Raw genomic sequence first — 47,957 nt, 5'->3', positions numbered from 1 at the left:
CTCAACGACCGCCCCCGCATGACCCTGGGCTGGGCCACCCCAGGTGAGAAGATGACCCAACTCCTCGGTGTTGCAACCACCGGTTGAGCCCACCCGCGGAACGGAAACTGTCCAAGATCTCCAGGCCCATGCCTGCCCAAGGTCGAAGCGGCCGATCTTGGGCCGGAAGCGTGCGCACTCCGGGTATCGGAAGCGTGGGCGTCGCCCGGGGTTGGGTCGGTGTGCGTCACCCGGGGTTGGGTCGGGGTGCGTCGCCCGGGGTTGGGTCGGGGTGCGTCGTCCGGGGTTGGGTCGGGGTGCGTCACCCGGGGTTGGGTCGGGGTGCGTCGCCCGGGGTTGGGTCGGGGTGCGTCGCCCGGGGTTGGGTCGGGGTGCGTCGCCCGAGGTCGGGGCCGAGGTTGGGTCGGGTTGCGTCGCCGAGGTTGGGTCGGGTTGCGTCTCCGGGGGGTTGGGGCCGACTTTGTCCGGCGGTTGGGGCGGCGCTTGTCCGGGGTCGCGGCTGCGTGCGTCCTCGGGGGTTGAATACCGCGTGCTCCCGGTCGAAGACCCGGCCCAGCGCCGCCGTCAGGGCCCAACGCCGTGCCGTCGGGGCCCTGTGACGCGCTGGGAACGCGGAAACCGCGCCCCCTGGTGGGGACGCGGTTCGCGGTGTCAGGGGATGGTCAGGCGACGTTGCGCTGGGCCGGGAGGGTCGACTTGTGCGAGCTGCCGAGCCGGGCCTCCAGTCGGGTCACGTCGACCCGGGCGTGCCGGCGATCGGCCAGGTCCTCCCAGCCCACGGCGAGGAGCCGCAGCCGCTCCGACTCGCTGAAGCCGCCCCACACGCCGTACGGCTCACGGACCGACAGCGCGTGCGCGGCACACTCGGCGCGCACCGGGCAGGCGCGGCAGACCGCTTTGGCGGAGGACTCCCGACGTAGTCGCGAGGAACCCCGCTCGCCGTCGGGGTGGAAGAACTGGGCGCTGTCCCGGCCCCGGCAGGCGCCGAGCCGCTGCCAGTCCCAGAGATCGACGATGGGTCCGGGCAGTCTACGTACGTTCGACATCAGCACCCCTCCTTCCGCGCGGCACCGCGAGATCCTCATGGCCGGCTTCCGTGCGGCGGGCCGCGCAGGCGCACCGTTCCCGGCTTGGACCTCTCGGTACCCGGGCTTTCCCCGACTCACACGTGTGTGATCGAGAACGCCCCAGAATTTGCGGCTTTTGCCCCAGTTGTCGGAAAAGTTCGGAGGATTGCCGAGAACCTCCTCCCGAGCCGACCCCGTCATGGTCTGCTCGTGGTCGGAGAGGAGATCACAGTGCGTACCGTTCTTGTGTGCGTTCGGACACCACTCGCGGCCCAACACCTAACTTCCGCGGCCGCGCGGCTGGGTCTGTCCGCCATCGTCCGTACCGCCGTCTCCGATCCCGAGGTGATGCTGCGGCTGGCCGAGCGGCCCGCCGACGTGGTGCTGGCTGACACGGCCCTCACCCGGCCGGACAGCGCGGGCTTCGTCCGCCGGGTGCTGGCCCGCGCACCGCAGGCAGCGGTGCTGCTGCTCGGCACCGAGGAATCCGAGGCTGCGGCGGCCACCATCAGCGCCGGTGCCCGGGGTCTGATCCAAAACGTCGACCACGATCTGACCAGCGCCGTGGCCAAGGCCCTGCTGCTGCTCACCGCGCCCGGACGAGCCTCCCGGCAGAGGATCACCGACGGCGCCCGGGACACTGCGGCGGTCGGCGGTTCGGGCCGCTCCGCGCCGTCCCTGCGCGGCTCCGGTGAACCCGGCTGGGCCGCCGCGCCGGCCGACGGGGCGGCGGGAGTGCCCTCGGTACCGGTGCAGCGCGGCGACGACGAGGCCGAGTCGGCCACCGGTGAGTCGACGGCCGAGCAGAACGACCCGGCCCGCCCCAACGCCCGGACCGCCCGGGCGTCGATCGGGCTCACCGAGCGGGAGCTACAGGTCTTGCTGGGCATGGCCGAGGGCAAGAGCAACGCGGAGATCGGTCGGGAGCTGTTCGTCTCGGAGGACACCGTGAAGACGCACGCCCGGCGGCTGTTCCGCAAGCTCGGCGCCCGCGACCGGGCACATGCGGTGGCCGCCGGCTTCCGTGCCGGCCTCGTCGCCTGACCCGCACCGCCAACGCACGCTAGCCCGCCAAAGCACGCTAGCCCGCCACGCACGCTAGCCCGCCACGCACGCTAGCCCGCCACGCACGCTAGCCCCGCCACGCACGCAGCCCGCGCCGCGCCCACCGCGCGCCTGATCGCGCTCGATCCAGGATGTAGTGGCCTACCTCGAACCGGGAGGCCACTACATCCTGGTTACAGCGCGTTCCTGCGGTTCGAGCGACAGCGCGATCGCGCGAGCGCGAACGCGGTCAGTCGGTGGAGGCGGGAGTGTCCGAGTCGTCCTCGGTGCCCTCGGTCAGGGTGTCGTGCACCCCGTCGGCGTACCCGCGCGCGTAGTCCCAGGTCACGTAGTGGTCTGGGTCCGGGTCGTACGCCGGCTCGTGCACGCGGGGTCGACCTGAGGTGAGCAGGTGCCGCAGGTTACCCCGGAGCAGGTCCCAGTCGAAGTAGTGCGGCTCCCGGCAGTCCTCGCATTCGATCACCAGCCCACGGACACCGATCGGTGCCAGCAGCGCCTGGTAGATCTCCAGGTCGGCGAGGTCCTCCAGCACGTCCTGGCGCTCGACGTCGGTCAGCGGATCCGGCGTCGCGTCGTCGCCCGGATCGTCCAGCCCCGCAGTCGGGTCGGCCGGGTCGCCGTTGAACGGGTCGATGGGCTCGTCGTGCACCCCCTCACCGTAGACCCAACCTGGCGGGGACGTCCGCCCCCCGGCCCCGCGCCGAGCCGGGCCGCCACGGCGGAGGTCGCCCAGCTCACTGGGTACGATGGGACGACGCGTCGGTACCGTGGCGCGTTCCGGTGCCGGCGCGCGCCACCTCGCTGAAGCCCGTCCGAGCAGCTCAGGGGAGCAATCGTGGAAAATTCGCCCAGCACCGATCTTCCGGCCGGCGCCGAGCACGCCGAGCTGGGCGGCCACCTGCCCGAGCTGCCTGCCGGCTCGGCCCGGGTCGTTCCGCTCGGCCTCACCTTCGATGACGTGCTGCTCCAGCCGGGCGAGTCGGACGTGGTGCCCAGCCGCGTCAACACTCGCACCCGACTCACCCGCACCATCGAACTGACCGTTCCGCTGCTCTCCAGCGCCATGGACACCGTCACCGAGGCGCGGATGGCGATCGCCATGGCCCGCCAGGGTGGCATCGGCGTGCTGCACCGCAACCTCTCGCTGGAGGATCAGGCTCTCCAGGTCGACCTGGTCAAGCGCTCCGAGTCCGGCATGATCACCAACCCGGTGACCGCCAGCCCGGACGACACCCTGCGCGACGTCGACGAGCTGTGCGGTCGGTACCGGATCTCCGGTGTGCCGGTGGTGGACGGCGACGGCCAGTTGGTCGGCATCGTCACCAACCGCGACATGCGTTTCGTCTCCGAGCCGGACACTCCGGTCCACGAGATCATGACCCGCACCCCGTTGATCACCGCCCCGGTCGGGGTCCGCAAGGACGACGCGCTGGACCTGCTGCGTCGGCACAAGGTCGAGAAGCTCCCGATCGTGGACGACTCGGGCCGGCTGCGTGGCCTGATCACCGTCAAGGACTTCACCAAGAGCGAGCAGTACCCGAGCGCCACCAAGGACGACGCGGGCCGGCTGCGGGTGGCCGCCGCCGTCGGGGTGGGCGAGGACGCGTACAAGCGGGCCCGCACCCTGGTCGACGCGGGCGTGGACGTGCTCATCGTGGACACCGCGCACGGCCACCAGCGGGCTGTGCTGGACATGGTCCGCCAGCTCAAGAAGGACGTCGGCATCGACATCGTGGGCGGCAACGTGGCCACGTACGCCGGTGCGAAGGCCCTGGTCGACGCCGGCGCCGACGGGATCAAGGTGGGCGTGGGTCCGGGTGCGATCTGCACCACCCGGATCGTCGCCGGGGTTGGCGTGCCGCAGATCACCGCGATCATGGAGGCGGCCCGGGCCGCCCGTCCGGCCGGTGTGCCGGTGATCGGCGACGGCGGCATCCAGTACTCGGGTGACATCGCCAAGGCGCTGGTCGCCGGCGCCGACACGGTGATGCTCGGCAGCCTGCTCGCTGGCTGCGAGGAGAGCCCGGGTGAGCTGATCTTCATCAACGGCAAGCAGTACAAGGCGTACCGCGGGATGGGCTCGCTCGGCGCGATGCAGTCCCGGGGGCAGGCCAAGTCGTACTCGAAGGACCGGTACTTCCAGCAGGACGTGCTTGCCGAGGACAAGCTGGTCCCCGAGGGTGTCGAGGGTCAGGTTCCCTACCGGGGCCCGCTGTCCGCGGTCGCCCATCAGCTCACCGGCGGGTTGCGCGCCGCGATGGGGTACGTCGGCGCGGAGAGCATCCCCGAGCTGCACCGGCGTGGCCAGCTGATCCGGATCACCGCGGCCGGGCTCAAGGAGAGCCACCCGCATGACATCCAGATGACCGTCGAGGCGCCGAACTACCACTCCCGCTGACCATCCCCCAACAATCTGGAGTCCCCCATGCGTGACGTGGTCGAGATCGGGCTGGGCAAGACCGCGCAGCGCGGTTACCACCTGGACGACATCGCCATCGTGCCGAGCCGCCGGACCAGGGACGTCGACGACGTCTCCACGGCCTGGCAGTTGGACGCGTACCCGTTCGGTATCCCGTGTGTTGGTCACCCCTCCGACGCCACCATGAGCCCGTCGTCCGCGGTCCGGCTCGGGCAGCTCGGTGGTCTCGGCGTGCTCAACGTCGAGGGGCTGTGGACCCGCTACGAGAACCCGACGAAGGTGCTGGAGGAGTTGGCCGGCCTCGACGAGGACGCCCGCGCCACCAAGCGGCTCCAGGAGGTGTACGCGGAGCCGATCCGCCCCGACCTGATCGCCGAGCGGGTTCGCGAGCTGCGCGCCGGCGGTAGCACGGTGGCGGTGCGGGTCTCCCCGCAGCACACCCTGGCGCTGGCCCCGGTGATCCTGGACGCCGGGGTCGACATCCTGGTCATCCAGGGCACCATCGTCTCGGCGGAGCACGTGTCGACGACCGACGAGCCGCTGAACCTCAAGGAGTTCATCGCCGACCTCGACCTGCCGGTCATCGTCGGCGGCTGCACCGACTACAAGACCGCGCTGCACCTCATGCGCACCGGCGCGGCCGGTGTGATCGTGGGCATCGGTGGCGACGAGTGGTCGACCACCGAGTCGGTGTTGGGGATCCGGGTGCCGATGGCCACCGCGATCGCCGACGCCGCGGCGGCGCGGCGGGACTACCTCGACGAGACCGGCGGCCGCTACGTGCACCTGATCGCCGACGGTGACCTGCGGACCTCGGGCGACATCGCCAAGGCGCTCGGCTGCGGCGCGGACGCGGTGATGCTCGGTGAGCCGCTGTCGCTGTGCAGCGAGGCGCCCGCCGGCGGTGCCTGGTGGCACTCGGCGGCCAGCCACCCGTCGCTGCCCCGGGGCGCTTTCGAGGTCGCGGGCGAGCCGATCGGGTCGATGGAGCAGTTGCTCTTCGGCCCGGCCGACGAGGCCGACGGCCAGCTCAACCTGTTCGGTGGGCTGCGCCGGGCGATGGCCAAGTGCGGCTACCGGGACCTCAAGGAGTTCCAGAAGGTCGGCCTGGTCCTCGACCGCTGACCGGTCCGTCCAGACGTCGGAAGGCCGGCCCCGCCGCAGCGGCGTGGCCGGCCTTCGTCGTACCCGGGGCGTCAGCCCTCGGTGAACTCGACTTTGTTCAGGTTGACCGCGCCGGGGTCACTTCCTGAGGTAGATGGTCAGGTCGGACATGTTGCGGTAGCTGGTCGCCGCGAAGTCGAGCGACTGGGCCCGGTTGGCGGTGCCGCCGGGGGCGGTATCCATCTCCCAGTTGGCGTGGTGGAAGTCCCGTTCGCCGATGGTCTGGAAGAACTGCTGGAAGTTGAGGTCACCCTCGCCCAGCGGGGTCATCTGGTAGCCGTTGGGCACGCTGGTGTCGCGGTCGCCATCCTTGGCGTGGAAGAGCGGGAACCGGGTGGTCCGGTCGGCCACGGTGAGGATCGGGTCGAACAGGTCGGTCACCTCCCGGCCGGCCGGGTCGACGTACTTCTGGTGCTTGTACCGGGCCACGTAGGCCCAGTAGATGTCGAGCTCGAAGAAGACGTACCGCGGGTCGGTCTTGCCGAAGAAGTACTCCAGCCGCCGGATGCCCGACGAGCGGGTGGGGCGCCCCTGGGCGTCCAGCGGCCCGGAGTCGAGCAGGAAGCTGTACGCCGCGTCGTGGTTGTGCGTGTAGAGCCGCATGCGGCGGGCGCGGGCCTGGCGGCCCAGTTCGTTCCAGGTGTCGGCGGCGGCGTCCCAGTCGGCCTTGTACGCGCTGCTGGTCGGGTCGCTGCCGGTGCCGATGTTGGCCATGCCGAGTTCCTCGGCGATATCCAACTGCTGCTGGAAGGTGGCGGCCTGGATGGAGGCGTGCGTGCCGTTGGCGACCAGGCCGTTGTCGTCGAGGATCTTGCGGATCTCGGTCGGGGTGATCTGCCGGCCGAGGATCTCGGTGCTCTGGTTGTAGCCGGCGAACTCGATCTCCTTGTAGCCGATCTCGGCGAGCCGGGCGAGGACCCGCTCGAAGCCGTACGGCACGCCGCTGTCGTCGGGCGCGGCGGTGATCCGGTCCCGGACGCTGTAGAGGATGATGCCGCGGTTCTTCGACGGGATCAGAGGCTCGACCCGCAGTCTGCTCTTTCCCTTGTCCTTGCCGTGGGCGAGCGCGGGGGTGCCGGTGGCGAGGACCGGCAGGCCGGCCGCGCCGAGCGCGGCTGCGGCGCCGGCCGAGGCCGCGAGGAGGGATCGGCGGCTGAGCCGGCCGGGGGATGAGGCGTCGGGTGCGGTGTGGTCGGGCATGTCTTCCACCTTTCGCGACGGCGGTAGCCGTCGATGACGATCAGCAGAGATGCGACGAGGGTCAGGTCGCGAAGGGACGGTTTCACGCCGCCGCCACGGCGTGCCGGGCCGGGAGTTCGGGCGGGTCTAGGCCCTGTGGTAGCCGAATGTTCCGAACGTGTTACAGCTTGAAGCCAGACACTAACGTCGATCGAAGTCAAAAGAAAGTATCGATTTAAGCCAACTTTTGGTTGTTTCAACGAAAGTAACTGATGAGCGTCGATACGGGCCTCGCGCCCGATGGTGCTGGCTACGCTCTTCGTGACCGGGAGGAGTGTGCATGGGCCTGACCGGACGGCCTCCGACCCGCCGCGGCCTGGCCGTTGCCGTCGCCGCGCTGACCTGTGCGATCACGGTGGGCGGAGCGGGGTGTACGCGCGGGGACCACGACGGGTTCCGGCCCGGGGCGGCCGACGCCGGCGACCCGTACGTCCCGGGGCACGGCAACGGCGGCTACGACGTCACCCACTACGAGCTCGACGTCCGCTACGACCCGGCGAACGACCGGCTGACCGGCCGGGCCACCGTCACGGCCACGGCCACCCAGGACCTGTCCCGGTTCAACCTGGACCTGGCCGGGCTGGACGTCGGCGCGGTCACCGTCGCCGGCACCCGGGCGAAGTACCGCCACGACGACGGCGAGCTGGTGGTGACCCCGCCGGACGGGCTGCCGCGCGGCCGACCGTTCACCGTGGCGGTCGAGTACGCCGGGGTGCCTACCGCCGTCGTCGACGGCGCGTTGGGCAGCGGCGGTTTCCTGCACACCGCCGACGGCGCGGTCGCGGTCGGCCAGCCCGACTCGGCCGCCACCTGGTTCCCGGTCAACGACCACCCGTCCGACAAGGCCAGCTACGACATCGCGGTGACCGTCCCGGACGGGCTGTCCGCGCTGAGCAACGGCGTGCCGGGGCCGAAGACCAGCAGCGCGGGCTGGACCACCTGGCGCTGGTCGGAGAGCACCCCGATGGCCAGCTACCTGACCACCCTGGTGATCGGTGACTACCGGGTGGTGACCGGCACCCACGCCGGCCGGCCAATGGTCACCGCCGTGCCGACGAGCATGCCGGTGAGCGGTGGAGCCGCCGGCTCGCTGGCTCGTACCGGGGCGATCGTCGACTTCCTGGCCAGCCGCTTCGGCCCGTACCCGTTCGACTCGTACGGCGGGATCGCGGTCGCCGACGACCGGGTCGGCTATGCCCTGGAGACCCAGTCGAGGCCGGTCTACGGGCCGGCCTTCTTCGCCGGCGACCAGCCCAACCCGGGTGTGGTCGCGCACGAGCTGGCCCACCAGTGGTTCGGCGACAGCGTGTCACTGAGCCGGTGGGGCGACATCTGGCTCAACGAGGGCTTCGCCAGCTACGCCGAATGGCTGTGGGAGGAGCACGACGGCGGCCGGACCGCACAGCGCAACTTCGAGCTCCAGTACGCGAAGACCGACTGGTCGCAACCGTCGGTCGAGCCGGGTCGGGAGCGGATGTTCGGCACCGCCGTCTACAAGCGCGGCGCACTCGCCGTGCACGCGTTGCGCCGGACCGTCGGCGACGACACCTTCTTCCGCATCCTGCGCACCTGGACCACCGAACGGGCGGGGGCCAACGCCACCACCGCGGACTTCGTCGCGCTGGCCGAACGGGTCGCCCATCGGCAACTACGCTCGTTCTTCGACGCCTGGCTGGTGGGGGGCGCGGCACCCGCGCTGCCGTAACGGGGTCGTGATCATCTGTCGATAGGCTGCCGCCGGCGACCGGTCAAGAGACGCCGGGCGCGCGGGTGGCGGGGCCGCCACCGCCACCGTACGGAGAGGGCTCGTCATGCGAGTGACGCGGCATGGGCTGCGGGTTGGTGTCGGTCTGCTGGTGACCGGGGCGCTCGCACTGTCCGGATGCAACTCGAGCGACCCGGAGGCGAGGGCACCGTCGCCGAGCGCGTCCCCGACGCCGCGGACGTTCGCCGCGGGGGCGGCCGGGGTCGGTGACCCCTACTTCCCGACGTACGGCAACGGCGGCTACGACGTCGGGCGGTACGCCATCAAGGTGCGCTACGACCCGGCCAAGGACCAGCTGACGGGCGCGGCCACCGTCACGGCCACCGCGACCGCCGACCTGTCCGCGTTCAACCTGGATCTGGCCGGGCTGACCGTCAAGTCGGTCACCGTGGACGGCGCCCCGGCCACGCACACCCGGCAGAGGAACGAGCTGGTGATCAAGCCGGCGGCCGGCCTCATCACGGGTAACGGGTTCGTCGCCGAGATCACCTACGGGGGGCAGCCGAAGGCGCTGGAGAACGAGGTGCTCGGCGAGGGTGGGTTCCTGCACACGTCGGACGGCGCCATCGCGCTGGGCCAGCCCGAGTCGGCGAGCACCTGGTTCCCGGTCAACGACCACCCGTCGGACAAGGCGGCCTACGACTTCGAGATCACCGTTCCGGACGGTCTGACGGCGGTCAGCAACGGCGTGCCGGGCGGCAAGACCAGCAAGGGCGGCTGGACCACCTGGAAGTGGTCGGAGAAGTCGCCGATGGCCAGCTACCTGAGCACCGTGGCGATCGGGAAGTTCCGGATCACCACCGGCGAGCACAAGGGACGACCGGTGTTCAGCGCGATAACCACCAAGGTGGCCAAGGGCGCCGCGGACGCGTCGATCGAGCGGACCGTCACCGTGGCCGACTACCTGGAGAGCGTGTTCGGGCCGTACCCGTTCGACGCGTACGGCGGGGTGGTGGTCTCCGACAGCCGGATCCGTTACGCACTGGAGACGCAGAGCCGCCCGGTCTACTCCGCCAGCTTCTTCCAGCAGGGCGAGAACACCGGCGTGGTGGCCCACGAGTTGGCCCACCAGTGGTTCGGCGACAGCGTGGCGCTGGCCAAGTGGGAGGACATCTGGCTCAACGAGGGCTTCGCCACGTACGCGGAGTGGCTCTGGGCCGAGCACACCGACGTGCGGACCGCCGAGCAGGCGTTCGAGACCAAGTACGCCAACGCGGCCGCGACGCTGTGGAAGACGCCTCCGGGCAAGCCGGGCGTACGGGAGATCTTCAGTGCCTCGGTCTACGAGCGAGGCGGGATGACCCTGCACGCGCTGCGGGTGGCCGTCGGCGACAAGGCGTTCTTCGAGATCGTCAAGACCTGGGCGGCGGAAAAGCGCAACGGCACCGCCACCACCGCCGAGTTCGTGGCCCTCGCGGAGCGGATCTCCGGTAAGCAACTCGACGCTCTCTTCGACGCCTGGCTCTACGGCACCAAGAAGCCCGCAACCCCCAAGCCCCTCTGACGCCGGGTCAGGTCTTGACGCGCAGGGTGGGGTTGGCTGCCAGGTAGGCGTCGGCGCGGCCGGCGCGGAGTTCGGTGATGAACTTCTTGCCGACACTGGTGAGCTGTTCGCCCTGGTAGGCGCTGCCCTTGCCCACTCCGGAACCGGGCAGGCCGACCAGCACGAACTTGTCGGCCGGCAACCCGCCCAGGGCGTACGCGAAATCGATGATCCGTTTGCCGCCGCCCGTGTACACCAGGGTGTCGCCCAGCGCGGCGACGACCTGGTCGACCCGCTCCGGCTGTCGGGCCAACCCCTCGTCGAGGATCTTGCGGGTCAGTGCCCGGACCAGCTGCTGCTGGTGGCGTTGGCGGGCGTAGTCGCCGCCGGTGATGTAACGCTGCCGCGCGTAGTCCAGCGCCTGCCAGCCGTTGAGGTGCTGGTTGCCTTTCTCGTAGACCTGCTGCGGGCCGATGTAGCCGTTGGGCCCGGTCTCCCGGTACTTCCCGTCCGGCCGGCGGTGCAGTGAGGCGACCTTCTGGTCGACGTAGACGTCCACCCCGCCCAGGGTGTCCACCAGCCGGTCGAACCCGGTGAAGGTGAGCACCGCGCCAGCGTCGAAGCGCAGCCCGGTGTACCCGCTGACCGTGCTGCGCAGCAGCTCGTACCCCTGGGCGGTGCTCGGCTGTTTCGGCTTGCCCGGCACCCGGCTGCCGAAGCTCATCGCGTGCGTGAGTTTGGTCTTGCCGCCCTTGTACCCGGACTTCGGGAACGCCGGGATGTCGACCAGCAGGTCGCGGGGGAGCGAGAAGAGGTACGCCCGATCCAGCCCCTTGGGCACGTGCAGCACCAGGACGGCGTCGGCGTGCGGCTCCCAACCGGGCACGCTGACCCGGGTGTCCACCCCGACCAGCAGCAGGTTGAGCGGGCCGGTGATGCCGGCACCCGGGGGTGGCCCGGTGGGGCTGGGGGTGGGTGTCCCCGGCGGCGACGCGCTCGGCGAGCCGGCCGCCGGCGTGTTGCGGTCCGGCTTGTCGTCGCCGGTCAGCCTGGTGACCGCCACCGCCCCGGCCGCGACCAGCGCGACGACGGCGAGGGCCGCCAACACCAGCAGGAGCCATCGTCGGCGCGGTGCCATCGACCCGAGAACCATGTTGGATTCCTTCCACCCGTCTCCGGAACAACGCTCCGACGGGTACCCCGGGTTGCGGCCGGGCGGCGTCGGGTCGGTCGGCCGGTGCATGATCGCGCGAAAACTGCCGCTGGCGCGAGCGCTACTCACCGGTAATGATGCGTTCATGCGGTACGACGTGGTCGTCATCGGGTCCGGCTTCGGTGGCAGCGTGACCGCGCTCCGGCTGGCCGAGAAGGGCTACTCGGTCGGGGTGCTGGAGGCCGGCCGGCGGTTCGCCGACGACGAGTTCCCGGAGACGTCCTGGCGGGCCCGCCGCTTCCTGTGGGCACCGAAGCTCGGCTGTTACGGCATCCAGCGACTCACCCTGCTCCGCCCGGCCGACCGGCGCTCGGGCGGAGGCGTGCTGGTGCTCTCCGGCGCGGGGGTGGGCGGCGGTTCACTGGTCTACGCGAACACCCTCTACGAGCCGCTGCCGGCCTTCTACGCCGACCCGCAGTGGCGGGCCATCACCGACTGGCACGACGAGCTGGCCCGCCACTACGACCAGGCGAAGCGGATGCTCGGCGTCACCACGTACCCGATGGACACCGGCGCGGACCGGGCCATGCGGGCGGTGGCCGAGCGGATGGGGGTGGGGCACACCTTCCACGCCACCCCGGTGGGCGTGCACATCGGGCGGCCCGGCGAGCGAGTCGCCGACCCGTACTTCGGCGGCGCCGGCCCGGAGCGCACCGGCTGCCTGCACTGCGGCTCGTGCATGACCGGCTGCCGGCACGGCGCGAAGAACACCCTGGTCAAGAACTACCTGTGGCTCGCCGAGCGGCTGGGTGCCGTGGTGCACCCGTTGACCACGGTGACGGCCGTCCGGCCGGTCGCCGACGGCGGGTACGAGGTGCGGACCGAGCGCACCGGCGCCTGGCTGCGGCACCGCCGCCAGGTGATCCACGCCGACCAGGTGGTCTTCGCGGCCGGTGCGCTCGGCACCCAGCGGCTGCTGCACGCCATGAAGGCCGAGGGCGCGCTGCCCGACCTCTCGCCCCGCCTCGGCGAGCTGACCCGGACCAACTCGGAGGCGATCCTGGGCGCCTCGGTGCCGCGCCAGCGCGCGCGGGCCGAGCGGCTGGACTTCTCCGCGGGGGTGGCGATCACCAGCTCGTTCCACCCCGACCCGCAGACCCACGTGGAGCCGGTCCGTTACGGGCGCGGCTCCAACGCCATGGGTCTGCTCCAGTCGCTGCTGGTCGACGGCGGTCCGCACCGGGTCCGGCGCTGGCTGGGCAGCATCGTGCGGCAGCCGGGGCTGGCCGCCCGGATGCTGTCGGTGCGCGGCTGGTCGGAGCGGACGGTGATCGCCCTGGTCATGCAGTCGGTGGACAACTCGCTGACCACCCGGTGGCGGCGCGGTCCCCTCGGCCGCCGTCTGGTCACCGGCCCGGGTCACGGCACGCCCAGTCCGACCTGGATCCCGGCGGGCAACACGGCGGCCCGGCTGCTCGCCGAGGAGATCGGCGGAACGCCCGGCGGCTCGCTCACCGAGCCGTTCGACATCCCGATGACCGCGCACATCCTGGGCGGGGCGGTGATCGGGGCGACCCCGGCCGACGGGGTGATCGACCCCTACCACCGCGTGTACGGGCACCAAGGGCTGCACGTGGTCGACGGGGCGGCGGTCTCGGCCAACCTCGGGGTGAACCCCTCGCTGACCATCACCGCGCAGGCGGAACGGGCGATGTCCTTCTGGCCCAACAAGGGCGAGAAGGACCCGCGTCCCCCGCTGGCCACCCCGTACCGCCGCCTGGACTCCGTACCCCCGCAAAACCCGGCGGTGCCGGCGGATGCTCCGGGCGCGCTGCGCGCCTAGGGTTGTGGTGAGACACCGCCGTGGCGCAACTGGCCTTTGGTCAATGCCAGGCGCCCGATCCGTAGGACAGAATCAGGGGCCGCTGTCCACATGGTTGGGCGGCCTAAGCGGCCGCCAACCGCATTGGCAGACGGCTCGATCTGAACGGCAGTACACCTAGGGGATTGCCGCGGGCCCCTGCTCGGGCAGCGGCTTGCGGAGGATGTAGTTGAGCCCGAAGTCGGTCTCACTGACCCGGACGTCGTGGTAGCCCAAACGGTGGTAAAAGCCGTGCCCCGTGATGCTGGCACCGGTCTCCATGTGGTCGTGGCCGTCGGCGCTGGCCAACCTCTCGATGTGGTGCATGAGTTGGCGGCCGACACGCCGGCCGACGCGGTCCGGATCGACGAACATCGTGTAGACCTTGTTGCCGTCCCGGGACACGGTGCCCACCACCTGCCCTTCCTGCTCCGCAACGAACACCTCCCGGACGGCGGCGAGTTCGCGGAAGCGGGCGGCATCGAAGTGCGCGCACATCCGCTCGATCAGGTCGGCCGGATAGTCGCGGCTGTTGACCTCCCTCAGGCACCGGGCGACGAGCACGGCCAGCGGCTCGGCGTCGGTGTCCCGGAAGGGCCGTACGGTCACCTCGGTCACACCCGCCCTCCCGTCCTGCCGTCAACGCCCCGCGTCGATGCTAGGGGTCTCCCGACTGGCCGCTGTGCCCGGAGCCGCCTCCGTGGCGCGCCGGAGGGCGGGCCCGCGCCAGACCCGGCCGTGACACTCGGTAGGCTTTGTGCACATGAGCCTGCCTCGCCCCGTCCTTGTGGTGGACTTCGGAGCCCAGTACGCCCAGCTCATCGCGCGCCGGGTCCGCGAGGCGAAGGTCTACTCCGAGATCGTGCCGCACTCGATGCCGGTCGCCGAGATGCTGGCGAAGAACCCGGCCGCGATCATCCTCTCCGGCGGCCCCTCCAGCGTCTACGCGCCCGATGCCCCGCAGATCGACGCCGGCCTGTTCAGCGCCGACGTGCCGGTATTCGGCATCTGCTACGGCTTCCAGGCGATGGCCCAGGCGCTGGGCGGCACCGTCGCGAAGACCGGCAACCGCGAATACGGCGGCACCCCGCTGCGCCCCCGCCTCCTCGAGCCCGGCGTACTGCTCCGCGATCTCCCGGCGGACCTGCCGGTCTGGATGAGCCACGGTGACGCCGTCACCGAGGCCCCCGAGGGCTTCACGGTGACCGCCGAGTCGGCGGGCGCGCCGGTGGCCGCATTCGAGGACCTGGCCGGGCGCCGGGCCGGGGTGCAGTTCCACCCGGAGGTTGGGCACACCGCGCACGGCCAGGAGATGCTGACCCGCTTCCTGTACGACATCGCCGGGATCGAGCCGACCTGGACGTCTGAGAACATCATCGACGAGCAGGTGGCCCGGATCCGCGCCCAGGTCGGCGACAAGGAGGTCATCTGCGGCCTCTCTGGCGGGGTGGATTCGGCGGTCGCCGCCGCGCTGGTGCACAAGGCGGTCGGTGACCAGCTCACCTGCGTCTTCGTCGACCACGGCCTGCTGCGCGCCGGCGAGGCCGAGCAGGTGGAGAAGGACTACGTGGCGGCCACCGGCATCAAGCTGAAGGTCGTCGACGCGGCGGACCGGTTCCTCGGCGCGCTGGCCGGGGTGACCGACCCGGAGCAGAAGCGCAAGATCATCGGCCGGGAGTTCATCCGGGTCTTCGAGGCCGCCGCCCGCGAGGTCGCCGCGCACGGCGATGTGGAGTTCCTGGTCCAGGGCACGCTCTACCCGGACGTGGTGGAGTCCGGCGGGGGCACCGGCACCGCCAACATCAAGAGCCACCACAACGTCGGCGGCCTGCCGGAGGACCTCAAGTTCGCCCTGGTCGAGCCGTTGCGCACCCTGTTCAAGGACGAGGTGCGGGCGCTCGGCCTGCAGCTGGGCCTGCCCGAGGAGATGATCTGGCGGCACCCGTTCCCGGGTCCCGGCCTGGCCATCCGGATCATCGGCGCGGTCGACCAGGAGCGGCTCGACCTGCTCCGCCAGGCCGACCTGATCGCCCGCGAGGAACTGACCGCCGCCGGCCTCGACCGAGGCGTCTGGCAGTTCCCGGTGGTGCTGCTCGCCGACGTACGCAGCGTCGGTGTGCAGGGTGACGGGCGCAGCTACGGGCATCCCGTGGTGCTGCGCCCGGTCTCCAGCGAGGACGCGATGACCGCCGACTGGTCGCGGCTGCCCTACGAGGTGGTGGCCCGGATCTCCACCCGGATCACCAACGAGGTCGCCGAGGTGAACCGGGTGGTGCTGGACGTAACCAGCAAGCCGCCGGGCACCATCGAGTGGGAGTAACCCCCGCGCCCCCTCCCGCGCCCCCCGCGCCCCCTCCCGCGCCCCCTCGGCGTCGATCTAGGGGAAATCGTCGCGATGGAATATCGACTAGCGGCGATTTTCCCTAGATCGACGGTGGGGGCGGCGGGCCTTGGGGCGTTGGGTGCGGCCAGGCCGGTGCGTTGGCGGGCTCCTCGGGCATCAGGAACCACATGATCGGGTACGCGAGCAGCGCGAGCCCACCGGTGAGCAGACCGCTGACCGCGAAGATCACTCGGACCAGGGTGGGGTCGACGGCGAAGTAGCGGCCGAGACCGCTGGCGACCCCGGCCACCATGCGGTCGGTGTTGGGGCGTCGGAGTTGCTTGTACGGCGCGTGGGGAGCGGTGGTGGATGTCATGTCTCCACGGTCCGCGCCGGTGCCCGGCCCGCCCTCGGTGACCGCCCGGATCCTTACCCTGACCGATCCCTTAGCGGGTAGCGAAGAGTCAGGAATCTGACTCTTTTCCGTTCCGGTAACTCGGCCCGGGGAGAATTTGCTCCCGTGACCACCTTGCTGGAGCCGCTCCGCAGGATCGCGGCATACGCAGTTTGTGCTGATTCAGAGGGCCGAGTGTTGCTGGTCCGCGCATCGGAGCGCTCCGGCACCCCCGGCACGTGGTCGTTGCCGGGCGGGGCGGTCGACCACGGCGAGGACCCGAACCACACGGTGGTCCGGGAGACCGCTGCCGAGACGGGCCTGTCCGTCGCCGTCTCGGGCCTGGCCGATGTGCTCGCGGACATGCGGGCGCTGCCGGAGCGGGGCATCACCATCCACACCGACCGGCTGATCTACCGGGTCGCGGTGCGCGGCGGCACACTGGTCGACCGGGTCGGCGAGCGCCCCACCGACCTGGCCCGCTGGTACACGCTCGACGAGGCGCGCACGCTGCCGCTGCGCTCGTTCACCGCGCGGGCCCTCGGGCTGCCCGCGTCCTCGGCCGACGTGGTGCCCGACGAGGCGCCCGAGTTCCCCTCCTTCTACGCGGTGCCCGGCCCGGACGGCCTGCACCGGGCGCAGCGCTTCGCCGCGTACGCGGTGTGCACCGACCCGGCCGGTCGGGTGCTGCTCACCCGGATCTCCGCCGGTTACCCGGGTGCCGGCTGCTGGCACCTGCCCGGCGGGGGCACCGACTACGGCGAGCAGCCCGGCGCGGCACTCATCCGGGAGCTGGTCGAGGAGACCGGGCAGACCGGTCGCCTGGTCGAGCTGCTCGGGGTCGCCAGCCATCGGGATGCCGCCTCGCTCGGCCCGGAGGGCTACCCGATCGACTGGCACGGGGTCCGCGCCTTCTACCGGGTGGTGGTCGACCAGCCCAACCCGCTGACGATCGCCGACGTGGGCGGCTCCACCTGCGAGGCCCGCTGGTTCGGCCGCGAGGAGCTGGGCGCCCTCCCCACCCACCATTTGACCGAGGTGACCGCCGAAGCAGTCCAAGCAGCCCAACTGACCTAGACCCCTTTCCTCTCCCGAGGGCCCCGGCCCCGCCTCCCGCGTCGATCATGAAGTTATTGTCAGGACACGCCGAGATGGACGGCGATAACTTCATGATCGACGGGTGGCAGGCACGCGTGACGGGCGCGCGGGGACGGGGAGCGGGGCCGGTGGAACTGCGGCGGGTGGGGTGTTTCGGGGTTCTTTGGGACTCTGGGCGGATTTTGCTGGTTCGGCAGGGGCCCGAGGGCGAGGTTCCGGGCTCGTGGCGGCTGCCGGGGGGTGAGGTCGCGCATGCCGAGCATCCGGAGCAGGCCGTGGTGCGGTCGATCGCCAGCGAGACCGGGCTGGCCGTGACGGTGGACCGGCTCCGCGCGGCGGTCGCCGACGTGACCGCGTACCCGGAGCTCGACGTGGCGCTACACACCGACCGGCTGCTGTTCGACCTGACCGCGCGCGGCGGTGGGCTGCGCAACGCCACGGGCGGCCAGACCGATCAGGCGCGCTGGATCACCCCGGCCGAGGCGGCCCGGCTGCCGCTGGCGCCGTTCAGCGCCGAACTTCTCGGCCTGCCGGCCAGCCCGATCGCGGCCGGAACGCACCGCAGGACCGACCCGTTCCCACCGCCGCACCCGGACCGTCGGCTGCGCTTCGGGGCGTACGGGCTGGTCACCGATCCGGCCGGGCGGATCCTGCTCACCCAGATCGCCAACGGCTATCCCGGGGCCGGCCAGTGGCACCTGCCCGGTGGCGGCACCGATCACGGCGAACAGCCGACCGTCGGGCTGCTCCGTGAGCTGGTCGAGGAGGGTGGCCAGGTCGGCCGGATCGTCGAGTTGCTCGGCGTCGACAATCTGCACAACCCGGCGGCGTACGGGCCGGAGGGCCGTCCACTGGACTGGCACGGGGTCCGGGTGATCTATCGGGTGCTCGTCGACGTACCAACCGACGCGGTGGTGACCGAGTCCGCCGGTGGCTCGACGGCGCGGGCGGGTTGGTTCACCCCGGCTCAGGCCGCGGACCTGCCGTTGACCAGGGTCGCTGCCTCAGCAATCGGACATCAGGGCTGATAGCTCCTGGCTCATCGAGCCGACATGGGCCCCCTCCGGTACAGTCAAAGGAGGGAATGGTGGAGGAAACGGGCGATGAAGCCCGGGATGGGAATAAGAGAGCGGTTCGCGCGGTTTAGGCCAGATGGAAGTACCGCCGGCAGCTATCGCCAAGTCCTGTTCCCCTATGCGATGGTGTACTCCGCAAAACGGCTGCCGGGTCACGCAAGGTCCGGCACGAGACAGCCGGACACCCGCCCCACAGGCGGCCAGCCGATCCGGTGATGGAGGAAAACGTGCCGAGAGCCCCATGGCGCCGGCGTCGTACGACTGACAGTCCGCGCCCCGCAGGGCGTCGCTGGGCGGGCCGGTTGCGCCGCAGCAGCACGTTCGCCCGCCAGGTGCTATTGGTTCGGGTGGGTCGCCGCGACGACGACCTGCGTACCACCGATGTGGCGCTGCCCGAGCACCGGTACGCCGACCGGCAGCGCCGTCGCTACGGCCTGGACCGACTCGGCCGATCCACACTCGGTGTCAACCCGTCGGAGATCGAAGCGGTCATGCCGGTCAGCCCCGCGTTCCCGCAGGTTGCGGACACCGACGAGGCGTCCGCCCGGTCGATCCCACTGCTCCCCGGCGAGCGCACCACCGCCCGCCGGATGAAGTTCGGCCTGGTCAACGCCTGCACCCTGGCCAGCCTGATGCTCGGCATGCTGGCCATCTTCCTGGCCATGCAGGGCGAGGTGCGCATCGCCGCGCTCTGCCTGATCGCCTGCGTCGGCTTCGATGGTCTGGATGGCGCGCTGGCCCGTCGGCTCGGCGTGGCCAGCCCGTTCGGCGCACAGATGGACTCGCTGGCCGACATGTGCTCGTTCGGCCTCGCCGCACCGGTCGTGGTCTACGCCTCGCTCGCCGGTTCCGTCTCGACGGCCGCCGCAGCGGTCGCCTGCGCTCTGGTCGCCGCGTGTGCGGCGATCCGGCTGGCCCGGTTCAACGTGTCGCCGAAGGACGGCCGCTTCTTCTGCGGGGTGCCCACCACCATGGCGGCCGCGGTGCTCGCCGTGACCGTCGCGATCGGCCTGCCGGTGCCCGGCGCCGTGCTGGTCGCCGGGGTGGCGCTGCTCGCCTTCGCGATGGTCTCCAGCTTCCCGTACGCGAAGCTCGCCCGCCTGGTCAAGCTGCCGCCGTGGCTCTGGCTGGCCCCGGTGATCGGCGCGCTGGTCGACGTTCGACTCACGTTCGCCCTGATCGTGGTGGGCTACCTGGTCAGCGGGCCGGTGCTCTGGCTGCGGCAGCGTCGTACCGCGTGATCTGAGCAAGCGAAACGGGGCGCCGCTGTCAGCGGCGCCCCGTTTCGTCGTTGCGGTCGGTCAGCGCCAGCGGGCGATGACCGTGGCCCCACCGACCACCTTGTCGCCCGGCCCGACCAGTGGGTCGGTGGCCTCGGCGGGCAGGTAGACGTCGGTCCGTGAGCCGAACCGGATCAGCCCGAAGCGCTCGCCCTTCGCGAGCAGGGCGCCGATCGGCGCGCGCTGCACGATCCGGCGGGCGATCAGCCCGGTCCGCTGTGCGACCACCACCGTGCCGCGGGAAGTGTCCAGCACGGTGTACGCGGCCACGTTGTGCTCGGCGTCCGGCTTCATCGCGTTGACGAAGCCGCCGTCGGCGACGAAGTAGTCCACCACCTTGCCGGCCACCGGCGCCCGGTTGACGTGCACGTCCAGCACCGACAGGAAGACCGCGATCCGCAGCCACTCGCCGTCGCCGAAACGCTCGTCGTGCAGCCGCTGCACCGACAGGACCTGCCCGTCCGCGCTGGCGACCACGGCCGACGGGTCCTCCGGCACGTCCCGCTCCGGGTCGCGGAAGAACGCGGCGACCGGGCCGGCGGCCAGCGCCGGCAACAGCCAGAGCTTGGACGAGGGCCGGGCCATCCGGGCCAGCGCGGCCAGGCCCAGCGTGATGCCCGCGGCCGCCACCCCGTTGGAGTCGATGTGCATGCTGCGGGTGAGCGGCACGCTCGACGGCCGGTACGCCGGGGCGAGCCGGTCCGCCGCGGCCGGAGTGGCCGGGGTGAACCGCAGCCGGTACACCCGTACCGGCGGCGTGTTGCGCAGCACCAGGTCGGCCCCGACACCGTAGAGGGCGTCCTGCCGGGCCAGCTCGGCGGCGGCGCCGGCGGTCCGGCCGGGCGTGGCGGTGGTGGCCACGCTGAGCACCGCGCCGTCGGCGAGGTATTTGGCGAGACCCTCGATGCCGCTGCGGGTCTCTTCGGCGGTGCCGGTGAACACCTCGCCGGCGATGACGACCCCGACGGCCTCGGCGTCGGCCAGCGAGTCGACCACCCGCACCCGGTCAGCGACCCACTGACCCTGGGCGGTGAGGTGGTCGCGGAGCACGGCGGCCCCGGACGTCTCGGTGGGCACCACGGTGAGCCGGTCACCGGGGAGCAGCGCCTCGATCGCCGCGGCCAGCACCGCGGAGTCCGGGCTCGCGCCGACCAGCAGGGCGGCCTTCGGATCGTTGATCCTGGCCAGCTCGGTGACGAGCGTACGGGCGGCTCGCTCGCCGATGCGGACCGGACCGGACCGACCGGTGGTACGCACGGCGGGGGACTGGGTCATGTCGGGCGGGCTCCTGACGGGGTAGAGACGGGAATCGCGGCGGGACCGCCATGGCGGGACGGGCCGGCCGGCGGAGGCGAAATCTCCACCGGTCAGCATATGCGCCTGCCCGCGCCGGCCGCATCGCCGTGGCGGTGCAGAAGCTGAACGCGGGCAGGCGCGCCGTCAGGGCTCCCGCCGGTCCTCCCGCTCGACCGTCGGCTGGTCGGTGGCCGGCTCGACCGGGTGGACGACCCGGGTCGACTCGTCCGCCTCCACGCCGACCGGCTGCCCCGCGGTTGCGGTGGTGTCCGCGTCGGACGGCTGGTGGGCCAGCCAGGCCGGGTGGATCTGCTCCGTGTCCGGTGCTGAAGAGGTGGGCATCTCCGTGGTCGGTGCCTCAGGTGCCGGCCTCGGCGGGAAGGCGTCCACGGTGGAGCGTTCGCCCTCCCAGACCGGCAGGCTCGCGGTGGACGCCGGCATGCTCGCGGTGGGCGTTGGCAGGCCCGCCCCAGACGTGGGCGCCACGGGCTCGGCGCCGGCGACCGTGGCGGTCGGCTCCGGCTGGCCGGGCCGGCCGGAGCGCAGCGCGCCGACCAGCCCGAAGATCCCGATCAGGATCAGCGCACCGGCCAGGAACCAGCCGACCGGCGGCAGCGCGAGCCCGAGCAACTGGGCGAGGAGCCACCAGGCGGACAGCCCCAGAAAGACCAGTCCGAAGGCGAATGACAGTAGGTCCGTACGGTGGGCCTTCACCGGGTCACCTCCAGGTTGCCGGCATTGACATGGATGTAGAGGCGCAGTTTGCCGCCACCGGGCCCGTCGGCGCCGACGTCGGTGAACTCCCGCAGGCGGCCGTCCAACCCGCCGGACCGGTTGCCGAAGATCGTGGCGTCGCCCGCGTTGACGTCGGCCACCGTGGTGACGTCCACGTTCGGGGGCACGACCACGGTCGCCGCACCGAAGTTGATCGCCACGGTCACCTGCGCATCCTGCTTGGCGAAGTCGATCGCGCGCAGGTCGAGCACCGCGTCACCGAAGCTGTTCTCGTACCGGTCGGCGACATCGCGGTAGTCGGTAGGTGCCCAGGTGACCGCGCCGTCGACGCCTCGGATCCGGTCGTAGGACTCGGCGACCGTCGCCGTGCCCAACGCCGCGACGGTCACCAGGCCGAGCGCGATCAGCCAGCGGGCCCGGCCGAACCAGGTGCCGACCAGCAGCCCCAGCCCGATCGTGGCCAACGCGGCCGCGAAGTACGCGGACGGGGCGACGTCGAAGACGTCCAGCAGGTCGAGCAGGGCGACCACGCCGAGGGCCAGGAAGATCAGTGAGAAGGTCACCGCGCCGAGCGGCGATCGCTCCTTGGGCCGCTTGGGCGGCTTCGGTGGCTTGGGCGGCGGAGCCGGCGCCGGGGCCGGTGCGGCGTACGGGCCGTGCGGCGCGAACGGGGGGCGGTACCCAGCCGGTGGCGGCGGCGCGCTGACCGGATAGCCGGTCGCGGGAACGGCGGTCACCGGTGCTGACGGCCAGCTGGCGCTGGGCGTACCGGTCGTCGGCCAGCCCGACGTGGCGGGACCGGATGCCAGCCAATCGGCCTCGGCGACCGTCGGGTCGGCCGGCTGGGCGTACGCCGGGCTGCCGCCGGTCACCGGACGGACCCCGGCGACCGATTCCGCGCCGGAGACCGGCTGTGTGCTCGTGAACGGCTGCGGAGCGGTGGCGGGCTGTGCGCCGGAGACCGGGCCGGGGACGGTCGGTGAGCCACCGGCGGTGGCGTACGCCGGACCGCTGGCGGGCTGCGCGGCGGCGTGCTCAGGCGCTGGCCAGACCACCGGCGGTACGGGCCCGGGTGGCGGACCGGTGGGCGTCGGCCCGGCCGGTGCGCCGGCCTGCGGCCCTCGGCTGTCCCGGTTGAGCAGCAGCGCACCGCCGATCAGGATGGCCGCGCCGAGCAGCACCGCGCGGAAGGCGTCGGTGACGATGTAGCCGAAGCTGGCCGCGACCAGGATGCCCAGGATGATCACAGTCACCGGTGACATGCTGGACCGACCGCGCCCGAGCATGGACTCCACCGGAGAGGCGGTGTCGCCCTCGTTCGGGATGATCAGCCAGGCGGCGACGTAGACCAGGATGCCGATGCCGCCGAAGAACCCGAGCACCGCGAGCAGCACCCGCCACAGCACCGGATCGGTGTTGGTGGCGCGTCCGATCGCCGCGCAGACGCCGGCCAGGTAACGCCCCTCCCGAGGACGGACCAGCCCGTACCGCGAGGTGAAGCCGGCGCCCCCCAGCGGCGCGGACGGCCCGGGTGGCGTCCCGCCGCCCCCGGTCCCGCCGGGCCCGTAGCCGGCGCCTGGCGCGTAGCCGGCCCCGTAGCCGGAACTGGCCGGGTCACCCGGTGTGGGGTGGGCGTCGCCGAACCCGCCGGTGGACGGGCCGAACCGGGTGGGCTCGGTCCAGTCAGCGGGTGTCGTGGGTGGCGGGGGCGGTGTTGCACCACCCGGCTGTGCCGTCCCGGGTCGGGGCGGCGGGGCAGCTTCCTCGGTCATGCTTCGATCCTGCTGCCCGGGTCGCCCGAGCGACCTCAGGACCCGACCCTGACCCCACCCTGAGATCCGGGCGGCCGGAATGTCGGGGGCGTCCCCGTGGTCGAGGGACGTCGGAGCGTGTGACGATCGGATTCACCGACCTCGACCGCCACCGTGACCAGGGAGCATCCGATCAGCACCGTGACTCCACCTCCGCGCCTCTACCGCGCCCCCGAGCATCGGATGGCCGCCGGCGTCGCCGCCGGCATCGCCGACCACCTCGGCATCTCGGTGCTGCGGGTGCGGGTCGCGTTCATGGTGCTGCTCGGGCTGAGTGGGCTCGGCCTGCTGCTCTACGCGGCCTTCTGGGCGGTGGTGCCGCTGCGGCCCGGCGACACCGCGGTGCCGCCCCGCCGTGACGTGGCCCAGCTTCTGCCGTTCGTGGGGATCGGGCTCGGAGTCCTGCTGATCCAGGTCATGGTGTTCGACTCGGTGGGCGCGGCGGGCACCGCCGGCTGGCTGGTGGCGATCATCGCGGTCGGCGCCGGGGTGATCTGGCACCAGTCCGCGCCCGAGCGACGGCGGCGGTGGGGCGACACGCCGGTGCCCTGGCTGGGCGCGGTCGTCGAGGAGAGCGACCGGCGGGCGTTCGTGCTCCGGTTCATCGGCGGCGGGGTGCTGGTCGCGGTCGGCATCATCGGCGTCGCGGCGGTCTACTCGCCGGCGCAGAACTTCGACGCGGTGATCAACGGCGTGATCTTCGCCCTGGTCGGGCTGGCCGGGGTCGGCGTGGTCGCCGCACCGGTGCTCTGGCGGACGTACAGCCAGCTCCGCTCGGAGCGTGAGGGGCGCATCCGCGAGCAGGAACGGGCCGAGCTGGCCGCGATGGTGCACGACCAGGTGCTGCACACGCTGGCCCTGATCCAGCGCAACGCCAGCGACGTCAAGACGGTGCAGCGGCTCGCCCGGGGGCAGGAACGTTCGTTGCGGAACTGGCTCTACAAGCCCACGGCCTCACCAAATGAGCGCTTCGCCGCGGCGCTGGAGCAGGCTGCGGCCGAGGTCGAGGACACTTTCGCGATCACGGTGGAGGCGGTGGTGGTCGGTGATCGGGAGACCGACGAGCGGGTCGGCGCGCTGGTCGCCGCGGCGCGGGAGGCGCTGGTGAACGCGGCCCGGCACGCAGGGGTGCAGACCGTGTCGCTCTACGCCGAGGTGGAGCCCGATCAGGTCAGCGTCTTCGTCCGGGACCGGGGCGCGGGCTTCGATCCGGATACCGTGGAGGACCACCGGCACGGCGTACGCGGCTCGATCATCGGGCGGATGAAGCGGCACGGCGGACGGGCCGAGATCCGGTCCGGCCCGGGGGAGGGGACCGAGGTCCGGTTGATCCTGCCGATCACCCGGGACTCGTCCGCAGCGGAGAGGAACAAATGACCATGGCCGAGCAGCCGATGGAGCAGCCCGACGCGGTGGACGCCCGCCCCGAACGGCTGCGGGTGTTCCTGGTGGACGACCACGCCATGTTCCGAGCCGGGGTGCGTGCCGAGTTGGGCGCCCACGTCGAGGTGGTGGGCGAGGCGAGCACGGTGGCCGAGGCGGTCACCCGGATCGCCGCCACCGGCCCGGACGTGGTGCTGCTCGACGTGCACATGCCCGACGGCGGCGGCCGGGCGGTGCTGGAGGCGATGCGGCGCACCCACCCGCAGGTCAAGTTCCTGGCGTTGAGCGTCTCCGACGCTGCGGAGGACGTGATCGGGTTGATCCGCGCCGGTGCCCGGGGCTACGTCACCAAGACGATTTCCCCGGACGAGTTGGCTGCGGCGATCCGCCGGGTCGCCGATGGCGACGCGGTGTTCAGCCCTCGGCTGGCCGGCTTCGTGCTGGACGCCTTCGCGGCCCGGCCGGACGCGCCGGTGGCCGACCCCGAGCTGGACCAGCTGACCAACCGTGAGCGCGAGGTGCTGCGGCTGCTCGCCCGGGGGTACGCGTACAAGGAGATCGCGAAGGAGCTGTTCATCTCCATCAAGACGGTGGAGACGCACGTGTCGAACGTGCTGCGCAAGCTGCAGATGTCCAACCGCTACGAGCTTTCCCGCTGGGCGGCGGACCGCCGACTCGTGTGATCTGGCACACCTCCCGGCCCCGGTTCCGCTCCGCGCGGGCCCGGGGCCGCTGTCGTCGGCACCCGCGGTCAGCGTTGTCGCCGCTGCGATGATCAGACAGCCGGCCCGAGCGCCCTCGTCCACGCAGTCGGTGATGGTGCCCGTGCAGCCGACGTCGACATCGTCCAAATGGGCAGATATGACGAGCCCGCGACGGGCTGCAAAACGCACGGACGTGGGCGCGGGAAAGGTCGTCGGAGCCAAGGCCACGCTCAGTCCGACGCCCTGCTGGGCCACGTCCTACCTGGTCAGAGCTGTCTGAGCCGACCGCTTTATGATCATTTTTCAAGTATCGGCAACATGGCGGGCAACTAACGGCTTGATAACGGCACCTTCACGGAAGAGGCCGGTGGGTGTCACAGTGGCAGCACCTCACCCTCGTTGTGCGGCACTCCGTACGCTCCACGACCACGACCTTCGCTGTTTTCGCGGCGGTTCGTGGCTGTGTCGCCTGCGCCGCGTCGCGTCTCGGCGGGTGGGGAGCCCGGCGGATCGGAACATCATCAGGGGTGTCCCCAACTTCCCTGTGGTCCCGGCGACCCGCGCCCTGGGGTGGTCGGGCGGTGTCACCCCCAAACGTGCGTGAAACCCACGACGGAACCAGGTTTGAGAAAGAGGAGGCCCCTCGGAATGAGAGTCTCGAAGCGGGCGACGAGCGCAATTGCGCTCAGCGCGGCTGCCGCGCTTGTCGCGAGCGGTTGCTCGAGCAGTGACGGTGACGGCGACGCCGCCGCCAGCACGGACGGCGCGATCGTCATCCACGGCGTCCAGCCGGAGAACCCGCTGGTCCCGTCGAACACCACGGAGACCGGCGGTGGCAAGATCATCGACTGGTTGTTTACGGGCCTGGTCGAGTACCCGAACGACGGTGGGGCCCCGCGCAACGCGCTGGCCGAGTCCATCGACACCAAGGACTCCAAGGTCTTCACCATCAAGATCAAGAAGGGTACCAAGTTCCACGACGGTACCGAGGTGAAGTCGAAGAACTTCGTCGACGCCTGGAACTGGGCCGCGTACTCGCCGAACGGCGCGCAGAACGGCACCTTCTTCTCGGACATCCAGGGCTTCGAGGACACCTACACCTCGGACCCGGACGGCCCGGACAAGCCGCAGAAGGCCCCGACGCCGAAGGCCGACAAGATGTCCGGCCTGAAGATCGTCGACGACCAGACCTTCGAGGTCACCCTGGCCGCGCCGACCGCAGTGTTCCCGACCAAGCTCGGCTACAGCGCCTTCATGCCGCTGCCGGACAAGTTCTTCACGCAGAAGCCGGAAGAGTTCGGCAAGAACCCGATCGGCAACGGCCCGGTCAAGTTCGTGTCGTGGGAGGACAACGTCCTCGTCAAGCTGACCCGCTTCGACGACTACAACCTGCGCGACAAGATGAAGCTCAAGGACGTCGACGTCAAGCTGTACCAGGACGAGACGGCGGCCTACAACGACCTGCTGGCCAACAACCTCGACTTCATGGAGACGGTCCCCACCTCGGCGCTCGCCGGTGACAAGTGGAAGACCGACCTCGGTGAGCGGGGCCTCTCGACCACCACGCCGTCGACCGCGCTGATCGCGTTCCCGACCTACGACGCGCGCTTCAAGAACCCGAAGCTGCGTCGTGCCGTGTCGCTGGCGATCGACCGGCAGGAGATCTCGGACAAGATCTTCTTCGGCACCCGCAAGCCGGCCGACAGCTGGGCGAACCCGCTCACCCCGGGCGCCAAGCCGGGCAACTGCACCGCCTGCAAGTTCGACCCGACCCAGGCCAAGGCGCTCCTCGCCGAGGCCGGTGGCTTCACCGGTGAGATGGTCTTCTACTACAACGCCGACTCGAGCCACAAGGGCTGGATGGACGCGGTTGCGCAGCAGGTCAAGACCAACCTCAACATCAACGCCCGGGCCGAGGGTGTGCCGACCTTCGCGGTCTTCCGCGCGAACATCAACGCGCACAAGATGGCCGGCCCGTACCGTGCCGCCTGGCAGCAGGACTACCCGGACGTGGAGAACTGGGTCAACCCGCTCTACGTGACGGGCGGCTCCTCGAACGACGGCCTGTACAGCAACAAGGACGTCGACACCGCGGCCAAGACGGCCGGTGCCGCGCCGAGCCTGGAGGCCTCGCACGAGGAGTTCGCCAAGGCCGTCGCGATCGTCGACCAGGACGTCCCGAGCATCCCGATCTACTTCTACGGTCAGCAGTCCGGCCACTCGGAGAAGATCAAGAAGCTCGAGCTGAACAACGTCGGCGAGCTCGACATCACCTCGGTCGTGCTTTGATCCGAACGGTCTGACCCCGGGTCGGGCTCGCCACATCCGGTGAGCCCGACCCGGGGCCGTTCCGCGAGTGGGTGTTACAACACTGCACTCGCAACGTTGTCACCACCGTGTCGGCCGCCCGACGCGCCCCTTGTCTGGAGGACCACCCCATGGGCCGTTATCTGTTGAGACGGCTACTCCAACTCGTGCCGGTCTTCATCGGTACGACGTTCCTGATCTACTGGCTCGTCTGGGCCGTTCCGGGCGATCCCTTCGCCGGCAAGTGCGGTGAGCGCCGCTGCCCGGACCAGTACATCGCCTTCATGACCGAGAAGTACAACCTGGACCAGAACGTCTTCGTGCAGTACGCGAGCTACATGAAGAACCTGATGCAGGGCGACTTCGGCCAGACGTTCTCGTCGCGCGAGATCAGTGACATCATCCTGACCTCGTACCCGAACACCCTGAAGCTGGCCCTGGTGGCGCTCACCATCGAGGCCGTGATCGGCCTCGGCGCAGGCGTGCTGACCGGTCTGCGGCGCAACGGCTTCCTGGACAACCTGGTCCTGGTCTCCACGCTCTTCCTGGTCGCGCTGCCGGTCTTCGTCGTCGGCTTCGTGCTCCAGTGGCTGCTGGGCGTGCAGTGGGGCATCATCAAGCCGACCGTCTCCTCCGAGATGCGGATCTCCGAGTTGATCGTGCCGGGCTTCGTGCTCGGTAGCGCGTCAGTGGCGTACATAGCCCGGGTGGCGCGAACGAGCATCGCGGAGAACCGCCGTGCCGACTACGTGCGTACCGCCATCGCCAAGGGCCTCCCGATGCGTCGGGTGGTGGGCGTGCACCTGCTGCGTAACTCGCTCATTCCGGTGGTGACCCTGCTCGGCACCGACCTGGGCGCCCTGATGGGCGGCGCGATCGTCACCGAGGGCATCTTCGGCATCAACGGAATCGGACGCCAGGTCTTCCGCGCGATCGTCACCAAAGAGAGCGCTACCGTGGTAGGGATCGTGGTCGTCCTGGTGCTGGTCTATCTCTTGATGAACCTGCTGGTTGACCTGCTCTACGCCGCCCTGGACCCGAGGATCCGCTATGAGTGACCCGAGTACCGCATCGATCGTCAGCACCCCTGCCGCGCATCCGACCGACAACCCCGCTCCCGCGGGGGTGCCGCAGGTCAACGAAAAGCCGCGTGGGCTGCTCGGTGACGCCTGGCGGGACCTGCGGCGCAAGCCGCTGTTCTGGATCTCGGCCACGCTGATCGTGATCTTCCTGCTGATGGCGGCGTTCCCGTCCCTGTTCGCCCCGGGCGACGCGGTGAACGGCACGCTGTCGCGCAGCCTCGTCAAGCCGGGCGAGGACGGCTGGTTCGGGTACGACCTGCAGGGTCGGGACGTCTACGCCCGGGTCATTTATGGTGCGAGCGCCTCCATCCAGGTCGCCGTGCTCTCCGTGATCGGCACCCTGCTGGTCGGCGGCACCATGGGCATCATCGCCGGCTACCGCGGTGGCTGGGTCGACGGTCTGCTCAGCCGGATCGCCGACGTCTTCTTCGGCCTGCCCTTCGTGCTCGGTGCGATCGTCATCCTGACCACGTTCAACGGGTCGGGCAGCACCAACAGCAAGGGCGAGATCATGGCCCTGGTGACCACCTCGCTGATCGTGCTGAGCTGGCCGGTCGTGATGCGGCTGATGCGTTCCTCGGTGCTCGCCACCAAGGAGGCCGACTACATCGTGGCGGCCCGCGCGCTGGGTGCCGGCACCGGCCGGATCATCCTCAAGCACCTGCTGCCGAACTGCCTGGCACCGCTGCTGGTCTACGGCACGATCATGGTCGGCTCGTTCATCGGCGCCGAGGCCACCCTGTCGTTCCTGGGCGTTGGCCTGCGGTCGCCGGTGGTGTCCTGGGGGATCATGATCAGCGAAGGGCAGGATTTCATCCGGGTCGCCCCGGGGCTGGTGTTCTTCCCCGCCGCGTTCCTCGTCGTCGCCGTGCTGAGCTTCGTGATGCTCGGTGAGGCGGTCCGCGAGGCCCTCGATCCGAAACTCCGCTAGGGGAGATCCAGTTGTCCGACATTCTCGTGTCCGAGCAGTCCGCGCCGGGATCCGGCGGGTCCGGACGTCCCTCCGGCCGGCTGCTCGAGGTCGACGACCTGCGGGTGGAGTTCCGCACCCGGGACGGCGTCGCAAAGGTCATCAACGGGGTCACGTACCACGTCGACGCGGGGGAGACCCTCGCCGTGCTCGGCGAGTCCGGCTCCGGCAAGAGCGTCACGGCGCAGACCATCATGGGCATCCTCGACACCCCGCCCGGGTTCGTCACCGGCGGGCAGGTCCGCTTCCACGGCAGGGACATGCTCCGCATGTCCAACGAGGAGCGCCGCCGCATCCGCGGCGAGGGCATCGCGATGATCTTCCAGGACGCGCTCTCCGCTCTGAACCCGGTCTTCACGGTCGGGTTCCAGATCGCCGAGCAGTTCCGGGTGCGGCGGGGCATGGGCCGCTCCGAGGCCAAGAAGCGTGCGATCGAGATGCTCGACCAGGTCAAGATCCCGAACGCCAAGAGCCGGTTCAGCAACTACCCGCACCAGTTCTCCGGTGGCATGCGGCAGCGCGCGATGATCGCGATGTCGCTGGCGCTCGACCCGGAGGTGCTGATCGCGGACGAGCCGACCACGGCACTCGATGTGACGGTGCAGGCCCAGATCATGGACCTGCTCGCCGAGCTTCAGCGTGAGCGGCAGATGGGCATGATCCTGATCACCCACGACCTCGGCGTGGTCGCCGACGTCGCGGACCGGATCGCGGTCATGTACGCGGGCCGGATCGTCGAGGAAGCCGACGTGTACGACCTGTACGCCAAGCCGGCGCACCCGTACACGATGGGTCTCATCGACTCGATTCCGCGGCTGGACGAGAAGGGGCAGCAGCTCCGGACGATCAAGGGACTCCCGCCGAACCTGATGAACATCCCGCCGGGCTGTCCGTTCAACCCGCGCTGCCCCATGGCTCAGCCGGTGTGCCGGGAGCAGCTCCCGCCGCTGCTGCAGGTGGGCAACGCACGGGCCAGCGCCTGCCACTTCGCCGAGGAGCTGGTGAACCGTGTCTGAGAACATCCTCGAGGTCCGTGACCTGGTCAAGCACTACCCCGTCACCCAGGGTGTGGTGTTCAAGAAGACCGTCGGTCAGGTCAAGGCGGTCGACGGGGTCTCGTTCGGGCTGCGTGCCGGTGAGACGCTCGGCGTGGTCGGCGAGTCCGGCTGCGGCAAGTCGACCCTCGCCCGGGTGCTGATGAACCTGGAGAAGCCGACCGCCGGCAGCGTGGTCTACAAGGGCCAGGACATCTCCAAGCTCTCCGGTGGGGCGCTGCGGCGCCTCCGCCGGCAGATCCAGCTGGTGATGCAGGACCCGTACACCTCGCTGAACCCCCGGATGACCGTCGGTGACCTGATCGGTGAGCCGTTCGAGATCCACCCGGAGGTGGCGCCGAGGGGCAGCCGCCGGGCCAAGGTTCGCGAGCTGCTCGATCTGGTCGGCCTCAACCCGGAGCACATCAACCGGTACCCGCACCAGTTCTCCGGCGGTCAGCGCCAGCGCATCGGCATCGCCCGGGCGCTCGCCCTGCGGCCCGAGATCATCGTCTGTGACGAGCCGGTGTCGGCACTGGACGTCTCCATCCAGGCCCAGGTGATGAACCTGCTGGAGCAGCTGCAGGGCGAGTTCGGGCTCTCGTACGTCTTCATCGCGCACGACCTGTCGGTGGTCCGCCACCTGTCGGATCGCGTCGCGGTGATGTACCTCGGCAAGATCGTCGAGATCGGCACCGAGGACGAGATCTACGAGCGGCCGACCCACCCGTACACCCAGGCTCTGCTCTCCGCGGTGCCCGTGCCGGACCCGACGCAGCGCAACAACAAGACGATCATCCGTCTTACCGGCGACGTGCCGTCGCCGATCAGCCCGCCCTCGGGCTGCCGGTTCCGGACCCGCTGCTGGAAGGCGCAGGATGTCTGCGCCCAGCAGGTTCCGCTGCTGGAGATCCGGCGGGACTCGGACCACCCGAGCGCCTGCCACTTCGCGGAGAAGCGCGAGATCGTCGCCACCCACGAGGCGTGAGTCACCGGAACCGCCTGCCGACGTCACCACGACGCCGGCAGGCGGTTTCGTTTGTCCGGGCCCTGGCCGGGTCGGATCGGCGCTGTGTGGCCGACCAGGGGCGCTGTGCGGCCGGCCGTGGCGGTCGGCCGGGTCGGCTCACAGCGGGCCGCGGCCCGCGCGCAGCAGCAGCAGCGCCAGTTGGGTGCCGTCGGCGCCGAGCGCGACCCGGAAGCGTTCCAGGATCTCCCGCTCCCGGGACAGCACCAGGCGGGTCCCGCCGGAGGCCATTCGGGTGACCCCGACCTCCTGGGACAGCGCGGCCCGCTCCTGCCAGAGCGCGATCAACGCGTGGTCGATCTCGTCGATCCGCTCTCTGATGCCCACGATCCGCGCGGCAGCGGTCGGCTCCGCGGTGCCGGTCCGTGCCTCGGTCGGCCCGCCGTCCTCGGCCGCCGCCGGCCCGCTCCCCGTCGCCGGGGGCTCCTCCGCCGCCGGCTGAACCGGGCCGCCGCTCTGCTCCGCCACGTCTGTCATCATCGGGTACCTCTCGCACTGTGGTGCCCGGTGCCCGGATCCCGGGACGAAAAAGCCCCGGGACTCCAGGAGCCCGGGGCTTTTCGCAGGTCTGATCGATCAGGCGCGACCTACGGCTGCCGGACTCCCGGTGCCGTAGTAAAAGTAGTAGCGCTGAGCGAACACGTGATCGAGTATGCCCAGCCGGCGGGTGGTGCGCAAGCGATTCGGCGTAGTGGAGGGGCCCGTTCTCGGAAGGGGCCCCTCCACGCACCTCAGCCCAGGCGGGTGATCCGGTCCGCCGGCCCGGGTGCCACCGGAGCGCCACCGCCCAGGTACGCGACCAGCGCGTCGACGTCGAAGCCGGGAGCGGTGACCCGGGCCGCGCCGCCGGTCAACTCGGTGAAGCCGTCACCCCCGTTGGCCAGGAAGTCGTTCGTGGTGACCCGGTAGCTGGCGGTCGGGTCCACCGGCGTCCCGCCCAGCGCGAGGGCGCTCACCCGCGAGCCGGCCGGCGCCGTGGTGTCGTAGGAGTAGGTCAACCCGGCGGAGACCTGGAGGACCCGCTGGGTGGTCTGCCCGTTGAAGCCGACGAACTGCTGCTCGAGCACGTTCTTCACCTGCGCGCCGGTGAGCGTCTGGGTGACCACCAGGTTGTTGAACGGCTGGACGGTGAACGCCTCGCCGTAGGTGATCGCGCCCGGCGCCTCGCCGCCCGCCGACGTCCCGTACGGCAGGGAGGCCCGGATGCCACCCGGGTTCATGAGGGCGATCTGCGCACCGGCCGTCGTGGTGTACGCCAGCTGGGCGTCGGCGATCACGTCGCCGAGCGGGCTCTCCTGGTTGGGCCGCACGTCCCGGACGATGTCCGCGCTGATCTGGCCCACCACGCGGTTCGCGATCGGCGCGACGGCCACCCGGTACTTGTCGGCCAGCGCCTTGGCGCGCGGGTCCACCAGCTCGGGGTTGCGTACGTAGGTGCCGGGCGCGCTCTGCTGCCAGGTGCCGTCCGGGTTACGCACCCCGTTCTCGGCGATCACGTTGCGGGCCGAGATCCCGGTGAACCGGCCGCTGCGCCGGTCCAGCGAGTAGTCGATGTCGGTGATCAACTGACCGTTGGTGCCGGCGCTGGTGACCACGCTCTGCGCGCCGGACGAGTTCGGCAGCGAGCAGGAGTAGAAGCGGTGCGTGTGGCCGGAGACGACCAGGCCGAACTCCGGCCGCAGGCCGCGGACGATGTCCACGATCGGCCCGGAGAAGTTGGCGCAGTCGGAGATGCCCGGGGTGCTCGGCGGCGCCGACTGCGCGCCGCCCTCGTGCACCAGCAGCACCATCGCCTTGACCCCGACGAGCTTGAGCAGCCCGCCCCACTTGTTGGCGGTGGCCACCTCGTCCTTGAACTCCACCGAGCTGATGCCGGCCGGGTTGACGATGCCCGGGGTGCCCTCCAGGGTGACCCCGACGAAGCCGACCGGGACGCCGCCGACGAGCTTGATGTCGACCGGGGGCAGGATCGGCAGCTTGGTCTTCTTGTTGATCGTGTTGGCGGCCAGGTAGGTGAACTTCGCCCCGGCGAAGCCGTCGCCGTCCTGGCAGCCGTCAACCGGGTGGCAGCCACCCTTGTTGATCCGGAGCAGCTCGCCGACGCCCTCGTCGAACTCGTGGTTGCCGACCGAGCTGATCTGCAGCCCGATCTCGTCCATCAGCTCGATCGTCGGCTCGTCGTGGAAGGCCGCGCTGACCAGCGGGGTGGCGCCGATCAGGTCACCGGCACCGACCGTGGTGCTCTGCCGCCCCTCGGCGGACGCCTCGGCCCGGAGGCGCTTCAGCCAGGTGGCGAGGTATTCCACACCGCCGGCCGGGGTGCCGTTGACGACGGCGCCGCTGCCGACCGGCGGGTCGATGGCGCCGTGGAAGTCGTTGTAGCTGAGGAAGTTGCCCTGGACCTCGCCGCCGGTGGACGTGGCGTAGGAGACGGCGACCGGGGCGAGTGCCCCGGGCCCGGCGGTGGCCGACGTCGGCGTGCTGCTCGTGGCGAGCGGCAGAGCGGCGACGACGGCCAGCGCGAGGGTGGGCGCGGCCAGGTGGCGCAGCGCGCTGCGACCGCGCGAGCGCGGGTGGGTCATGGTGTTCTCCCAAAGGTGTACGGGGGAGGAGCCGGATGTTCACCGACATCGTTCTGCATCGGGGTCGGACGCGCCACCCGTGACACCAGGCGATCGGGCCCGAGCTGCCGAGCGCCAGCGGGGCAGTGTCCGACCGGCGGCATAGACTTGTCGGCGCGATGCATCCTCTCTTTGACATCCCCGCGTCCCCGCCTGCGCCGGAGTCCGCGCCGGAGTCCGCGCCGGCCCGCCCGGACCGGCCTCGGCCGCCCGCTGTCCGCCTCGATCCGCAGCAGTTGCTCGAAGGTCTGAACGGGCCACAGGGCGACGCGGTCACCCATGCCGGCTCACCACTGTTGATCGTGGCCGGCGCCGGGTCCGGCAAGACCCGGGTGCTGACCCACCGGATCGCGTACCTGCTGGCCGCCCGGGATGTGCATCCCGGGGAGATCATCGCGATCACCTTCACCAACAAGGCCGCCGGCGAGATGAAAGAGCGGGTCGCCGCGCTGGTCGGGCCCCGGGCCCGGCTGATGTGGGTGTCGACCTTCCACTCGGCCTGTGTCCGGATCCTGCGCGCCGAGCACGAGCACGCCGGCCTCAAGTCGACGTTCTCGATCTACGACGCGGACGACTCCCGGCGACTGATGCAGCTGGTCACCCGTGAGCTGGATCTCGATCCCAAGCGCTACCCGGCGCGCGGGCTGGCCGCCCAGGTCTCCAACCTGAAGAACGAGCTGGTCGACCCGGAGCAGTTCGCGGCGCGGGCCAAGGGGCCCAACGAGCGGGCGCTGGCCGAGGCGTACACGCTCTACCAGCGTCGGCTGCGCGAGGCGCACGCGCTGGATTTCGACGACCTGATCATGACCACGGTGCACCTGCTCCAGTCCCGCCCGCACGTGGCCGAGAGCTACCGCCGGCGGTTCCGGCACGTGCTGGTGGACGAATACCAGGACACCAACCACGCGCAGTACACGCTGATCAAGGAGCTGGTCTCCGGCACCGAGGGGATCGAGCCCGCCGAGCTGTGTGTGGTCGGCGACGCGGACCAGTCGATCTACGCGTTCCGGGGCGCGACGATCCGCAACATCCTGGAGTTCGAGCGGGACTTCACCGACGCGCGGACGATCCTGCTGGAGCAGAACTACCGCTCCACCCAGACCATCCTGAACGCGGCCAACGCGGTGATCGACCGCAACACCTCCCGCAAGCCGAAGCGGCTGTGGAGTGAGGCCGGCGCCGGCGAGCAGATCGTCGGCTACGTGGCCGACACCGAGCACGCCGAGGCGGACTGGGCGGCCCGGGAGATCGACCGGCTGGTCGACGCCGACGAGACCCGCCCCGGCGATGTCGCCGTCTTCTACCGCACCAACGCCCAGTCCCGGGTCTTCGAGGAGGTGTTCATCCGCGTCGGCCTGCCCTACAAGGTGGTCGGCGGGGTGCGCTTCTACGAGCGCAAGGAGGTCCGCGACGCTCTCGCGTACCTGCGTTCGGTGGTCAACGACGACGACACGGTGAGCCTGCGGCGGGTGCTGAACACTCCGCGCCGGGGTATCGGCGACCGCGCGGAGGCGTGTGTGGAGGCGCTCTCCAGCCGCGACCGGATCTCCTTCGGCGCCGCGCTGCGCCGGGCCCGGGAGGCGCCGGGCATCTCCAGCCGGGCCGCCAACGGCATCGCGGACTTCGTGGCGCTGCTCGACGGCGCGCGTGAGCTGGCCGAGACCGGCACACCGGAGGAGGTGCTGGAGGCGCTGCTGACCCGCTCGGGCTACCTCACCGAGCTGGAGGAGAGCCTGGACCCGCAGGACGCCGGCCGGGTGGACAACCTCCAGGAGCTGGTCAGCGTCGCCCGCGAGTACACCGAGCGGGTCGAGGCGTTGGGCGAGGAGGGGGAGCGGGCCACCCTGGCCGGCTTCCTGGAGCAGGTCGCGCTGGTTGCCGACGCCGACCAGATCCCCTCCGACGACCCCGACCACCAGGGCGTGGTCACCCTGATGACGTTGCACACCGCCAAGGGGCTGGAGTTCCCGGTGGTCTTCCTGACCGGTCTGGAGGACGGCGTCTTCCCGCACCTGCGCTCGCTGGGTGACACCCGCGAGCTGGAGGAGGAGCGCCGGCTGGCGTACGTCGGCATCACCCGTGCCCGGCAGCGCCTCTACCTCTCCCGGGCGGTGACCCGGTCGGCATGGGGGCAGCCGGCCTACAACCCGCCGTCGCGGTTCCTGGAGGAGCTGCCGCCGGAGCTGGTGCACTGGGAGCGCACCGAGGGGTCGTACACCTCGTGGGCCGGCGGAGGCGGCGGCGTGGGCGGTCGTGCGGACCGCGCGCCCGGCGGCCGGGGTAATTTCGCTGGCGGCACCCCGAAGGCGGCGCAGCTCGCCAAGCGGCTCGGCGTGGACGGCAGCCGCCTGACCACGGCCAGCGAGCTGCCGCAGGGGCCGAAGGTCACGGCCGGCGACCGGGTCAACCACCAGCGCTACGGGCTGGGCCGGGTGGTCGCCGTCGAGGGGCACGGCCCGAACGCCCGCGCGCAGATCGACTTCGGCGACCAGACCATGTGGCTGGTGCTGCGGCACGCGCCGATCGACAAGCTCTGACGGCGGCGGGCGCCGCCCGACATCTCTGCACTGAGATCAAGAAAGAGTGGCCTCCGGCGGAACGGAGGCCACTCTTTCGCGGAGGTAGCGCGGATCAGCAGCCCAGGTCCACGCCGCGCGCCCGCATGAACGGGGCCGGGTCGATCTGGTTCCACATGCCCTGGTGCACCTCGAAGTGCAGGTGCGGGCCGGTGGCGTCGCCGGTGGCGCCCTCGTAGCCGATCACCTGGCCGGCCTTCACCTTCTGACCGACGGTCACCGCGATCCGGCTCTGGTGGGCGTAGTGGGTCAGGTAGCCGTTGCCGTGGTCGATGAAGACCGAGTTGCCGTACCCGTCGGCGGCGTCGCCGGCCTGGACCACCGTGCCGGCGGCCGCGGCGTGGATCGGCGTGCCAGAGGGCAGCGCCAGGTCGATGCCGGCGTGCAGGGTCCCCCAGCGCTGCCCGAAGCAGGAGGTGACCGAGGCGCCGGGCAGTGGGTCGACCCAGGCGGGTGTGGGCTTGGTGGTCTTCTTCGGCTTCGGCTTCGGCTTCGCGGCGGCCGTCTTCGCCGCTGTCGGGCTCGGGCTGGCCGGCGACGGGCTCGCGGTGGGGCTGACCGAGGGGGTGACCGGCGTGGTCGATTCGCGGGCGGAGCGGTCCGCCCGGCTGGCGGCCTCGTCACGGGACTGCGCGTCCACGGAGACGGCGGCGGGGGCCGGGTGTTCTCCACCGGCGGTGGCGACGGCGACGCCGGTCAGGCCGAGGGCGACCAGCGCAGCCGCGCCGAGCACGATGGCGCGGTTCCGTCGGCCGGGGCGCCGGGGCTCCTCGGTGGCGGTGTCGGGGGTGTTCTCGTTCTGGACGGGGCTGTCTTCCTGCACGGCGGACCTTCACAGTCGAGGGGCACTTGACCTCGAAATACTGGTGTCGGGCCGAGCGGGGACGGGTAGGGGGACCGAGCGGCCGGGTTGCTGACCGGGTGGCGGCTGTCCGGGTTTGGGCCGCGATGCAGCGGTACGCCCCGAAAAGCGATCTCGGTCGCTGGTGTCGTTGGTCACAGTCGGTGCTGTGACCGGGCAGACATCCGCCGACCGTAGGCCACAAGAAAACGCCCGGATCGACAGATCCGGGCGGTCAACGATGAGTGCGTAGCGTCAGGACCCCGCTACCTCGTTGTAGATTGTCTCGACTTGCAGCTTGATGTCCACTCCACGCTCCTGGAGGTAGGGCACCGGGTCGACCGGCTGGCCCTTGACATGGATCTCCAGGTGCAGGTGGGTGCCGTAGGCGTGACCCGTCTGGCCCACCAGGCCGAGCTGGTCACCCGCCTTGATCTGCTGCCCCTCCTTGACGCTCAGCGCGGAGGAGTGGCCGTAGATGGCCTCGCTGCCGTCGGCGTGCTGAACGATCACCGCGTTGCCGTAACCGCCGAACCAGCCGGCCTTGGTGACCAGACCGTCGTGGATCGCGACGTAGGGCGTGCCCTCGCCGGCGACCAGGTCGACACCGGTGTGCAGCTTGCCCCAGCGCATCCCGTAAGGGGAGTTGAAGTCGTAGCCCTGCAGCGGCAGCAGCCAGACCTCGGGCTCGGCGGCGTCCTTGCTCCGGCTGTCCCGGGAGGCGCGGTCGGCGTTGTCCGCACGGGCCGCGGCGTCCTGGCTGGTGACCGACGCCTGCTTGAGCTCGTCGAGCACCGTCGGGCTGACGTCCTTGGCGTCCGGCAGGGCGCTCGCGCCGAGGGCGACGAGGCCGGCGCCGACGAACGCGGTGGTGACGACGGCGGCGTAGCGGCTCCGCGGGGGGGTGGGCACGCGGCGACGACCGCGATATCGATCGGGCTCAGACGACAGGCGCTGGCGCACGCACACCCTCCGTTGTCGGGGTTCCGAGGCGGCCGGTGGACGTTCGTGAAGCTCCGTTGAACGTCCGCTGACCGCGTCGTCACCCGTCCATGGACCTGATGACAACCGTGGACACGTTAGCCAACCACCAGGCGAGTCACAAGCCAGAGCGCCGAATTGGCGTGTCGACTTGTCCGTGTGCGTCCATGATTGTCACGCCTCGAGACACCAAACGGTGCCCGCGTTACTGCCCGTTCGTCGCCGAGCGTGACCGATCCGGCGGAGTCGTCCGGCTTGACGAGGGCGACTCCGGCAGGCCAGCCCACGCTCCGCGTGACCCGTCCGGAGTCGAGGGGGTTCCGGCCCGGATTTCCCGGGCCCGCTCGGCCGGGTTACCGTTCGTTCAGGTGAAGGCCGTGAAGCCGGTGAAAGGTGTGCGTTGATGAGCTCTCGTATTCGGGTCGTCGTCGCGAAGCCCGGCCTGGACGGCCACGACCGGGGCGCGAAGGTCGTCGCGCGTGCCCTGCGGGACGCCGGTATGGAGGTCGTCTACACCGGCCTGCACCAGACTCCCGAGCAGATCGTGGAGACCGCCATCCAGGAGGACGCCGACGCGGTCGGTCTCTCCGTTCTCTCCGGCGCGCACATGACGCTCTTCCGTCGGGTGCTCGAGCTGCTCGGCGAGCGGGATGCGCGGGACATCGTCGTGTTCGGCGGCGGCATCATCCCGAACGGCGACATTCCCGAGTTGGAGAAGCTGGGCGTCGCAAAGATCTTCACGCCGGGCGCCACCACCGCGTCGATCGTCGAGTGGGTCCGGGCGAACGTCGCCCAGCCGGTCGCCTGATTCTGGGCAGGGGGGAGGGGCCGGACGCACCCCTCACACGTCCGGCCCCTCTATGCACGATGCCCCGCCGCCACCCCTCGACCGACAGGGCATCGGCCGTCTCCCGTCATTGCGCTTGACCAGCGCTCCGACACCTGACTCAACGACGCCCCGACGGCCGGGTTACGCGCCCCCGGCAACATCGCCCGGACGGTGGACGCCGCCCGCGCCATGGACAAAACAGGCCGCCGTCGGCGCCCGGTTGTGCATTACCGCACACCGTGCACCCGCTCGGTTGCCGGCCGTGCCCACCTCGCTAGGCTGCGGCCAATGACCTGTTTCAAGTGATGACAGGCGTCAAACTGTTTTCTGAACGCTGGTGGCGGCGCGACGGCGCGCCGCGGAGACGGGACGGGACGCGCAATCGTGGACCTGTACGAGTACCAGGGGCGGGACCTGTTCGAGCGGCACGGCTTGCCCGTGCTGGCCGGCGGCGTCGCCACTACCCCGGAAGAGGCCCGTGCGATCGCCGAACGCCTCGGCGGTCGGGTGGTCGTCAAGGCGCAGGTGAAGGTCGGCGGCCGAGGTAAGGCCGGCGGCGTCAAGCTCGCCGAGGGCGCCGAGGAGACGGTGGCCCGCGCCACCGACATCCTCGGCATGGACATCAAGGGCCACACCGTCCACAAGGTCATGATCACGGTGACCGCGGACGTGGCCGAGGAGTACTACTTCTCGTACCTGCTCGACCGGGCGAACCGCACCTTCCTCTGCATCGCCAGCGTGGCCGGCGGCATGGACATCGAGCAGGTCGCCGTCGAGTCCCCGGACAAGGTGGTCAAGGCCCCGATCGACGCCGTCAAGGGCGTGGACGAGGCGAAGGCCCGCGAGATCGTCACCGCCGCCGGGTTCCCGGCCGACGTCGCCGATCAGGTCGTCGAGGTCGCCGTCGGGCTGTGGCAGGCGTTCGTCGCCGAGGACGCCACCCTGGTCGAGGTGAACCCGCTGGCCAAGAACGGCGACGGTCGGCTGCTGCTGCTCGACGCCAAGATCACCCTGGACGAGAACGCCGCGTTCCGGCACCCGGACCACGAGGCGCTGGTCGACCAGGCCGCGGTGGACCCGCTGGAGCAGGCCGCCAAGGAGAAGGACCTCAACTACGTCAAGCTCGACGGCGAGGTCGGCATCATCGGCAACGGCGCGGGTCTGGTCATGTCGACCCTCGACGTGGTCGCGTACGCCGGTGAGCGGCACGGCAACGTCAAGCCGGCCAACTTCCTCGACATCGGCGGCGGCGCGAGCGCCGCGGTGATGGCCAACGGGCTGGAGATCGTGCTCTCCGACCCGGCGGTGAAGAGCGTCTTCGTGAACGTCTTCGGCGGCATCACCGCCTGCGACGAGGTCGCCAACGGCATCATCCAGGCGCTGGCCCTGTTGGAGCAGCGCGGCGAGCAGGTCACCAAGCCGCTCGTCGTCCGGCTCGACGGCAACAACGCCGAGGCCGGCCGGGCGATCCTGGACAGCGCGAACAACCCGCTCGTGCAGCGGGTGGACACCATGGACGGTGCGGCCGAGCGGGCCGCCGAGCTGGCAGCTGCGGGGGTCTGAGCATGGCTATCTGGCTGACCAAGGACTCGAAGGTCATCGTCCAGGGGATGACCGGTTCCGAGGGTTCCAAGCACACGCGGCGGATGCTCGCCGCCGGCACCACCGTGGTCGGTGGCGTCAACCCGCGCAAGGCGGGCCAGAAGGTCGACTTCGACGGCACCGAGCTGCCGGTCTTCGCGTCCGTGGCGGATGCCATGGCCGAGACCGGGGCCGACGTCACGGTCATCTTCGTGCCGCCGCAGTTCACCAAGGCCGCTGTGCTCGAGGCGATCGACGCCGCGATCCCGCTGGCCGTGGTGATCACCGAGGGCGTGCCGGTGCACGACACCGCCGCGTTCTGGGCGTACAACGTTGCGCAGGGCGAGCGGACCCGGATCATCGGGCCGAACTGCCCGGGCATCGCCTCGCCGGGTGCGTCCAACGCCGGCATCATCCCGGCCGACATCACCGGCTCCGGCCGGATCGGCCTGGTCAGCAAGAGTGGCACGCTGACCTACCAGATGATGTACGAGCTGCGGGACATCGGCTTCTCCACGGCCGTCGGCATCGGTGGTGACCCGATCATCGGCACCACCCACATCGACGCCCTGGCGGCGTTCGAGGCCGACCCGGACACCGACGCCATCGTCATGATCGGTGAGATCGGTGGCGACGCCGAGGAGCGGGCCGCCGAGTTCATCAAGGACAACGTCACCAAGCCGGTGGTCGGCTACATCGCCGGCTTCACCGCGCCTCCCGGCAAGACCATGGGTCACGCCGGGGCGATCATCTCCGGCTCGGCCGGCACCGCCGAGGCGAAGCAGGCGGCGCTGGAGGCGGTCGGGGTGAAGGTCGGCAAGACGCCGACCGAGACCGCGCGGCTGATGCGCGAGATCATGTCCGGCAACTGACCGGATCGAGCAACACCGCAGGGGGTCGACCGGTTCCGGTCGGCCCCCTCGGCGTACCGGCCGTATGCTGCGGGCGTGGTGACGGTGCAGCGGCTGCGGGCCGATCACGCGGACGCGTTGCTGGCCTTCGAGCGGGAGAACCGCACCTACTTCGCCCGCTCCATCCCGGATCGCGGCGACGCGTACTTCACCGGGTTCGCCGACCGGCACCGGGCGCTGCTGGCCGAGCAGGCCGCCGGTGACTGCCACTTCCACGTCGTCCTGGCCGGGCCCGGTGACCTCGTCGGTCGGGTCAACCTGGTGGACGTCGCGGACGCCTCGGCCGAGCTCGGCTACCGGATCGCCGAGCGGGCCGCCGGTCGGGGTGTGGCGAGCGCTGCGGTCGAGCAGGTGTGTCAGTTGGCCGCCACCGTCTACGGACTGGCCACCCTCACCGCGGTGACCACCCTCGACAACCCGGCCTCCCAGGGCGTGCTGGGCCGTACCGGATTCCGCGTCGTGGCGGAGATCCGCATCGACGGGCGCCCCGGGCTGCGCTATCAACGCCGGCTCGTCGGTTGACCGGCCGGCGCCGGCTCAGTCCCTGTTCCAGAACGGGTAGTTGCCGGTGGCCCGCAGGATGGTGCCACCGATGATGTTGATCACGCCGAGCACGATGGCGAGATAGCCCAGCAGCGGTGACTGGCCGTTCCGCCGGGCGTCGCGGATCGACAGGTAGCCGAAGATGATGCCGAAGACTCCGCAGCAGATCAGGCCGAGCACGATGCCCAGGACTCCCCAGAGCGTGCTCCGGTCCCGGCCCCTGGCTGGCGGGGGCGTGGGCGGCGGGTAGGCGCTCGTCACGGCTTCCTCCGGGCGATCGTGAACGACGGCCGTTCGCACCGCGTCGGGCGGGCCCGGCCGGGTGGCGGCGAGGATCGCCCCCTCCGGCCGAGGCTAGACCGGGCCGGGCGGTGCGGGCCCCGGTTCGGTCAACTCGCCGCCGTTCGGGGCGGGTTATCGGACTGCCACCGCCCGCGCGACGTGCCAGAGTAGACCCGATGTCCCCCGTCACCCCTGACCATCCCGGCCGTGCCGGCGGTGTGAGCGCCGCCGACCGGCCGGTCCAGCGTGCCGCGCCGGCCCGGCGAGTGCCCGCGCCCCGCGCCGGTGGGTCGCCGCGCGGGCGGGCACCACTCCCCGTCGCCGCCGGGGTGGCCGCTGGCTGGGCCGCTCTCACCTCCTACCTGCCGGTCGCCATCGTGCTCGGCCTCGTCCAGCTCGGCGCGGACGGCGCCACACTCACCGGTGCCCTGCGCACCGCGCTGGCCGGCTGGCTGCTCGGCCACGGGGTGCCGCTGCACACCGAGTCCGGCCCGTTCGGGCTCGCCCCGCTGGCGCTGACCGTGCTCGTGCTCTGGCGGCTCAGCCGGGCCGGCGTCCACGTCAGCCGGGCGATCGGCGCGCGCAACGCCCGCTCGCCGCGCCGGGCGCTGCTCGCGGCGGGTGCGGTCGGTCTGGCGTACGCGCTGCTCGGCGCGCTCGCGGCGGTGCTGGTCGGTGCCGGTGGGCCGACCGTGTCCCCGATCCGGGCGGCGGCCACCTTCGCGGTGGTCGGCACACTGGCCGCACTGGTCGGCGCGACCCGGATCAGTGCCGTCACCGGGCTGCTCGTCGCTCGGATGCCGGCGCCGCTGCGCGATGCCGTGCGCACCGGCCTGGTGGCCGGGCTGCTGCTCGTCAGCGCCGGTGCCGGTGCGGCCGGTCTGGCGGTGGCCACCGGTGGCGGAGACGCGGCGGACATGATCGGCGCGTACCGGACCGGAGTGGCCGGGCAGGCCGGGATAACCCTGGTCAGCATGGCGTACGCGCCGAACGCGGCACTCTGGTCGACCAGCTACCTGCTCGGGCCGGGCTTCGCGGTGGGCACCGACACCGCCGTTCGTACCAGCGAGGTGTCGGTCGGCGCGCTGCCTGCCGTACCCCTGCTCGCTGGCCTGCCGCGCGGCCCGGTGGACGGCCTCGGCGCGCTGCTGCTCGCGGTGCCGGTGCTGGCCGGGATGATCGCCGGCTGGCTGCTCGCCCGCCGGGTGGCCCGGCAGGCCGGGCCGGAGCGGGCCCCGCAGCGTTGGGTCGAGCTGCTGGCGCCGGCGGCGCTGGCCGGGCCGGTCGCCGGCGTGCTGGTCGGCGTGGCCGCCGCCGCGTCCGGCGGGCCGCTCGGTGCCGGCCGGTTGGCGCAGGTCGGGCCGGTCGCCTGGCAGGTCGGGGCCGTGGCGGCCGGCGTCATCGCGGTCGGCGCACTGATCGGCGCCGCCGCAACCCGGGTCCTCACCCGGGCCCCGGGCGCCGCGACCAGGGCGACGGATTAGAACCAACGCCGGCGCGCGCCGATCTTGCAGTTTCGGTCGCCGATGTGCGTGGGATGCCCGCTACGTCGAGGCAGCAAGTGCAAGATCGCGGGAAGCACCCGCCCGGGGCTGAAACGGCGCGGGGCGCCCCGGAGGAGTCCGGAGCGCCCCGTCGGAATCGGGTCGGTCAGGGCTGCGTCGGCAGGTTGACGTTCGCCACGATGCCCAGGATGAGCACCAGGATGCCCAGCCCGGCGCCGACCGCGCCGCAGATCAGACCGGCCTTGGCCTGCCCTGCGTTGTTGGCCAGCCCCTGGGCCGCCTTCTGCCGGCCCAGGTAACCGGTGATGATGCCGGCGATGCCGACCGGGATGCCGATGTAGAGGCAGCAGACCAGCGGAATCGACGCGATGCCGAGGATCAGCGACAGCAGACCGAGGGTGTTGTTCTGCCCCTGCCCCTGGGCCTGCGGGTAACCGGCGTTCGGGTACGTCGGCGCGCCGTAGGGCTGCTGCTGGCCGTACGGGTCCTGGTACGGCGGCTGCTGGCCGTACGGCTGACCCGACGTGGGGTACGGCTGCCCCGAGGTCGGCTGCTGGCCGTACGGGTTCTGCGGCGGCTGGCCGTACGGGTTCTGCGGTGCCGCGTACGGGTCCTGCGGCTGCTGGCCGTACGGAGCGGCCGGCGGCTGACCGTACGGGGCGGCCGGCGGCGGCGCGTACGGGTCGTGCGGCGGCTGGGGTGCGGTCGGGTCCTGGTTGGGCTGCTGGCCGTACGGGTCCTGACCGGGGTTACCGGGCTGCATGCGAGAAGACTCCTTGGACTGGTTGCGTCAGTTGCTGCCGTTGTCACTCATGATCGCGCCCAAGCCGCCCAACGCGCAGCACAGGAGGACGATGACGTACCACCCGATGCCCACGATGAGGGCCCACTTCGACCATTTGCGGGATTCGGTGGCGGCGGCCTGGGCCCCGGCGTAGTCGCCCTGCTGAAGCAGCGGGTTGACCTTCGACGCGTTGATGATCGCCGGGATGGCCAGCGGCCAGAAGAGGAAGATGGCGACGATCGACATCGTCATGTTGTTGTTGAGCGGCGGCTGCTGGGGGTGGTGACCGGGCTGCATGGGGGTGCTCCTCATTCCAACGACACGGCTGGCGTGCCGGATCAGTGACGGGGGTGTGCGGGCCGGCGCGGTGTCCAGCCCGAGCGACCGGCAGCGTACCGGGTCGATGCACGTCGGCACTGTCCGAGATCGGCACGCCGCCCAGCCGATCGGCCTCCTGACCTGCCCGATAGGGTGGCCCGGTGACCGATCCCGCGTCCGCTGCCCGCGTCGTCGTCCTCGTTTCCGGCTCCGGGAGCAACCTGCAGGCGCTGCTCGACGCCGCCACCGACCCCGCGTACGGCGCCCAGGTGGTTGCCGTCGGCGCGGACCGCGACGGCATCGCGGGCCTGGACCGGGCCGACGCGGCGGGGGTGCCGACGTTCGTCGAGCGTGTCCGCGACCACGACACCCGCGAGGACTGGGACACCGCGCTCACCGCGCACGTCGCGAAGCACCAACCCGACCTGGTCATCTCCGCCGGGTTCCTCAAGCTGGTCGGCCCGCACTTCCTCGCCGCCTTCGGCGACCGCTACCTGAACACCCACAACACCCTGCTGCCGGCATTCCCCGGCATCCACGGCCCGCGCGACGCCCTCGCCTACGGCGTGAAGCTCACCGGGGCCACCCTCTTCTTCGTCGACGCCGGCATGGACACCGGGCCGATCGTGGCCCAGGTCGCGGTGCCGGTGCTCGACGACGACGACGTTGAGACGCTCACCGAGCGCATCAAGGAAGCCGAGCGGCGGCAGCTCGTCGAGCAGGTCGGCCGTCTGGTCCGCGAAGGCTGGACCATCACCGGAAGGAAGGTCACGGTTCCGTGAGTTCCACTGAGGACGGGCGCCGCCCGATCAGGCGGGCGCTGGTCAGCGTCTACGACAAGGCCGGGCTGGTCGAGCTGGCCCAGGCCCTGCACGCGGCCGGCGTGGAGATCGTGTCCACCGGCAGCACGGCGGGCACCATCGCCGCCGCTGGGGTGCCGGTGACGCCCGTGGAGACGGTGACCGGCTTCCCCGAGGTGCTCGACGGCCGGGTGAAGACCCTGCACCCGAAGGTGCACGCGGGTCTCCTCGCCGACCTGCGCAAGGACACCCACGTCGCCCAGCTCGACGAGCTGGGGGTGGCCGCGTTCGACCTGCTGGTCTCCAACCTCTACCCGTTCCAGGCCACCGTCGCCTCCGGCGCGGGCGTCGAGGAGTGCGTGGAGCAGATCGACATCGGCGGTCCGGCCATGGTGCGGGCCGCCGCCAAGAACCACGCCTCGGTCGCCGTGCTCACCGATCCGGCCGGTTACCCGGCTCTGCGGGCCGCGCTCGACGAGGGCGGGTTCACCCTGACCCAGCGCCGCGCGCTGGCCGCCCGGGCGTACGCCGACATTGCCGAGTACGACGTGGCCGTGGCCCAGTGGTGCGCCCAGGAGCTGGCTCCGGCCGACGACTCGTGGCCGGCGTTCGCCGGGCTGGCGCTGCGCAAGTCGACCGTGCTTCGGTACGGGGAGAACCCGCACCAGCCGGCCGCGCTGTACACCGACCCGGACGCTCCCGCCGGGCTCGCGCAGGCCGAGCAGTTGCACGGCAAGGAGATGTCCTACAACAACTACGTCGACGCGGACGCCGCCTGGCGCGCGGCGAACGACTTCGCCGACCAGCCGGCCGTCGCGATCATCAAGCACGCCAACCCGTGCGGTATCGCGGTGGGCGCCGATGTGGCCGACGCGCACCGCAAGGCGCACGCCTGCGACCCGGTGTCGGCGTACGGCGGGGTGATCGCGGTCAATCGGTCGGTCTCGGTCGAGCTGGCCCGGCAGGTGGCGGACATCTTCACCGAGGTCGTGGTCGCCCCCGGCTTCGATGAGGGCGCGGTCGAGGTGTTGCAGGGCAAGAAGAACATCCGGCTGCTGCGCGCGCCGGCCTGGACCCCGGCGAAGCTGGAGTGGCGGCCGGTGACCGGCGGCGTACTGACCCAGGTCGCCGACCGGGTGGACGCCTCCGGCGACGACCCGACGGCCTGGCAGCTCGCGACCGGCGACGCGGCCGACGAGGAGTTGCTGCGCGACCTCGCCTTCGCCTGGCGGGCGGTCCGCGCGGTGAAGAGCAACGCGATCCTGCTCGCCAAGGACGGCGCCACCGTCGGGGTCGGCATGGGTCAGGTCAACCGGGTCGACTCCGCGCAGTTGGCGGTCAGCCGTGCCGGCGCCGACCGCGCCCGGGGATCGGTTGCCGCGTCGGACGCGTTCTTCCCGTTCGCCGACGGCCCGAAGATCCTCATCGACGCCGGCGTACGCGCCATCGTGCAGCCCGGCGGCTCGATCCGCGACGAGGAGGTCATCGCCGCGGCGAAGGAAGCCAACGTGACGATGTACCTGACGGGCACCCGCCACTTCTTCCACTAGACGCGCAGGACCGCGCGCCGCGCCCCCTCCGCCGGCGTCGATCTAGGGCACATCGCGGTGAGTTGATCTCCCTCGACAGCGATACGCCCTAGATCGACG

The 47,957-nt window shown here is 71.2% G+C and carries 40 protein-coding genes and 1 pseudogene; 25 read left to right on the top strand and 16 right to left on the bottom strand.

The window, feature by feature from the left end:
• Positions 1 to 662: 662 nt before the first annotated feature.
• Entirely contained in the window at positions 663 to 1,046 is a 384-nt protein-coding gene (locus V6V47_RS27595; RefSeq protein ID WP_334631293.1) for a WhiB family transcriptional regulator, read from the bottom strand.
• 252 nt (positions 1,047 to 1,298) lie between these two features.
• On the opposite strand from V6V47_RS27595, the gene V6V47_RS27590 reads away from it, so the two are divergent.
• Positions 1,299 to 2,111 (top strand): helix-turn-helix transcriptional regulator, encoded by an 813-nt coding sequence (locus tag V6V47_RS27590; RefSeq protein WP_334631292.1) that lies wholly within the window; start codon positions 1,299 to 1,301, stop codon positions 2,109 to 2,111.
• Between the two features lie 250 nt (positions 2,112 to 2,361).
• Here V6V47_RS27590 and V6V47_RS27585 read toward each other — a convergent pair whose 3' ends face one another.
• On the bottom strand, positions 2,362 to 2,781 hold the full coding sequence (locus tag V6V47_RS27585; protein ID WP_334631291.1) for a DUF5319 domain-containing protein: 420 nt from the start codon (positions 2,779 to 2,781) through the stop codon (positions 2,362 to 2,364).
• Positions 2,782 to 2,967: 186 nt separating this feature from the next.
• On the opposite strand from V6V47_RS27585, the gene guaB reads away from it, so the two are divergent.
• Together guaB and V6V47_RS27575 are read left to right on the top strand one after the other, a co-directional pair.
• Entirely contained in the window at positions 2,968 to 4,530 is a 1,563-nt protein-coding gene (guaB, locus tag V6V47_RS27580; protein ID WP_334631290.1) for an IMP dehydrogenase, read from the top strand.
• Positions 4,531 to 4,557: 27 nt separating this feature from the next.
• Positions 4,558 to 5,676, top strand: a complete 1,119-nt coding sequence (locus tag V6V47_RS27575; RefSeq protein ID WP_334631289.1) for a GuaB3 family IMP dehydrogenase-related protein — start codon at positions 4,558 to 4,560, stop codon at positions 5,674 to 5,676.
• Between the two features lie 117 nt (positions 5,677 to 5,793).
• Here V6V47_RS27575 and V6V47_RS27570 read toward each other — a convergent pair whose 3' ends face one another.
• Entirely contained in the window at positions 5,794 to 6,915 is a 1,122-nt protein-coding gene (locus tag V6V47_RS27570; protein WP_334631288.1) for a sugar phosphate isomerase/epimerase family protein, read from the bottom strand.
• Positions 6,916 to 7,234: 319 nt separating this feature from the next.
• On the opposite strand from V6V47_RS27570, the gene V6V47_RS27565 reads away from it, so the two are divergent.
• Both V6V47_RS27565 and V6V47_RS27560 read left to right on the top strand, forming a co-directional pair.
• Positions 7,235 to 8,659: a M1 family metallopeptidase gene (locus tag V6V47_RS27565; protein WP_334631287.1), complete on the top strand. Its 1,425-nt coding sequence runs from the start codon at positions 7,235 to 7,237 to the stop codon at positions 8,657 to 8,659.
• A gap of 106 nt (positions 8,660 to 8,765) precedes the next feature.
• Positions 8,766 to 10,223, top strand: coding sequence for a M1 family metallopeptidase (locus tag V6V47_RS27560; protein WP_334631286.1), 1,458 nt, complete (start codon positions 8,766 to 8,768; stop codon positions 10,221 to 10,223).
• Positions 10,224 to 10,230: 7 nt separating this feature from the next.
• Here the strand turns inward: V6V47_RS27560 and V6V47_RS27555 are convergent, their stop codons facing one another.
• Positions 10,231 to 11,355 (bottom strand): LCP family protein, encoded by a 1,125-nt coding sequence (locus V6V47_RS27555; RefSeq protein WP_334631285.1) that lies wholly within the window; start codon positions 11,353 to 11,355, stop codon positions 10,231 to 10,233.
• 145 nt (positions 11,356 to 11,500) lie between these two features.
• Here V6V47_RS27555 and V6V47_RS27550 point away from each other — a divergent pair, with 145 nt between their 5' ends.
• Entirely contained in the window at positions 11,501 to 13,198 is a 1,698-nt protein-coding gene (locus tag V6V47_RS27550) for a GMC family oxidoreductase (protein WP_334631284.1), read from the top strand.
• 156 nt (positions 13,199 to 13,354) lie between these two features.
• Here V6V47_RS27550 and V6V47_RS27545 read toward each other — a convergent pair whose 3' ends face one another.
• Positions 13,355 to 13,834: a GNAT family N-acetyltransferase gene (locus V6V47_RS27545; protein WP_334631283.1), complete on the bottom strand. Its 480-nt coding sequence runs from the start codon at positions 13,832 to 13,834 to the stop codon at positions 13,355 to 13,357.
• 145 nt (positions 13,835 to 13,979) lie between these two features.
• Between V6V47_RS27545 and guaA the strand changes: the two genes are divergently transcribed.
• Positions 13,980 to 15,536: a glutamine-hydrolyzing GMP synthase gene (gene guaA, locus V6V47_RS27540; RefSeq protein WP_334631282.1), complete on the top strand. Its 1,557-nt coding sequence runs from the start codon at positions 13,980 to 13,982 to the stop codon at positions 15,534 to 15,536.
• A gap of 103 nt (positions 15,537 to 15,639) precedes the next feature.
• Here the strand turns inward: guaA and V6V47_RS27535 are convergent, their stop codons facing one another.
• Positions 15,640 to 15,915 (bottom strand): PspC domain-containing protein, encoded by a 276-nt coding sequence (locus V6V47_RS27535; RefSeq protein WP_334631281.1) that lies wholly within the window; start codon positions 15,913 to 15,915, stop codon positions 15,640 to 15,642.
• A gap of 144 nt (positions 15,916 to 16,059) precedes the next feature.
• On the opposite strand from V6V47_RS27535, the gene V6V47_RS27530 reads away from it, so the two are divergent.
• The 3 genes from V6V47_RS27530 (at position 16,060) to V6V47_RS27520 (ending at position 19,348) form a co-directional block, all read left to right on the top strand.
• Entirely contained in the window at positions 16,060 to 17,010 is a 951-nt protein-coding gene (locus tag V6V47_RS27530; RefSeq protein WP_334631280.1) for an NUDIX hydrolase, read from the top strand.
• Positions 17,011 to 17,102: 92 nt separating this feature from the next.
• Positions 17,103 to 18,059 (top strand): NUDIX hydrolase, encoded by a 957-nt coding sequence (locus V6V47_RS27525; RefSeq protein WP_334631296.1) that lies wholly within the window; start codon positions 17,103 to 17,105, stop codon positions 18,057 to 18,059.
• Between the two features lie 350 nt (positions 18,060 to 18,409).
• On the top strand, positions 18,410 to 19,348 hold the full coding sequence (locus V6V47_RS27520; RefSeq protein WP_334631279.1) for a CDP-alcohol phosphatidyltransferase family protein: 939 nt from the start codon (positions 18,410 to 18,412) through the stop codon (positions 19,346 to 19,348).
• 60 nt (positions 19,349 to 19,408) lie between these two features.
• Here V6V47_RS27520 and V6V47_RS27515 read toward each other — a convergent pair whose 3' ends face one another.
• The 3 genes and pseudogenes from V6V47_RS27515 to V6V47_RS27505 all read right to left on the bottom strand — a co-directional run bounded on the left by V6V47_RS27515 (position 19,409) and on the right by V6V47_RS27505 (position 23,190).
• A complete protein-coding gene (locus tag V6V47_RS27515; protein ID WP_334631278.1) occupies positions 19,409 to 20,662 on the bottom strand; it encodes a phosphatidylserine decarboxylase in 1,254 nt (417 codons plus the stop codon).
• 507 nt (positions 20,663 to 21,169) lie between these two features.
• Positions 21,170 to 21,397, bottom strand: a pseudogene (locus V6V47_RS32765) (hypothetical protein); the annotation flags it as partial.
• A complete protein-coding gene (locus tag V6V47_RS27505; protein WP_334631277.1) occupies positions 21,394 to 23,190 on the bottom strand; it encodes a PspC domain-containing protein in 1,797 nt (598 codons plus the stop codon). The gene V6V47_RS27505 and the pseudogene V6V47_RS32765, both read right to left, overlap by 4 nt.
• 153 nt (positions 23,191 to 23,343) lie before the next feature.
• Between V6V47_RS27505 and V6V47_RS27500 the strand changes: the two genes are divergently transcribed.
• The 7 genes from V6V47_RS27500 (at position 23,344) to V6V47_RS27470 (ending at position 31,697) form a co-directional block, all read left to right on the top strand.
• Positions 23,344 to 24,606 carry a PspC domain-containing protein gene (locus tag V6V47_RS27500; RefSeq protein WP_334631276.1) on the top strand — a complete coding sequence of 421 codons (1,263 nt, stop codon included), beginning with the start codon at positions 23,344 to 23,346 and terminating at the stop codon, positions 24,604 to 24,606.
• Positions 24,607 to 24,608: 2 nt separating this feature from the next.
• Positions 24,609 to 25,295: a response regulator transcription factor gene (locus tag V6V47_RS27495; RefSeq protein WP_334631295.1), complete on the top strand. Its 687-nt coding sequence runs from the start codon at positions 24,609 to 24,611 to the stop codon at positions 25,293 to 25,295.
• A 669-nt stretch (positions 25,296 to 25,964) separates the two neighbouring features.
• The gene (locus V6V47_RS27490; RefSeq protein WP_334631275.1) at positions 25,965 to 27,605 is read left to right on the top strand and encodes a peptide ABC transporter substrate-binding protein; all 1,641 of its coding nucleotides are present in this window, start codon (positions 25,965 to 25,967) and stop codon (positions 27,603 to 27,605) included.
• Between the two features lie 149 nt (positions 27,606 to 27,754).
• The gene (locus V6V47_RS27485; RefSeq protein ID WP_334631274.1) at positions 27,755 to 28,681 is read left to right on the top strand and encodes an ABC transporter permease; all 927 of its coding nucleotides are present in this window, start codon (positions 27,755 to 27,757) and stop codon (positions 28,679 to 28,681) included.
• Positions 28,674 to 29,636 carry an ABC transporter permease gene (locus V6V47_RS27480; RefSeq protein WP_334631273.1) on the top strand — a complete coding sequence of 321 codons (963 nt, stop codon included), beginning with the start codon at positions 28,674 to 28,676 and terminating at the stop codon, positions 29,634 to 29,636. The genes V6V47_RS27485 and V6V47_RS27480 overlap by 8 nt, the downstream gene beginning before the upstream one ends.
• A gap of 26 nt (positions 29,637 to 29,662) precedes the next feature.
• Positions 29,663 to 30,691: an ABC transporter ATP-binding protein gene (locus V6V47_RS27475; RefSeq protein ID WP_334631294.1), complete on the top strand. Its 1,029-nt coding sequence runs from the start codon at positions 29,663 to 29,665 to the stop codon at positions 30,689 to 30,691.
• Positions 30,684 to 31,697 carry an ABC transporter ATP-binding protein gene (locus V6V47_RS27470; protein ID WP_334631272.1) on the top strand — a complete coding sequence of 338 codons (1,014 nt, stop codon included), beginning with the start codon at positions 30,684 to 30,686 and terminating at the stop codon, positions 31,695 to 31,697. The genes V6V47_RS27475 and V6V47_RS27470 overlap by 8 nt, the downstream gene beginning before the upstream one ends.
• A gap of 138 nt (positions 31,698 to 31,835) precedes the next feature.
• Here V6V47_RS27470 and V6V47_RS27465 read toward each other — a convergent pair whose 3' ends face one another.
• Entirely contained in the window at positions 31,836 to 32,204 is a 369-nt protein-coding gene (locus V6V47_RS27465) for a chorismate mutase (RefSeq protein ID WP_442934313.1), read from the bottom strand.
• A 263-nt stretch (positions 32,205 to 32,467) separates the two neighbouring features.
• Positions 32,468 to 34,318, bottom strand: a complete 1,851-nt coding sequence (locus V6V47_RS27460; RefSeq protein ID WP_334631270.1) for a bifunctional metallophosphatase/5'-nucleotidase — start codon at positions 34,316 to 34,318, stop codon at positions 32,468 to 32,470.
• Positions 34,319 to 34,476: 158 nt separating this feature from the next.
• Here V6V47_RS27460 and pcrA point away from each other — a divergent pair, with 158 nt between their 5' ends.
• Positions 34,477 to 36,894, top strand: coding sequence for a DNA helicase PcrA (pcrA, locus tag V6V47_RS27455; RefSeq protein ID WP_334631269.1), 2,418 nt, complete (start codon positions 34,477 to 34,479; stop codon positions 36,892 to 36,894).
• A 94-nt stretch (positions 36,895 to 36,988) separates the two neighbouring features.
• Here pcrA and V6V47_RS27450 read toward each other — a convergent pair whose 3' ends face one another.
• A complete protein-coding gene (locus tag V6V47_RS27450) occupies positions 36,989 to 37,756 on the bottom strand; it encodes a peptidoglycan DD-metalloendopeptidase family protein (protein ID WP_334631268.1) in 768 nt (255 codons plus the stop codon).
• A 273-nt stretch (positions 37,757 to 38,029) separates the two neighbouring features.
• The gene (locus tag V6V47_RS27445; RefSeq protein ID WP_334631267.1) at positions 38,030 to 38,737 is read right to left on the bottom strand and encodes a M23 family metallopeptidase; all 708 of its coding nucleotides are present in this window, start codon (positions 38,735 to 38,737) and stop codon (positions 38,030 to 38,032) included.
• 421 nt (positions 38,738 to 39,158) lie between these two features.
• Between V6V47_RS27445 and V6V47_RS27440 the strand changes: the two genes are divergently transcribed.
• The 4 genes from V6V47_RS27440 to V6V47_RS27425 all read left to right on the top strand — a co-directional run bounded on the left by V6V47_RS27440 (position 39,159) and on the right by V6V47_RS27425 (position 42,598).
• Positions 39,159 to 39,563, top strand: a complete 405-nt coding sequence (locus tag V6V47_RS27440; protein WP_334631266.1) for a cobalamin B12-binding domain-containing protein — start codon at positions 39,159 to 39,161, stop codon at positions 39,561 to 39,563.
• 405 nt (positions 39,564 to 39,968) lie between these two features.
• Complete coding sequence (gene sucC / locus V6V47_RS27435) at positions 39,969 to 41,147, top strand: ADP-forming succinate--CoA ligase subunit beta (protein WP_334631265.1); 1,179 nt, start codon at positions 39,969 to 39,971, stop codon at positions 41,145 to 41,147.
• A gap of 2 nt (positions 41,148 to 41,149) precedes the next feature.
• Positions 41,150 to 42,037 carry a succinate--CoA ligase subunit alpha gene (sucD, locus tag V6V47_RS27430; RefSeq protein WP_334631264.1) on the top strand — a complete coding sequence of 296 codons (888 nt, stop codon included), beginning with the start codon at positions 41,150 to 41,152 and terminating at the stop codon, positions 42,035 to 42,037.
• Positions 42,038 to 42,112: 75 nt separating this feature from the next.
• A complete protein-coding gene (locus V6V47_RS27425) occupies positions 42,113 to 42,598 on the top strand; it encodes a GNAT family N-acetyltransferase (protein WP_334631263.1) in 486 nt (161 codons plus the stop codon).
• A 15-nt stretch (positions 42,599 to 42,613) separates the two neighbouring features.
• Here the strand turns inward: V6V47_RS27425 and V6V47_RS27420 are convergent, their stop codons facing one another.
• Positions 42,614 to 42,880: a DUF4190 domain-containing protein gene (locus V6V47_RS27420; protein ID WP_334631262.1), complete on the bottom strand. Its 267-nt coding sequence runs from the start codon at positions 42,878 to 42,880 to the stop codon at positions 42,614 to 42,616.
• Between the two features lie 197 nt (positions 42,881 to 43,077).
• On the opposite strand from V6V47_RS27420, the gene V6V47_RS27415 reads away from it, so the two are divergent.
• Positions 43,078 to 44,385: a cell division protein PerM gene (locus V6V47_RS27415; protein ID WP_334631261.1), complete on the top strand. Its 1,308-nt coding sequence runs from the start codon at positions 43,078 to 43,080 to the stop codon at positions 44,383 to 44,385.
• Between the two features lie 166 nt (positions 44,386 to 44,551).
• Here the strand turns inward: V6V47_RS27415 and V6V47_RS27410 are convergent, their stop codons facing one another.
• Together V6V47_RS27410 and V6V47_RS27405 are read right to left on the bottom strand one after the other, a co-directional pair.
• Positions 44,552 to 45,169 (bottom strand): DUF4190 domain-containing protein, encoded by a 618-nt coding sequence (locus V6V47_RS27410; RefSeq protein WP_334631260.1) that lies wholly within the window; start codon positions 45,167 to 45,169, stop codon positions 44,552 to 44,554.
• Positions 45,170 to 45,196: 27 nt separating this feature from the next.
• Positions 45,197 to 45,487: a CD225/dispanin family protein gene (locus tag V6V47_RS27405; protein WP_334631259.1), complete on the bottom strand. Its 291-nt coding sequence runs from the start codon at positions 45,485 to 45,487 to the stop codon at positions 45,197 to 45,199.
• Positions 45,488 to 45,669: 182 nt separating this feature from the next.
• On the opposite strand from V6V47_RS27405, the gene purN reads away from it, so the two are divergent.
• Positions 45,670 to 46,290: a phosphoribosylglycinamide formyltransferase gene (gene purN, locus V6V47_RS27400; protein WP_334631258.1), complete on the top strand. Its 621-nt coding sequence runs from the start codon at positions 45,670 to 45,672 to the stop codon at positions 46,288 to 46,290.
• Complete coding sequence (purH, locus tag V6V47_RS27395; protein WP_334631257.1) at positions 46,287 to 47,858, top strand: bifunctional phosphoribosylaminoimidazolecarboxamide formyltransferase/IMP cyclohydrolase; 1,572 nt, start codon at positions 46,287 to 46,289, stop codon at positions 47,856 to 47,858. Before purN ends, purH begins: the two co-directional genes overlap by 4 nt.
• The last annotated feature ends 99 nt before the right edge of the window (positions 47,859 to 47,957 follow it).

It is taken from the genome of Micromonospora sp. CPCC 205539 (assembly GCF_036906815.1).
In the GTDB taxonomy this organism is placed as follows: domain Bacteria; phylum Actinomycetota; class Actinomycetes; order Mycobacteriales; family Micromonosporaceae; genus Micromonospora.
The sequence above is the reverse complement of the archived record's forward strand: the minus strand, read 5'-3'. Positions and strand labels throughout refer to the sequence as shown.

What these genes read in the sequence shown, in the direction of transcription:
- V6V47_RS27555 (WP_334631285.1), bottom strand. Translation starts at nt 11,355, where the DNA reads ATGGTTCTCGGGTCGATGGCACCGCGCCGACGATGGCTCCTGCTGGTG.
- V6V47_RS27405 (WP_334631259.1), bottom strand. Translation starts at nt 45,487, where the DNA reads ATGCAGCCCGGTCACCACCCCCAGCAGCCGCCGCTCAACAACAACATG.
- V6V47_RS27535 (WP_334631281.1), bottom strand. Translation starts at nt 15,915, where the DNA reads ATGACATCCACCACCGCTCCCCACGCGCCGTACAAGCAACTCCGACGC.
- V6V47_RS27480 (WP_334631273.1), top strand. Translation starts at nt 28,674, where the DNA reads ATGAGTGACCCGAGTACCGCATCGATCGTCAGCACCCCTGCCGCGCAT.
- V6V47_RS27505 (WP_334631277.1), bottom strand. Translation starts at nt 23,190, where the DNA reads ATGACCGAGGAAGCTGCCCCGCCGCCCCGACCCGGGACGGCACAGCCG.
- sucD (WP_334631264.1), top strand. Translation starts at nt 41,150, where the DNA reads ATGGCTATCTGGCTGACCAAGGACTCGAAGGTCATCGTCCAGGGGATG.
- V6V47_RS27560 (WP_334631286.1), top strand. Translation starts at nt 8,766, where the DNA reads ATGCGAGTGACGCGGCATGGGCTGCGGGTTGGTGTCGGTCTGCTGGTG.
- V6V47_RS27565 (WP_334631287.1), top strand. Translation starts at nt 7,235, where the DNA reads ATGGGCCTGACCGGACGGCCTCCGACCCGCCGCGGCCTGGCCGTTGCC.
- V6V47_RS27495 (WP_334631295.1), top strand. Translation starts at nt 24,609, where the DNA reads ATGGCCGAGCAGCCGATGGAGCAGCCCGACGCGGTGGACGCCCGCCCC.
- V6V47_RS27570 (WP_334631288.1), bottom strand. Translation starts at nt 6,915, where the DNA reads ATGCCCGACCACACCGCACCCGACGCCTCATCCCCCGGCCGGCTCAGC.
- V6V47_RS27595 (WP_334631293.1), bottom strand. Translation starts at nt 1,046, where the DNA reads ATGTCGAACGTACGTAGACTGCCCGGACCCATCGTCGATCTCTGGGAC.
- pcrA (WP_334631269.1), top strand. Translation starts at nt 34,477, where the DNA reads ATGCATCCTCTCTTTGACATCCCCGCGTCCCCGCCTGCGCCGGAGTCC.
- V6V47_RS27550 (WP_334631284.1), top strand. Translation starts at nt 11,501, where the DNA reads ATGCGGTACGACGTGGTCGTCATCGGGTCCGGCTTCGGTGGCAGCGTG.
- guaA (WP_334631282.1), top strand. Translation starts at nt 13,980, where the DNA reads ATGAGCCTGCCTCGCCCCGTCCTTGTGGTGGACTTCGGAGCCCAGTAC.
- V6V47_RS27525 (WP_334631296.1), top strand. Translation starts at nt 17,103, where the DNA reads ATGATCGACGGGTGGCAGGCACGCGTGACGGGCGCGCGGGGACGGGGA.
- V6V47_RS27440 (WP_334631266.1), top strand. Translation starts at nt 39,159, where the DNA reads ATGAGCTCTCGTATTCGGGTCGTCGTCGCGAAGCCCGGCCTGGACGGC.
- V6V47_RS27415 (WP_334631261.1), top strand. Translation starts at nt 43,078, where the DNA reads ATGTCCCCCGTCACCCCTGACCATCCCGGCCGTGCCGGCGGTGTGAGC.
- V6V47_RS27490 (WP_334631275.1), top strand. Translation starts at nt 25,965, where the DNA reads ATGAGAGTCTCGAAGCGGGCGACGAGCGCAATTGCGCTCAGCGCGGCT.
- V6V47_RS27485 (WP_334631274.1), top strand. Translation starts at nt 27,755, where the DNA reads ATGGGCCGTTATCTGTTGAGACGGCTACTCCAACTCGTGCCGGTCTTC.
- V6V47_RS27515 (WP_334631278.1), bottom strand. Translation starts at nt 20,662, where the DNA reads ATGACCCAGTCCCCCGCCGTGCGTACCACCGGTCGGTCCGGTCCGGTC.
- V6V47_RS27410 (WP_334631260.1), bottom strand. Translation starts at nt 45,169, where the DNA reads ATGCAGCCCGGTAACCCCGGTCAGGACCCGTACGGCCAGCAGCCCAAC.
- V6V47_RS27460 (WP_334631270.1), bottom strand. Translation starts at nt 34,318, where the DNA reads ATGACCCACCCGCGCTCGCGCGGTCGCAGCGCGCTGCGCCACCTGGCC.
- V6V47_RS27575 (WP_334631289.1), top strand. Translation starts at nt 4,558, where the DNA reads ATGCGTGACGTGGTCGAGATCGGGCTGGGCAAGACCGCGCAGCGCGGT.